At 69.9% G+C, this 57671-nt stretch carries 43 protein-coding genes and 2 pseudogenes (2 of these 45 running past the window's edge); 29 read left to right on the forward strand and 16 right to left on the reverse strand.

The window, feature by feature from the left end; translation table 11 throughout:
• Positions 1 to 603 carry the 5' portion of a PaaX family transcriptional regulator gene (locus EOT10_RS00745; RefSeq protein ID WP_127826043.1) on the reverse strand. The gene continues 225 nt to the left of window position 1, outside the view, so only the first 603 of its 828 coding nucleotides appear in the window; its start codon is at positions 601 to 603; its stop codon lies beyond the left edge, outside the window.
• Between the two features lie 4 nt (positions 604 to 607).
• Positions 608 to 2245: an AMP-binding protein gene (locus EOT10_RS00750; protein WP_127826044.1), complete on the reverse strand. Its 1638-nt coding sequence runs from the start codon at positions 2243 to 2245 to the stop codon at positions 608 to 610.
• Positions 2246 to 2423: 178 nt separating this feature from the next.
• Between EOT10_RS00750 and EOT10_RS00755 the strand changes: the two genes are divergently transcribed.
• Together EOT10_RS00755 and EOT10_RS00760 are read left to right on the forward strand one after the other, a co-directional pair.
• The gene (locus EOT10_RS00755; RefSeq protein WP_127826045.1) at positions 2424 to 3584 is read left to right on the forward strand and encodes an acyl-CoA dehydrogenase family protein; all 1161 of its coding nucleotides are present in this window, start codon (positions 2424 to 2426) and stop codon (positions 3582 to 3584) included.
• Complete coding sequence (locus tag EOT10_RS00760) at positions 3581 to 3997, forward strand: RidA family protein (RefSeq protein ID WP_223280687.1); 417 nt, start codon at positions 3581 to 3583, stop codon at positions 3995 to 3997. Before EOT10_RS00755 ends, EOT10_RS00760 begins: the two co-directional genes overlap by 4 nt.
• A gap of 14 nt (positions 3998 to 4011) precedes the next feature.
• Here the strand turns inward: EOT10_RS00760 and EOT10_RS00765 are convergent, their stop codons facing one another.
• Entirely contained in the window at positions 4012 to 5052 is a 1041-nt protein-coding gene (locus EOT10_RS00765) for an NAD(P)-dependent alcohol dehydrogenase (protein WP_127826687.1), read from the reverse strand.
• Between the two features lie 142 nt (positions 5053 to 5194).
• Positions 5195 to 6724 (reverse strand): helix-turn-helix domain-containing protein, encoded by a 1530-nt coding sequence (locus EOT10_RS00770; protein WP_127826046.1) that lies wholly within the window; start codon positions 6722 to 6724, stop codon positions 5195 to 5197.
• A gap of 318 nt (positions 6725 to 7042) precedes the next feature.
• Here EOT10_RS00770 and acnA point away from each other — a divergent pair, with 318 nt between their 5' ends.
• Entirely contained in the window at positions 7043 to 9778 is a 2736-nt protein-coding gene (gene acnA, locus EOT10_RS00775) for an aconitate hydratase AcnA (RefSeq protein ID WP_127826047.1), read from the forward strand.
• 250 nt (positions 9779 to 10028) lie between these two features.
• On the opposite strand, the gene EOT10_RS00780 is transcribed toward acnA, so the two are convergent.
• Positions 10029 to 12356: an ABC transporter permease gene (locus EOT10_RS00780; RefSeq protein ID WP_127826048.1), complete on the reverse strand. Its 2328-nt coding sequence runs from the start codon at positions 12354 to 12356 to the stop codon at positions 10029 to 10031.
• Positions 12353 to 13084, reverse strand: a complete 732-nt coding sequence (locus EOT10_RS00785; RefSeq protein ID WP_127826049.1) for an ABC transporter ATP-binding protein — start codon at positions 13082 to 13084, stop codon at positions 12353 to 12355. Before EOT10_RS00785 ends, EOT10_RS00780 begins: the two co-directional genes overlap by 4 nt.
• Before the next feature lie 139 nt (positions 13085 to 13223).
• Here EOT10_RS00785 and EOT10_RS00790 point away from each other — a divergent pair, with 139 nt between their 5' ends.
• Together EOT10_RS00790 and EOT10_RS00795 are read left to right on the forward strand one after the other, a co-directional pair.
• Positions 13224 to 14075 (forward strand): sensor histidine kinase, encoded by an 852-nt coding sequence (locus EOT10_RS00790; RefSeq protein WP_223280688.1) that lies wholly within the window; start codon positions 13224 to 13226, stop codon positions 14073 to 14075.
• A complete protein-coding gene (locus tag EOT10_RS00795) occupies positions 14072 to 14779 on the forward strand; it encodes a response regulator (protein WP_127826050.1) in 708 nt (235 codons plus the stop codon). Before EOT10_RS00790 ends, EOT10_RS00795 begins: the two co-directional genes overlap by 4 nt.
• A gap of 136 nt (positions 14780 to 14915) precedes the next feature.
• Here EOT10_RS00795 and EOT10_RS00800 read toward each other — a convergent pair whose 3' ends face one another.
• Both EOT10_RS00800 and EOT10_RS00805 read right to left on the reverse strand, forming a co-directional pair.
• Positions 14916 to 15098 (reverse strand): DUF397 domain-containing protein, encoded by a 183-nt coding sequence (locus EOT10_RS00800; protein WP_127826051.1) that lies wholly within the window; start codon positions 15096 to 15098, stop codon positions 14916 to 14918.
• Positions 15095 to 15919 carry a helix-turn-helix domain-containing protein gene (locus EOT10_RS00805; protein WP_189490944.1) on the reverse strand — a complete coding sequence of 275 codons (825 nt, stop codon included), beginning with the start codon at positions 15917 to 15919 and terminating at the stop codon, positions 15095 to 15097. Before EOT10_RS00805 ends, EOT10_RS00800 begins: the two co-directional genes overlap by 4 nt.
• A gap of 113 nt (positions 15920 to 16032) precedes the next feature.
• On the opposite strand from EOT10_RS00805, the pseudogene EOT10_RS00810 reads away from it, so the two are divergent.
• Positions 16033 to 16437, forward strand: a pseudogene (locus tag EOT10_RS00810) (ATP-binding protein); the annotation flags it as partial.
• 55 nt (positions 16438 to 16492) lie between these two features.
• Positions 16493 to 17170 (forward strand): dihydrofolate reductase family protein, encoded by a 678-nt coding sequence (locus tag EOT10_RS00815; protein WP_127826053.1) that lies wholly within the window; start codon positions 16493 to 16495, stop codon positions 17168 to 17170.
• A 78-nt stretch (positions 17171 to 17248) separates the two neighbouring features.
• Here EOT10_RS00815 and EOT10_RS00820 read toward each other — a convergent pair whose 3' ends face one another.
• Positions 17249 to 18088 (reverse strand): class I SAM-dependent methyltransferase, encoded by an 840-nt coding sequence (locus EOT10_RS00820; protein ID WP_223280689.1) that lies wholly within the window; start codon positions 18086 to 18088, stop codon positions 17249 to 17251.
• A 60-nt stretch (positions 18089 to 18148) separates the two neighbouring features.
• Between EOT10_RS00820 and EOT10_RS00825 the strand changes: the two genes are divergently transcribed.
• A complete protein-coding gene (locus tag EOT10_RS00825; RefSeq protein ID WP_127826054.1) occupies positions 18149 to 18784 on the forward strand; it encodes a TetR/AcrR family transcriptional regulator in 636 nt (211 codons plus the stop codon).
• Between the two features lie 87 nt (positions 18785 to 18871).
• Here the strand turns inward: EOT10_RS00825 and infA are convergent, their stop codons facing one another.
• From infA to EOT10_RS00840, 3 genes are all read right to left on the reverse strand, one after another.
• A complete protein-coding gene (gene infA, locus EOT10_RS00830) occupies positions 18872 to 19096 on the reverse strand; it encodes a translation initiation factor IF-1 (RefSeq protein ID WP_127826055.1) in 225 nt (74 codons plus the stop codon).
• Complete coding sequence (locus tag EOT10_RS00835) at positions 19096 to 19872, reverse strand: GNAT family N-acetyltransferase (protein WP_127826056.1); 777 nt, start codon at positions 19870 to 19872, stop codon at positions 19096 to 19098. Before EOT10_RS00835 ends, infA begins: the two co-directional genes overlap by 1 nt.
• Positions 19873 to 20474: 602 nt before the next feature.
• The gene (locus tag EOT10_RS00840; protein WP_127826057.1) at positions 20475 to 24293 is read right to left on the reverse strand and encodes a GH92 family glycosyl hydrolase; all 3819 of its coding nucleotides are present in this window, start codon (positions 24291 to 24293) and stop codon (positions 20475 to 20477) included.
• Between the two features lie 484 nt (positions 24294 to 24777).
• Between EOT10_RS00840 and ngcE the strand changes: the two genes are divergently transcribed.
• The 9 genes from ngcE to EOT10_RS00885 all read left to right on the forward strand — a co-directional run bounded on the left by ngcE (position 24778) and on the right by EOT10_RS00885 (position 36975).
• A complete protein-coding gene (gene ngcE / locus EOT10_RS00845; RefSeq protein ID WP_127826058.1) occupies positions 24778 to 26226 on the forward strand; it encodes an N-acetylglucosamine/diacetylchitobiose ABC transporter substrate-binding protein in 1449 nt (482 codons plus the stop codon).
• A 60-nt stretch (positions 26227 to 26286) separates the two neighbouring features.
• Positions 26287 to 27210 carry a carbohydrate ABC transporter permease gene (locus EOT10_RS00850; RefSeq protein WP_127826059.1) on the forward strand — a complete coding sequence of 308 codons (924 nt, stop codon included), beginning with the start codon at positions 26287 to 26289 and terminating at the stop codon, positions 27208 to 27210.
• Positions 27211 to 27212: 2 nt separating this feature from the next.
• Complete coding sequence (locus EOT10_RS00855; RefSeq protein WP_127826060.1) at positions 27213 to 28130, forward strand: carbohydrate ABC transporter permease; 918 nt, start codon at positions 27213 to 27215, stop codon at positions 28128 to 28130.
• Positions 28131 to 28349: 219 nt separating this feature from the next.
• Positions 28350 to 29549, forward strand: coding sequence for an ROK family transcriptional regulator (locus EOT10_RS00860; RefSeq protein WP_127826061.1), 1200 nt, complete (start codon positions 28350 to 28352; stop codon positions 29547 to 29549).
• Positions 29550 to 29682: 133 nt separating this feature from the next.
• Positions 29683 to 30792, forward strand: coding sequence for a sugar ABC transporter substrate-binding protein (locus EOT10_RS00865; RefSeq protein WP_189491126.1), 1110 nt, complete (start codon positions 29683 to 29685; stop codon positions 30790 to 30792).
• Positions 30793 to 31021: 229 nt separating this feature from the next.
• Positions 31022 to 31813 carry an ATP-binding cassette domain-containing protein gene (locus tag EOT10_RS00870; protein WP_189490949.1) on the forward strand — a complete coding sequence of 264 codons (792 nt, stop codon included), beginning with the start codon at positions 31022 to 31024 and terminating at the stop codon, positions 31811 to 31813.
• 17 nt (positions 31814 to 31830) lie between these two features.
• Positions 31831 to 33135 (forward strand): sugar ABC transporter permease, encoded by a 1305-nt coding sequence (locus tag EOT10_RS00875; protein WP_127826691.1) that lies wholly within the window; start codon positions 31831 to 31833, stop codon positions 33133 to 33135.
• Positions 33136 to 33407: 272 nt separating this feature from the next.
• Positions 33408 to 35333, forward strand: coding sequence for a 1-deoxy-D-xylulose-5-phosphate synthase (gene dxs / locus EOT10_RS00880; protein ID WP_127826064.1), 1926 nt, complete (start codon positions 33408 to 33410; stop codon positions 35331 to 35333).
• 157 nt (positions 35334 to 35490) lie between these two features.
• Positions 35491 to 36975, forward strand: coding sequence for an amino acid permease (locus tag EOT10_RS00885; protein ID WP_127826065.1), 1485 nt, complete (start codon positions 35491 to 35493; stop codon positions 36973 to 36975).
• Between the two features lie 125 nt (positions 36976 to 37100).
• Here the strand turns inward: EOT10_RS00885 and EOT10_RS00890 are convergent, their stop codons facing one another.
• Positions 37101 to 38204, reverse strand: coding sequence for an LCP family protein (locus EOT10_RS00890; protein WP_127826066.1), 1104 nt, complete (start codon positions 38202 to 38204; stop codon positions 37101 to 37103).
• Positions 38205 to 38384: 180 nt separating this feature from the next.
• On the opposite strand from EOT10_RS00890, the gene galE reads away from it, so the two are divergent.
• The 8 genes from galE to EOT10_RS00930 all read left to right on the forward strand — a co-directional run bounded on the left by galE (position 38385) and on the right by EOT10_RS00930 (position 51033).
• A complete protein-coding gene (gene galE / locus EOT10_RS00895) occupies positions 38385 to 39371 on the forward strand; it encodes a UDP-glucose 4-epimerase GalE (protein WP_127826067.1) in 987 nt (328 codons plus the stop codon).
• 80 nt (positions 39372 to 39451) lie between these two features.
• On the forward strand, positions 39452 to 40570 hold the full coding sequence (locus EOT10_RS00900; protein WP_127826068.1) for a PLL family lectin: 1119 nt from the start codon (positions 39452 to 39454) through the stop codon (positions 40568 to 40570).
• 40 nt (positions 40571 to 40610) lie between these two features.
• A complete protein-coding gene (locus tag EOT10_RS00905; RefSeq protein ID WP_189490951.1) occupies positions 40611 to 42182 on the forward strand; it encodes a PLL family lectin in 1572 nt (523 codons plus the stop codon).
• A gap of 277 nt (positions 42183 to 42459) precedes the next feature.
• The gene (locus EOT10_RS00910; RefSeq protein WP_127826069.1) at positions 42460 to 43680 is read left to right on the forward strand and encodes a CDP-alcohol phosphatidyltransferase family protein; all 1221 of its coding nucleotides are present in this window, start codon (positions 42460 to 42462) and stop codon (positions 43678 to 43680) included.
• Positions 43677 to 48191 carry a bifunctional glycosyltransferase/CDP-glycerol:glycerophosphate glycerophosphotransferase gene (locus tag EOT10_RS00915; protein ID WP_127826070.1) on the forward strand — a complete coding sequence of 1505 codons (4515 nt, stop codon included), beginning with the start codon at positions 43677 to 43679 and terminating at the stop codon, positions 48189 to 48191. Before EOT10_RS00910 ends, EOT10_RS00915 begins: the two co-directional genes overlap by 4 nt.
• Entirely contained in the window at positions 48181 to 48990 is an 810-nt protein-coding gene (locus tag EOT10_RS00920) for a rhamnogalacturonan acetylesterase (protein ID WP_127826071.1), read from the forward strand. Before EOT10_RS00915 ends, EOT10_RS00920 begins: the two co-directional genes overlap by 11 nt.
• A complete protein-coding gene (locus EOT10_RS00925; protein ID WP_223280690.1) occupies positions 48987 to 49748 on the forward strand; it encodes an Ig-like domain-containing protein in 762 nt (253 codons plus the stop codon). The genes EOT10_RS00920 and EOT10_RS00925 overlap by 4 nt, the downstream gene beginning before the upstream one ends.
• Positions 49749 to 49770: 22 nt before the next feature.
• Entirely contained in the window at positions 49771 to 51033 is a 1263-nt protein-coding gene (locus EOT10_RS00930) for a phosphodiester glycosidase family protein (protein ID WP_127826072.1), read from the forward strand.
• 96 nt (positions 51034 to 51129) lie between these two features.
• Here the strand turns inward: EOT10_RS00930 and EOT10_RS43035 are convergent.
• Positions 51130 to 51394 (reverse strand): annotated as a pseudogene (locus tag EOT10_RS43035) (3-hydroxyacyl-CoA dehydrogenase NAD-binding domain-containing protein); the annotation flags it as partial.
• Between EOT10_RS43035 and EOT10_RS41045 the strand changes: the two are divergent.
• Positions 51333 to 51578, forward strand: a complete 246-nt coding sequence (locus EOT10_RS41045; RefSeq protein ID WP_189490954.1) for a hypothetical protein — start codon at positions 51333 to 51335, stop codon at positions 51576 to 51578. The pseudogene EOT10_RS43035 and the gene EOT10_RS41045 sit on opposite strands and share 62 nt — an antisense overlap.
• Positions 51579 to 51620: 42 nt before the next feature.
• Here the strand turns inward: EOT10_RS41045 and EOT10_RS00940 are convergent, their stop codons facing one another.
• Entirely contained in the window at positions 51621 to 51971 is a 351-nt protein-coding gene (locus EOT10_RS00940) for a PIN domain-containing protein (protein WP_127826073.1), read from the reverse strand.
• Positions 51968 to 52882, reverse strand: coding sequence for a hypothetical protein (locus tag EOT10_RS00945; RefSeq protein WP_127826074.1), 915 nt, complete (start codon positions 52880 to 52882; stop codon positions 51968 to 51970). The genes EOT10_RS00940 and EOT10_RS00945 overlap by 4 nt, the downstream gene beginning before the upstream one ends.
• Positions 52883 to 52962: 80 nt before the next feature.
• Here EOT10_RS00945 and EOT10_RS00950 point away from each other — a divergent pair, with 80 nt between their 5' ends.
• The 3 genes from EOT10_RS00950 to pgsB all read left to right on the forward strand — a co-directional run.
• The gene (locus EOT10_RS00950) at positions 52963 to 54174 is read left to right on the forward strand and encodes a CapA family protein (protein ID WP_127826075.1); all 1212 of its coding nucleotides are present in this window, start codon (positions 52963 to 52965) and stop codon (positions 54172 to 54174) included.
• A 229-nt stretch (positions 54175 to 54403) separates the two neighbouring features.
• Positions 54404 to 56635 carry a HAMP domain-containing protein gene (locus EOT10_RS00955; protein ID WP_127826694.1) on the forward strand — a complete coding sequence of 744 codons (2232 nt, stop codon included), beginning with the start codon at positions 54404 to 54406 and terminating at the stop codon, positions 56633 to 56635.
• 7 nt (positions 56636 to 56642) lie between these two features.
• Positions 56643 to 57671, forward strand: partial view of a poly-gamma-glutamate synthase PgsB gene (gene pgsB / locus EOT10_RS00960; protein WP_127826076.1) — the 5' portion only. Its footprint extends 540 nt past the window's final position; the window shows 1029 of its 1569 coding nt (coding positions 1-1029); it begins with the start codon at positions 56643 to 56645; its stop codon lies beyond the right edge, outside the window.

Here is a 57671-nt window from a genome sequence, read left to right on the forward strand (position 1 = left end):
CTGCCAGGCCGCCAGGACGGGCGCGTGCTCGGCGAGGAACGCCTCGTGCAGCGCGGCAAGCCGGTCCAGGTCCCACCAGCGGGCCACCGCGTCAGCCGTCGCCGCGTAGCCCAGGTGCTCACCGCGGAACAGGTCTACGTACGGGGACAGTTCGAGCCGTTCCAGGGTGTGCCGGGTCTCCTCGTAGAGGGTCGCCGGGGCGATCCACACGCCGGGGGCCGCGGCGCCGAAGCCGAGCCCGGCCAGGCGTGAGCGCAGGACGTGCCGCTTGGCGCGCTCGGCCTCCGGCACGGAGAACACGGCGAGCACCCAGCCGTCCTTCTCGCCGGCCGGGGCCCCGTAGACGCGCCGGTCACCGTCGTCCAGGAGCTGCCGCGCCGCCGGCGACAGGGCGTACCCGGCCGCGCCCGTACCCGTGCGCTCCGGCAGGAGCAGCCCGCGCCGCTTGAGCCGGGACACGCAGGAGCGCACGGCGGGCGCGTCGACGCCGACCGCGCCCAACAGGCGGATCAGCTCGGCGACCGGCACGGGGCCGGGGAAGCCGCGCCCGTACGCGCCGTAGAGGGTGACGATCAGGGACCGGGGAGTGTGCAGCTCGGACACGTGATCACTTTAGATGGCCGGGAGGACCGCCCGTCGCGCGCAGCCGGAACCGCTGCAGCTTCCCGGTCGCCGTGCGGGGCAGCGCGTCCAGGAACACGATCTCGCGCGGGCACTTGTACGGCACCAGCTCCGCCTTCACGAACGCGCGCAGGGCGTCCGGGTCCCGCCGCGCGCCGTCGCGCAGCACGACGTACGCGACCGCGATCTGCCCGCGCTCGTCGTCGGGTTGCCCGACCACCGCGGTCTCGGCGACGTCGGGGTGGCGCAGGAGTGCGTCCTCGACCTCGGGGCCCGCGATGTTGTACCCCGCCGAAATGATCATGTCGTCGGCGCGGGCGACGTACCGGAAATAGCCGTCGGGCTCGCGGACGTACGTGTCCCCGGTGACGTTCCACCCGCCCCGCACGTACGCCGTCTGCCGCTCGTCGGCGAGATAGCGGCAGCCGACGGGGCCCCGCACGGCGAGCAACCCCGGTTCTCCGTCTGGCACTTCGGACCCCGAGTCGTCCACCACGCGCGCGTGCCAGCCGGGCACGGGCACGCCGGTCGTGCCGGGGCGGATCGCGTCGTCGGCGGCCGAGATGAAGATGTGCAGGAGTTCCGTGGCGCCGATGCCGTTGATGATGCGGATCCCCGTCGCCTCGTGCCAGGCCCGCCAGGTCGCGGCCGGCAGGTTCTCGCCCGCGGAGACGCACCGCCGCAGCGACGAGAGGTCGTGCCCGTCCCTCCCTTCCAGGAGCGCGCGGTAGGCGGTCGGCGCGGTGAACAGGACCGACACCCGGTGTTCGGCGATGGCGGGCAGGAGCTGCCGGGGGCCCGCCTGTTCCAGGAGCAGCGCCGAGGCACCGGCCCGCAGCGGGAACACGACGAGCCCGCCGAGCCCGAAGGTGAAGCCGAGCGGCGGACTTCCCGCGAACACGTCGTCCGGCGTCGGCCGCAGCACATGGCGCGCGAACGTGTCGGCGATGGCGAGGACGTCCCGGTGGAAGTGCATGCACCCCTTGGGGCGCCCGGTCGTGCCCGACGTGAACGCGATCAGGGCGACGTCGTCGGCGGCGGTCTCCACGGCCTCGTACGTCTGAGGCAGCTCCCCGCCGCGCCGCAGGAGGTCGTCCGGGCTGTCCCCGCCGAACGTGGTGACGCGCAGCCCCGGCACCTCGGCCTTCACCAGGTCGTCCACGGTGCGGGTGTCGCACAGCGCGTGCGTGACCCGCGCGATCTCGCAGACCGTGGCCAGCTCGTGCGCCCGTTGCTGCGCGAGCACGGTGACGGCGACGGCGCCCGCCTTCATCACCGCCAGCCAACAGGCCGCGAGCCAGGGCGTGGTGGGCCCGCGCAGCAGCACCCGGTTCCCCGGCCGCACGCCGAGCTCGCCGCTGAGCAGATGCGCGATCCGGTCGACGCGGCGGCGCAGCTCCCCGTACGTCCACACCTCGCCGTCACCGGTGCGGAACGCCGGCCGTTCCCCGCCGAAGCGCTCGGCGGTGCGGTCGAGCAGTTCGGCCCCGCAGTTGAGCCGATCGGGGTAGCGCAGCTCGGGGAGGTCGAAGACGAGGTCGGGCCAGAGGCCGGGCGGCGGGAGATGGTCGCGCGCGAAGGTGTCGACGTGGGCCGACATGTGCGGCGGCGGAGCGTCTGTCATGGCCGTGCGCCCCCTAGGTGTGGTGGGCTCGCGCAACGAGTGGGCGTGATGGGCTCGCGTATCGGTGGGCGTGATGGGCTCGCGTATCGAGCGTATCGTGATGGTGACGACAGTCAACGGTCCGCGATAACGTGACAAGGTCGGCCCGAGCCGCCGGCGAACCGGGAGGCGCCGCCAGATGACCGGATCCACCGCAGTTCCGTCAGGTCCGTCCGTTCCGTCAGGTCCCTCAGCATTTTCGCTCGATCCCACCCAGACCGCCTGGTGTGCCGAGCTGCGAGCGCTCGCGACCGAGCGGCTCGCCCCCCTCGCCGAGAAGGGCGAACCCGGCCGGGTGAACCGGGCGCTCGTCGCCGAGCTCGGCCGGCTCGGCCTCCTGGAGCGGCTCTTCCGCTCCGGCGCCCTCGACCTCTGCCTGATGCGCGAGTCCCTCGCCACCGTCAGCACCGAGGCCGAGACCGCGCTCGCCCTCCAGGGCCTCGGCGCCCACCCCGTGCACGCCTACGGCACCGACGCCCAGCGCGCCCGCTGGCTCCCGCGCGTCAGTGAGGGCTCGGCCGTCGCGGCCTTCGCGCTGAGCGAGCCGGGCGCGGGCTCGGACGCGGCCGCCCTGGCCCTGCGCGCCGAACCCGACGGCACCGGCGGCTGGTGCCTCATCGGCGAGAAGACCTGGATCTCGAACGCGCCCGAAGCCGACTTCTACACCGTCTTCGCCCGTACGGCCCCGGACGCCGGCGCCCGTGGCGTCACCGCGTTCCTGGTCCCCGCCGACCGTCCAGGGCTCACCGGACAGCACCTCGCCATGCTGTCCCCGCACCCCATCGGATCCCTCGCCTTCGACGCCGTGCCGGTCACGCCGGACGACCTGCTCGGCGAGCCGGACCGCGGCTTCCGCGTGGCCATGACCACCCTGAACCTGTTCCGCCCCAGCGTCGGCGCCTTCGCCGTCGGCATGGCGCAGGCAGCCCTGGACGCGACGCTCGCGTACACCGCTCAACGGGACGCGTTCGGCGGCAAGTTGAAGGACCTCCAGACCGTCGCCCACCAGATCGCCGACCTCGCCCTGCGGACCGAAGCGGCCCGCCTCATGGTGTACGCGGCGGCATCGGCGTACGACGCGGGCGCGCCCGACGTCCCCCGGCGCGCCGCGATGGCGAAACTCCTGGCCACCGAGACAGCCCAGCACGTCGTCGACACGGCCGTCCAACTGCACGGCGCCCGCGCCCTGGAGCGCGGCCACCTCCTCGAACACCTCTACCGCGAAGTCCGGGCACCCCGCATCTACGAGGGAGCCAGCGAGGTCCAACGCGCCATCATCGCCAAGGAGTTGTACGCGTGAGCAGTCCCGGAAACCAGCACCTGGAGCGGATCAACCCGCCCGAACTCTCCCCGCCCACCGGCTTCTCGCACGCCGTCACCGCCACCGGCGGCCGCCTCGTCTTCCTCGCCGGCCAGACCGCCCTCGACGCGGACGGCAAGGTCACCGGCGACACACTCCCCGAGCAGTTCGCACGCGCCCTGAAGAACCTCCTCACCGCCCTGCGCCACGCAGGCGGCACCCCTGACACCCTCGCCCGCGTCACCGTCTACGCCACCGACATCGCCGACTACCGCGCCCACGCACCCGAACTCGGCCGCATCTGGCGCGAGTCGGCCGGCCGCGACTACCCGGCGATGGCGGTGATCGGCACGACCCGCCTCTGGGACGAACAGGCCCTGGTCGAACTGGACGGAGTGGCGGTCCTGCCCTGATAACAGGGCGTGGCTCACTCCTGAGGCAGGATCACCGCGCGCCCGCGCACGGTTCCGTCGTGCAAGTGCTGGTAGGCGGTGGGCGCGTCGTCGATCCCGTACGTCTCGGTGTGCACGGAGATGACCCCGGAGCGCGCCAGGTCGAGCACCTCCGTCAGCTCGCCGCGGCTGCCCCAGTACGGCGCGGTCACCGACGCCTCGTACGGCGTCGTGCCGAACCCGACCGGGAGGCTGCCGCCGCCGAGGCCGACGATGGTGACGTCCCCCTCGACCGCCACGCAGCCACCGGCGGTGGCCGCCGTGGGCGGCGCGCCGACGAAGTCGAAGACCGCCTCCGCGCCCTTCCCCTCGGTCAACTTCCGTACCGCCGCGACGGATTGAGCGTCGGACAGGATCGCCTCGTGGGCACCCACCTCGCGGGCCAGCGCCAGCTTCTCCTCGCTCACGTCGAGGGCGATCACGCGGGCGGGGGACAGGGCGCGCAGGATCTGGATCGCCACGTGCCCGAGCCCGCCCGTGCCGATCACGACGGCCGTCGACCCCGGCACCAGCTTCGGCAGCGACCGCTTGATCGCGTGATACGGGGTCAGGCCCGCGTCGGTCAGCGGCACCGCCTGCACGGGGTCGAGGTCACCAAGGGGCACGAGATGCCGGATGTCGTCGACGATCATGTACTCGGCCATGGCGCCGGGCGCGCCGAGCCCGGGCGGAAAGATGCCGAGATCCCTGGCGCGCAGACAGTAGTTCTCCTTGCCCTCCGCGCACTTGGCGCAGATGCCGCAGCCCCACGGCCCGTACACGGCGACGGCGTCGCCCACCTCGACGGCCACCACGCCGTCACCCACCGCGGCGACGGTACCGACGCCCTCGTGGCCGAGAGTGAGCGGCAGCGGGAAGCTCAGCTGCTCCGCGGGCATGCTCATCACGGCGATGTCGGAGTGGCACACCCCGGCGGCGGTCATCCGCAGCAGCACCTGGCCGGGTGCGGGGACGGGCACGGGCAGCTGCACCACCTCGGGAGTGCCACCCACCGTGCGGTACTGGACAGCCTTCATCAGCTCGCTCATCGCGCGTTCCTCCCGGCAGCGGTGCGACGGCCGGACGGCCGTCCTGCGCTGAACCATGTCACCAGGCCCCGGCGGGGCGCGCCACACGTGGAGACCGCCGCCCCGCCGGATATGTGCCGCCTGTTACGGGCTAGATGTCCCGGAACGTCTCGATCTGCGCGCCCACCGAGTTGAGGCGCTCGGCCAGTTCCTCGTAGCCGCGGTTGATCACGTACACGTTGCGCAGGACGGAGGTGCCCTCGGCCGCCATCATCGCGAGGAGCACGACCACGGCCGGGCGCAGCGCGGGCGGGCACATCATCTCGGCCGCGCGCCAGCGCGTCGGGCCCTCGACCAGGACGCGGTGCGGGTCGAGCAGCTGGAGGCGCCCGCCGAGCCGGTTGAGGTCGGTGAGATAGATCGCACGGTTGTCGTAGACCCAGTCGTGGATGAGGGTCTTGCCCTGCGCCGCCGCCGCGATGGCCGCGAAGAAGGGCACGTTGTCGATGTTGAGGCCGGGGAACGGCATCGGGTGGATCTTGTCGATCGGCGCCTCCAGCTTGGAGGGCCGGACGGTGAGGTCCACCAGGCGCGTACGGCCGTTGTCCGCGGAGTACTCGGCCGAGCGGTCGTGGTCGAGGCCCATCTCCTCCAGTACCGCGAGCTCGATCTCCAGGAACTCGATCGGCACGCGCTTCACGGTGAGTTCGGACTCGGTGACCACCGCGGCGGCCAGCAGGCTCATCGCCTCGACCGGGTCCTCGGACGGCGAGTAGTCCACGTCGACGTCGATGTGCGGGATGCCATGGACCGTGAGCGTGGTCGTGCCGATGCCCTCGACGCGTACGCCCAGGGCCTCCAGGAAGAAGCAGAGGTCCTGGACCATGTAGTTCGACGACGCGTTGCGGATGACGGTGGCGCCGTCGTGGCGGGCGGCGGCGAGCAGCGCGTTCTCCGTCACGGTGTCGCCGCGCTCGGTCAGCACGATCGGGCGTCCGGGGGAGACCCCCGTCTCGACCTCCGCGTGGTAGAGCCCCTCGGTCGCGGTGATGTCGAGGCCGAACCGGCGCAGCGCGATCATGTGCGGCTCGATGGTGCGGGTGCCGAGGTCGCAGCCGCCCGCGTACGGCAGCTTGAAGTGGTCGAGGCGGTGGAGCAGCGGGCCGAGGAACATGATGATCGAGCGCGTGCGGCGGGCCGCGTCTGCGTCGATGGCGTCCATGTCGAGGGCGGCCGGCGGCACGATCTCCAGGTCCACGCCGTCGTTGATCCACCGGGTGCGGACACCGATGGAGTTCAGGACCTCCAGGAGGCGGTAGACCTCCTCGATCCGGGCGACGCGGCGCAGGGTGGTGCGGCCCTTGTTGAGCAGTGACGCGCACAGCAGCGCCACGCAGGCGTTCTTGCTCGTCTTGACGTCGATCGAGCCGGACAGGCGGCGGCCGCCGACGACGCGCAGGTGCATGGGACCCGCGTAGCCCAGAGAGACGATTTCACTGTCGAGCGCTTCGCCAATTCGGGCGATCATCTCAAGGCTGATGTTTTGATTGCCGCGCTCGATCCGGTTGACGGCGCTCTGGCTGGTGCCGAGCGCCTCGGCAAGCTGCGTCTGTGTCCAGCCCCGGTGCTGACGGGCGTCACGGATGAGCTTGCCGATGCGTACGAGGTAGTCGTCCATCATGGCGGCAGGCTATCTCAGATATGAGATGCGGCATTCCAGGGGGTCCATTGGGGTGACGGGCCGTCAATGAGCCCTGGTGGCGCGCGGGCGGGCGTGCGGGACGATGGTGGGACGGGTCCGCCGGTGGCGCGGCGGGACGGTTCGACGAAGGCCGGGCATGACCTGTCCGGCCTCATGTACTAGAGTTATCTCGACATCGAGATATCTACAGAGGCACACCGCAGCCACCACGCTCGGTAAGGGTTACCTAACTTAGCCTTACCTTAGCGGATCGGCGACCCCGTCGTGGCGGCAGGATGCGGTGGAACGCGCACATATATGAAGGAGACTGTCGTGTCGGCGAACAGCTTCGACGCCCGCAGCACGCTGCGCGTGGGCGACGAGTCGTACGAGATCTTCAAGCTGGACAAGGTCGAGGGCTCCGCGCGCCTCCCTTACAGCCTGAAGGTTCTCCTTGAGAACCTGCTCCGCACCGAGGACGGCGCGAACATCACCGCCGACCACATCCGTGCTCTCGGCAACTGGGACTCCCAGGCCCAGCCGTCCCAGGAGATCCAGTTCACGCCGGCCCGCGTGATCATGCAGGACTTCACCGGTGTGCCCTGTGTCGTCGACCTCGCCACCATGCGTGAGGCCGTCAAGGAGCTCGGCGGCGACCCGGCGAAGGTCAACCCGCTCTCCCCGGCCGAGCTGGTCATCGACCACTCCGTCATCGCCGACAAGTTCGGCACCGCCGACGCCTTCGGCCAGAACGTCGAGCTGGAGTACGGCCGCAACAAGGAGCGCTACCAGTTCCTGCGCTGGGGCCAGACCGCGTTCGACGACTTCAAGGTCGTCCCGCCGGGCACCGGCATCGTGCACCAGGTGAACATCGAGCACCTCGCCCGCACGGTCATGGTCCGTAACGGCCAGGCCTACCCCGACACCCTCGTCGGCACCGACTCGCACACCACGATGGTCAACGGCCTGGGCGTCCTGGGCTGGGGCGTCGGCGGCATCGAGGCCGAGGCCGCGATGCTCGGCCAGCCGGTCTCGATGCTCATCCCGCGCGTCGTCGGCTTCAAGCTCACCGGTGAGCTCAAGCCCGGCACCACCGCCACGGACCTCGTCCTCACGATCACCGAGATGCTGCGCAAGCACGGCGTCGTCGGCAAGTTCGTCGAGTTCTACGGTGAGGGCGTCGCCGCCACCTCCCTGGCCAACCGCGCCACCATCGGCAACATGTCGCCGGAGTTCGGCTCCACCGCCGCGATCTTCCCGATCGACGACGAGACGCTGAACTACCTGCGCCTGACCGGCCGTGACGCCCAGCAGGTCGCCCTCGTCGAGGCGTACGCCAAGGAGCAGGGCCTCTGGCTCGACCCGGCCGCCGAGCCCGACTTCTCCGAGAAGCTGGAGCTCGACCTCTCCACGGTCGTCCCCTCCATCGCCGGGCCGAAGCGCCCGCAGGACCGCATCGTCCTCGCGAACGCCGCCGAGCAGTTCAAGACCGACGTCCTCAACTACGTCACCACCGCCGACGAGTCCGAGCTGGAGTCCTTCCCGGCCTCCGACGCCCCGGCCAACCACCCGAACGGTGGCGCCCCGTCGAACCCGGTCCAGGTCACCGCCCCCGACGGCACGACCTACACCCTCGACCACGGTGCGGTGACGGTCGCGGCCATCACCTCCTGCACCAACACGTCGAACCCGTACGTGATGGTCGCCGCCGCGCTCGTCGCGAAGAAGGCCGTCGAGAAGGGCCTGACCCGCAAGCCGTGGGTCAAGACCACCCTCGCCCCGGGCTCGAAGGTCGTCACCGACTACTTCGACAAGGCCGGTCTGACGCCGTACCTCGACAAGGTCGGCTTCAACCTCGTCGGCTACGGCTGCACCACCTGCATCGGCAACTCGGGCCCGCTGCCCGAGGAGGTCTCGAAGGCGGTCAACGAGCACGACCTGGCGGTCACGTCGGTCCTCTCCGGCAACCGTAACTTCGAGGGTCGCATCAACCCCGACGTCAAGATGAACTACCTGGCGTCCCCGCCGCTGGTCGTCGCGTACGCCATCGCCGGTTCGATGAAGGTCGACATCACCAAGGACGCCCTCGGCGTCGACCAGGACGGCAAGCCGGTCTTCCTCGCGGACATCTGGCCCACCGAGGCCGAGGTCAACGACGTTGTCGCCAACTCCATCGGCGAGGACATGTTCAACAAGTCCTACCAGGACGTCTTCGCGGGCGACGCCCAGTGGCAGGCCCTGTCGATCCCGACCGGCAACACCTTCGAGTGGGACACCGAGTCGACCTACGTCCGCAAGCCCCCGTACTTCGAGGGCATGACGATGGAGACCACCCCGGTCTCCGACATCACGGGCGCGCGCGTCCTCGCCAAGCTGGGCGACTCGGTCACCACCGACCACATCTCCCCGGCCGGCGCGATCAAGGCCGACACCCCGGCGGGCCAGTACCTCACGGAGCACGGCGTCGCCCGCCGTGACTTCAACTCCTACGGCTCGCGCCGTGGTAACCACGAGGTCATGATCCGCGGCACGTTCGCCAACATCCGCCTGCGCAACCAGATCGCGCCGGGCACCGAGGGCGGCTACACCCGCGACTTCACCGTCGATGGCGCGCCGGTCTCCTTCATCTACGACGCCTCGCAGAACTACCAGGCCGCCGGCACCCCGCTGGTCATCCTGGGCGGCAAGGAGTACGGCTCCGGCTCGTCCCGCGACTGGGCCGCCAAGGGCACCGCGCTCCTCGGCGTCAAGGCCGTCATCACCGAGTCGTACGAGCGCATCCACCGCTCGAACCTCATCGGCATGGGCGTCCTGCCGCTCCAGTTCCCGGCCGGCCACACGGCCGACTCGCTGGGCCTGACCGGCGAGGAGACCTTCTCCATCACGGGCGTCACGGAGCTGAACAACGGCTCCACCCCGAGCACGGTCAAGGTCACCACCGACACCGGTGTGGAGTTCGACGCGGTCGTCCGCATCGACACCCCCGGCGAGGCGGACTACTACCGCAACGGCGGCATCATGCAGTACGTGCTGCGCTCGCTCATCCGCAAGTGATGTGCCCCTTGGCGTGAGTGCCTAGGGTTTGTGGCCGCTGCCCCTCACGGGGCGGCGGCCACTGCTGTACGCATCCGAGTGGGAGAGCCACACCTCCAGTCCGGCGTCCGTCGCGTCACTGGACGCGGCGATCGGGGAACTGGCCGAGGTCGGTTACCACTCCGGATCTGGTCAGTCGGCGCCTTGCGGCCGGGCACCGCCCTGACCGGATGACGACCGCGGCGCTCTCGCTGACTGCTCACGCCGGCCCTCACTCGTTGTGTAGCACCTTGGCGATCGTCAGCCGGGCCGCCGAACGGGCGGGGATCACCGCGCCCAGCGCGGCGAGGACGACGCCGGAGAGCACGAGCAGGGTGACGTTGCCGAGGTGCCAGACGTTCCGCATCGACGACGGGAAGTCGATCCCGCCCGCGTGGCCGGTGACCGGCAGGATCAGGGCATGGGCCAGCATGCCCAGCGGCAGCCCGACGAGCCCGCCCAGCAGGCCGAGCGCGGCCATGGAGGTGACCGTCATGACGGTGACCTGGCGGGGCGTCATGCCGATGGACTTCAGCATGCCGAGGTCCCGGCGCCGCTCCCGTGTGTTCAGCACCACGGTGTTGAAGACGCCGAGCGCGGCGACCGTGCCGAGCAGCAGGGTGAGGATCGAGGCCGAGCTGACGGCCGTGATCGCACCCGCGTTGGCCGTCTCCTTGGCGGAGGGGTAGAGGCCGGGGTCGGCGGTGCGCACCGCGTGCTGGTAGGCGTCGACGTTCGTGCCGGAGGCCAGCTTCACCAGGTACTGGCGGCCTGTCACGCCCGGGTCGACCGCCCTCGCCGTGCTCCAGTCCGTGCTGAGGAAGTCCGGGTCCCCGGAGAGGGTCTCACCGACGATGGTCACCGGCTCCTCCCGGTCGCTGGTCTGCAGGGTGAGCCGGTCGCCGACGGAGTGGCCGTGCAGGGCCAGGAAAGCCGGCGTGACGACGACCTCGCCGGGCCTGTCGAACCAGCGGCCCTTGACCACCATCGTGCCGAGGTTCGAGGAGGTGCCCCGGTAGGCGATCAGGTTGAGGCGCCCGGTGACTCCGGCGAGCCGCACCGGCACGTAGGCAGACGGGGTCACCTGCGTCGCCCCGGGCGGGGTGGCCAGCAGCGCCTGGATCTGCGGGTCGGTGTGGATCGGCGCGGTCATCCCGACGTCGGCCCGGCCGGCGTTGACGACCACCTGGTAGGCGCCGCCGCCCTCCGCCGCGTTACCGAAGGCGGTGACGGTCGTCGCCAACGCAGTGGAGAAGGTCACCGTGGTGACACCCAGCACGACCGCCGACAGGGTCAGCAGGCTCCGGCCCGGGCGGGCGAACGGCATCCCGAGCCCGAGGCTGACCGAGCGCGGCAGCCGGGATCCCGTGAGCCGACGCTGGATCCGCAGGGCGCGGCCGGTGCGCTGCGCGGCGCCCGCGCTGATCGCCTGTGCCGCGGGGAGATTGCGGGCCCGCAGCGACGGCAGCAGCGCGGCCAGCAGCACCAGCGCGGGCACGCCGAGAAGCGCCACCAGGTCCACCCATGGGCTCAGGCCGACGCTGTCGGCGAGGTAGGCATTGTTGATGCCGTTGCTGAACAGCTGCTGCAGCAACGGCTGTTCGGTCAGGTCGCCGAGCAGGGTGCCGAGCGCGCAGCCGACGAGCGCCGGCACGGAGACCATCACCAGGTAGACGCCGACCACCTGGTTGGGAGTGAAGCCGAGCGCCTTCAGGACGCCGATGTGCCGGAAGCCGGAGACGACCGCGCCGCTCACCACATTGCCCACGATGAGGACCGCGACCAGCAGGCCGAGCACTCCGAAGACCATCAAGAACGGCACGAAGGTGTCAGGACTGCGCTCGGAGAGCCGCTCCAGGCTCAGGTAGGACGAAGAGGCGGTGAGCGCACCGCCCGGCAGGGCGGCAGTCGCGGTCCGCAGGGACGCCGCCACCTCGCCACCGGTGCCCGCGTGCGCGAACCGGTAGAGCATCTGCTCCGAGGTCGGGTGCAGGGCGCCCATCTGTTCGGGAGCGACCCAGGCGTCCGCGGTCCGACTGACGCTGGACGCGAGCCCGACGACCGTGAACGGGACCCCGGAGAGCAGGACGTGCGCGCCCAGGGTCCGGCGCGGGCCCTTACCGGCCATGCCGGGCGGCGAGCTGAACACCGCCTCCCCCGGCCCCGTAGCCCAGCGGCCCGTCCACAGGTTCACCCGGTCGACCGGCCCGCCCGGGTCGGCCCGGCCCACGACCGTCACGGGCCCCTCGGCATTGACGACGACGGGACGATTCAGCGTCGCCACGGCCTGCGGGAAGGGCCCCGCTGCGGCCGTCACGCCCGACGCCCGTGCGGTCGCCGCGAGTTGCTCCGGGGAGACCTTGGCCGAGTCGAAGGTCGCGATCACGTGTGCGCCCTGCTGGCGCGCCAAGGCCCGGTCGAAGGGCGCGGACGCGGCGTCCAGCAGCCCCAGCGCGACCACGATGGTCATCGTCGAGACCATCACCACCAGGCCGATGACGCCGGTCTGCAGCCTGCGCCGCCGCACCGCCGCGCGGGCGGCCAGCCACACGGCCCTCATCGGGCCCGCTCCAGGCTGCGCTCGCCGACCACGCGGCCGTCGGCGAGGTCGACGACGCGGTTGGCACAGCGGGTGGCCAGCCGCGGGTCGTGGGTGACCAGCAGCAGCGTCTGCCCGATCTGGTTCAGGTCGAGCAGCAGGTCCATGACCTGCTCGCCGGAGTGGCTGTCCAGCGCGCCGGTCGGCTCGTCGGCGAGCAGCAGCGCCGGACGGTTCATCAGCGCCCGTGCTACGGCGACCCGCTGGCGTTCGCCACCACTGAGGACGGCCGGATAGGCGTTACGGCGGTCGGCGATGCCGAGCTCGTCCAGCAGTTCCTGCGCGCGGCGGCGCGCCTGGCGGGCCGGCGTGCCGGTGAGCTGGGCGGCGACCGCAACGTTGTCGAGTGCGGAAAGGTCATCGAGGAGGTTGAAGAACTGGAAGACCATGCCGATGCGGCGGCGCCGGAACAGCGCGAGGCCGGTCTCGTCCAGTGCGGTGACGTCCTCGCCGTGGACGGTGACCTGGCCGGAAGTCGGCCGGTCCAGGCCGGCCACCATGTTGAGCAGGGTGGATTTGCCGCAGCCGGAGGGGCCCATCACCGCGACGGCCTCGCCGCTGCGGATTTCCAGGGATACCCCGGCCAGGGCCGTGTGGTCGCCGTACTCCCTGCGGACGTTTTCCAGGCGCACCACTGCCCGCGGTTCGTTCTCGCCGGTCCCGGGGCTGCTCACTGATCGACTCGTCATACGGGGAAACGTAGGGCCCGGCCGCGAAGGCGGGCGTCCCACCCGGGTTGTAAGTCGACCCGCCCGTCATCCCGTGGATGTACGCGGCTGGATCCATCGGTGGACGCGCGACGGCGCACTGATCTGCGAAGGTGGGCGGGTGTGGGGATCACTGACGGGCTGGCTGACGGGGGCGCTGGTGCCGGCCTGCGCCGCGGCCGGATGGCTGGGCGCGGCACTGGTGCGCGAGCGCGGGTCCCGGCGCCGGGCGCTGGGCGACCGAGGGTGGTTGCTTGAGCGGGAACGGGAGAACGCGGCCCGGGCCGCGGTGGCGGCGGAGCGGGCGCGGATCGCCCGGGAGTTGCACGACATCGTCAGCCACAACGTGAGCCTGATGGTCGTCCAGGCGAGTGCGGCACGCGAGGTGCTCACCACGCTGCCGGACGAGGCCGCTGCCGCGCTACGGGCCGTGGAGGGCGCGGGCCGCGACACCATGACCGAGCTGCGGCACCTGCTGGGCCTGCTGGCCCCCTCGCAGGACGGCGAGGACACGGAGGACCCCCCGGAGGAGGCAGAGGTGACCACCGCCGACCTCACCCCGCAGCCGGGCCTTGACCGGCTCGGCGCCCTCGTGGACCGGGTGTCCTTCGCCGGCCTGCCGGTGGAGGTGCGAGTCCTGGGCGATCCGCGGCGGCTGCCGGCCGGCATCGACGTGACGGCCTACCGGATCGTGCAGGAGGCGCTGACCAACGCCCTGCGCCACGGCGACGGCGGCAAGGCGGAGGTGACCGTGCGCTACGCGGACACCTCGTTGCGGGTCGAGGTGCTCACCACCGGCGCGAGCGTGGTATCCGGCGGGCCGGCGCCAGGGCCCACGTCCAACCCCGGCGCGGGGCGAGGCCTGATGGGCCTGCGTGAGCGGGTGGCCGTTTTCGGCGGCGACCTCGACGCGCGGCGCCGCCTCGGCGGCGGCTACCGCGTCCGCGCCCGGATCCCACTGGAGCAGCCGTGAACGCAGCTGCCGGGCCGCCGGGGGCCGCGCCGGTACGGGCACCCCGGGTGCTCATCGCTGACGACCAGAGGCTGATCCGCACCGGCTTCCGGCTGATCCTCACCAGCCGCGGCATCGAGGTGGTCGGCGAGGCCTCCGACGGAGTGGAGGCGGTGAAGCTGGTCCGGCGGCTGCGGCCGGACGTGGTGCTGATGGACATCCGGATGCCCAACATGGACGGCCTGGAGGCGGCCCGTCAGGTTCTGGCTCTCGACCCGGCCTGCCGGGTCGTCATGCTCACCACCTTCGACCTCGACCGATACGTCTACGCCGCACTCGCGCTCGGCGCCAGCGGCTTCCTGCTCAAGGACGTCACGGCCGACCATCTCGCCGCTTCGGTCCGGCTCGTCAACACCGGCGACGCCCTGCTGGCCCCCTCCATCACCCGCCGCCTGGTCGAGCGCTTCGCCTCCCCCGATCGCGCGCCGGGACCGACCCGGCCGGCCGTTCATCAGGCGCTGGACTCGCTCACCCCCCGCGAACGCGAGGTACTCACCCTCGTCGGCCGGGGCCTGTCCAACAGTGAACTCGCCACCGCCCTCACCCTGAGCGAGGCGACGGTCAAGACGCACGTCGCCCGGATCTTCGCCAAGCTTGACCTGCGCGACCGCGCCCAGGCCGTCGTCCTCGCCTACGAGACAGGGCTGGTCACGCCCGGCGCCTAGGAGGCTGATGAAGACCTCATCGCCGTGCGCGTGAAGGGCTGCGGTGCTGTCCGGGGCCTGGGAATCGCGCTGGCGAGCGCGAGGTTGAGGCGCTTGTTCATGTCGAGGCGGAAGGCCCGTACCGCGAGGGGGCGGTTCAGGTGCCGCTGGTCAGGAACGCGGCCCAGGCCTCAGGGGCGACCGTGAAGTGAGGGCCCTCGGGGTTCTTGGAGTCGCGGACGTGGACGCTGGACTTCCGCCAGTCGTAGGCGACTTCGAGGCACTGGCCGCCTTCACTGCCGCTGTAGCTCGACTTGAACCAGTTCAGTGCGGTGCTCATTGCTCTCCTAGCAGCCGGTCCAGCAGGCCCTTGGAGTGCTCGGGCGTCAGGGCCTGTGATCGCAGCATCGCATATTTGCGCGCCAGGATGGACACTTCGTCCGGGGCGGAAACCCACTGGCTGCCGCGCTGGGACTCGGTGTACGCGAGGTGCTGGTGGTCCGGTGTCTCAAGGAGCGTGAAGGCGCCGTCGAGCCCGGCGTGCGTCGGCGCGTCGAGGGGCAGGAACTGTAGTGTCAAGCCCGGGAGTTCAGCGCATACGCGTAGGTGGCGGAGCTGTTCGGCGCGAGCCTGCGGCTCCAGATATGCGAGCCTGAGCGCGGCCTCCCAGACGATGAAGCTCAGCGTCGGCGGACACTTCCGGTGCAAGACCTCCTGCCGCTGCACGCGACCCGCCGTCTTCGTCTCGATCTCGTCCTCCTCGTAAGCGGGGACGCGGTTGCGCAGCACTGTGCGGGCGCACTCCTCGGTCTGGAGGATGCCGGGCACGGTCAGCACGTCGTACCAGGACAACGCGATGGCCTCTCGCTCGTGCGCCATGTACTGCTCGGCGTACAACGGGAACTGGTCGATCTCCGGCAGTCCCGCCACCGCGACCGCCAACGCGCCCTTGGTGTCGAGTAGTTGGTCCATCTGCACGGCCGTGTCCGGCAGTAGCGGCCGTCTGCCCTGCTCGTACGCCGCGATGGTCGACTCGGCGATCACCAGCCGCTCTCCGAGAGCTGCCTGCGTGAACCCGGCCGCCCTGCGGAACAGGGCGAGGAGATCACCGACCATCTTCATCGCCGACGGATTCTTCGGCGGGCGCTTTCCGGGGCTCATGACGGTCAATCTCCCCGCCCCCACTCTCACTCGACCCCACTCCGACCCCGACAAAAGATCTGTCGGGGTTCACGAACTGCTGTCAGTGAATCACCGTGCGCGATATTCGCGCCATGGAACCTATGACCGAGGAAACCTTCCGTGAGCACTTCTACCGTCGGCAACGCCAATCGGTACCCGCCGCACGGGAGTTCACGCGCTCGGCACTTACCGACTGGGGCGTGACGGGTGAGCGCGCGGCCGACATCCTCCTCTGCGTCAGCGAACTCACCACCAACGCCCTCGTGCACGGCGTCCCGCCCGGCCGTGGCTTTCTGCTGCGTGTGCTGCCGTACGAGGACGGGGTCCGCGTCGAGGTCCAAGACAGCGGCGACGGCGTACCGGCCGTACCGCGACCGGCCGACGAAACGACCGCCGACGCCGAGGGCGGCCGGGGCCTGCTCCTCGTGGAAACGCTCGCGGACAAGTGGGGGGTGGGGGAGCGGGACCCGGGAAAGGTGGTGTGGTGCGAACTGGGTACGGCCCGGCGCGCCCACGAGGCGATGAGTTCTCGCGGCGGGGAGAGTCCTACCCATGTCACCGCTACCGCAGGAGGAACACGTGACACAGCAGTTGCTGAGGGTTCAGAACTTCAATGTCTCCAGTGACGGGTTCGGCGCCGGGGTCGGGCAGAGTCTGGAGCGGCCGTTCGGGACCGCCGATCCGGGGGAGATGTTCGCGTGGTGCGGGGCCACGGCGAGCTGGCCCATGCGCACCGATCCCGGAGGCAGCCGGGGCCTGGACGACTACCTCGTCCGCGACTACCACCGCAACATCGGCGCCGAGATCATGGGGCGCGGCAAGTTCGGGCCGCAGAAGGGGGATTGGGAGAACCTGGACTGGAAGGGGTGGTGGGGTGACGAACCGCCGTTCCGCACGCCCGTCTTCGTCATGACCCACCACACCCGGCCGGCGCTCCCCCTGTCCGACACCACGTTCCACTTCGTGAACGCCGACCCGGCCACCGTCCTCGCGCAGGCGAAGGAGGCGGCCGAGGGCAAGGACGTGCGGCTGGGCGGCGGGGCGAGCGTCATCCGTGAGTTCCTCGACGCGGACCTCGTCGACACCCTGCACGTGGCCGTCTCGCCGGTGAAGCTCGGATCGGGATCACGCCTGTGGGAGTCGCCGGACGAGCTGCGGGACCGCTTCCACGTGGACGTGGTCCCCAGCCCGACGGGCAACGTGACGCATCACCTGTTCTGGCGCAAGTGACTTCCTCCCCTTCTGAAGGAGGGGATTCCCGGCTCAGGCTGCCTGCGGGAGCATCGCTCTCGCAGGCCTTGCGCCCCCCTAGGCGCACGTCGCCGTGACGATCCAGACCGCACCGGTAATGCGGACACCGTCTGCGGTCTCGAACTCCGTGAGCGCGTCGTGTACTTCGTCACGGATACGGGTGATGGTCGTCGGGTCGACATCGCGCAGGTTGTGGCGCGTCGGACCCATGGAGAAGAGGAAGTCGGCGGCGTCGCCCGCGTTGGTGCCAAAGGTCATGGGTGCCTCAACCGGAGCCACCTCGATGTCGGTGAACCCGCCGGCGGCGAGCACGTGGCGGATGTGTGCGGGGTCGAGGAGCGACCCCATACCCCTGGAAGCGGGGGATGCCTCGCGCAGGAACGGCGCGAGTGCGGCGGTCGCACGCGCGTAGGCGCTGTCCGGGCCCGCGGGCTGTGGTCCGAGAAATGCGAGGCGGCCGGCCGGTACGAGCGCGTGCCCGAGATGGGTGAAGGCTGCGACGTGGTCGGCGAAGAACATGACGCCGCCGCGGCTGATGAGGACATCGAACCCGCGGTCGGGGAACGGATGCACCTGTGCGTCGCCCTGCTCGAAGGTGACGTTGCCGAGACCCTCCGTCGCGGCGTCGCGGCGGGCGCGTTCCAGCATCGGCGCCGACAGGTCGATTCCCACGACGTTTCCGTCGTACGCCCGCTGCGCTGCGAGGCGCGTCGTCTGGCCGGTGCCGCAGCCGACGTCGAGGACCCGGTCCTTGGCCTCGATGCCCGCGGCGGCGAACAGGGGTGCGTTGAACGCGCCCATCATCCCGTTGTAGCGCTCGGGGTGTTCGGCCCAGAGGACGCCCTCCCAGTCGTTCCATGCCTCTGCCTGCTGACGGTTGGCGATCGTGTCGTCCACGGCTTACTCCCACGGTTAGAGTTCACCTCTAGAGTTCAACTCTAGATATAGACTCCAGTCATGCGTGATCGCAAGGGGAAGCAGGGAAACAAGGCCCAGGAGACGCGGCGACGGATCATCGAGGCGGCCGGCGCGCTCTTCGTCGAGCAGGGCTACGGCGCGACCAAGCTGCAGGAGATCGCCGACCGGGCAGGCGTGGCGGTGCAGACGATCTACTTCGTCTTTCGGAACAAGCCCTCGCTGCTCAAAGAACTCGTCGACGTCGCGATCGCGGGCGACGACGAACCTGTGCCGACGATGGACCGGCCCTGGTTCGCGGAGGTCATGAACGCGCCTACCGCCGAGTCCGCACTGGCCGCATTGACCGCCGGCACCCGCGGAACACTCGAACGCGTCGCGGCCCTCACCGAGATGGTCCGCGCCGCGGCAGCGACCAACCCGGAGATCCGGGAGTTGTGGCCGGATCAGATGGACCCGCGGTACACGGTGATCTCCACAGCGGCGAAGGCCCTGACGAAGAAGCCAGGCGCCGATCCCGCCATCACCGCCGACGAGGCGGCGGACATCATCTACGCCGTCCTCAGCCCAGAGCTCTTCCTGCTCCTCACCCGCGACCGCGCGTGGCCACCGGCCAAGTGGGAGCAATGGGCCTGTCGCACCCTCAGCTCTCAGCTGTCGGTCGACAACGGGCTCTGATCGTGATCCAGGTCTCCGGTCACTCGGTGACACAGCACGGGCGGGCGTGAACTCCTCACGCCCGCCCGTGACTTCACCCGCCCGGCGTCAGTTCCGGTACCGGTAGACGATCCGGCCGCGCGTCAGGTCGTACGGGCTCATCTCCACGAGCACCCGGTCGAACGGCAGGATCTTGATGTAGTTCTTCCGGATCTTGCCGCTGATGTGGGCGAGTACCTTGTGCCCGTTGCCCAGCTCCACCTGGAAGGTGGCGTTGCGCAAGCACTCGACGACGGTGCCTTCCATTTCGATTCCGCGTGAGATTTTGGACATCAGTGACGTACCAGCTCCAGATTGGTGGCGACGCGCTGGGCGCCGAAGTGGCGGAAAAGAGCGGCGGCCGCCGCGTTGGTCTCGCTGATCTCGGCCGTCGCCCGGGGGACGCCCGAGCGGTGCAGGGACTCCAGTACGTGCCCGAGCAGCGCTCGCGCGATCCCGCGCCGCTGCTGTCCGGCCCGCACCGCGACGAGGCCGATGCGCGGCTGCCGCGGCACCGGCGCCACCCGGATCAGGCCCACGTACTGCCCCGCCTCCACGGCGACCGCGTACCGCGACGGGTCCACCGGCGGCGGGGGGACGGGCTCCGTGGAGTCGTCGTGGCGGGGAAGCACCTCGGCCGGCATCTCCTGCCAGCCGATACCGGCCGCCACCTCGGCACGGACCGCGCGGTCCAGGGCCTCCAGCGGGCCGGGTTCCGCCGCACCGAAGGGCAGGATCGTCACGCCGGACGGAGGCCGCAACACATCGACGTCAGTCGGCACTACGTACTCGCCCTCGCGGCGCCGGGGCGTGAACCCCGCCTGTTCCCATAGGGAGTTGAGGTGCGCGTCGGACGCGTCGACGATCGTGTGGAGCGGGGAGGGCAGTGCGGAGAGCATCGCGTTCACGAGCGGGGCGAACGCCGCGTCGTGCCAGGAATCGACGGCCAGGAAGAGCCGTCCGTCGCGCCGCCGCCAGGCTTCGGCGTCGCCGACCAGCCGGTCGTCGTCGAGCGCCTGCCACTGCCGTTCCGCGGTACGCGTGATGCGAGGTTCAGGTTGTGGATACATAGGTCGTCACCTTTCGGGAGTGCCATGTCGTGGCGCTCCCGGCGAAGCAGACCTATGTCATTCGCCCGACCGTGACATTGAGGGGAGCACCCACAGACGTACATCGTTCACGGGTCTCACCTCCTGGGTCGCGCGGCTGGGTCACGGATCGGTTCAGACACTAGACGCACGCCGCGCCATCGTCCAGGCAATTAATATCGCCACGGGCGGGCGCCGACTTACCGTCGAGGATCCACACAGTCACTCAGATCAAAACACGATCAATCAGTGACGCCCATGAGGGCCGTCCGCCGGGTCGAACCGGGACTGCGAGGGCAAGCACTTCATCAAGTGGTAGCGATTTCAGGGGACGTGAGGTGCCTCGCGGTACCCGGATCCGACACGGCACAGCGGCTGGTCATCCAGGACTGCGACGCCACGGCCGCGAACCAGCGCTGGACCCTGCCGTAGCGGAGCCGTGCGCGCCCCCGTAGCGGTCTTCAGCAACACCGACCGGGGCCTGAGGGACGCTGAACCGCGGCCGAGCAGGTAACGGACCCCACAGAACCGCAGGCGGGCGTGAACTCCTCACGCCCGCCCGCGACTTCACCTCTCGATGAGGATCAGCTCAGCAGCTCCACCTCCGAAAGCGTTGCCGCACCGCCCGTGAACACCAGCCGGTAGTGCTTGTACGTCCCTGGCGACGGGACCGAGAACACCCGTGTCTGCTTGTCCCATGTGAAGGACTCGCCGGAGCGTTCGTCCAGCGTCTTCCACGACGTGCCGTCGTCCGACGCCTCCAGCTTCCAGCCCGCCGGAGCCTTGGCCCGGTCGTCGGAGGACGTCAGCGTGTACTGGACCGCCTTCGCGCCGTCCGCTCCCACCGGCAGGTCGACCGACTCCGAACTCGCCGATGTAACCGACGAGTTGTCGAAGAGCGGGCCGGAGCCCGTCGTGACGTCACGGAGCGGCGACGGCACCTTGTCGTCCTGCGTGATCGACACGGGCGCCGCGTTCTTTCCGGTGCCCCAGGACGACGGCTTCGGGCCCATGGCGAACTCCAGGACCCCGCCCTTCGCGACGACGGAGTGCGGCAGCGACGTCGACGTCCAGTCCTTGCCGTTGACCTTCAGGCCCTGCACATAGATGTTCTTCGCGCTGTTCTTCGGCGCCTTGACGACCAGGTCCTCGCCGTTCTCCAGGTGCAGCGTCATCTTCGTGAACTGCGGGGAGCCGATGGCGTATTCACCGCTGCCCATGACGAGCGGGTAGAAGCCGAGGGACGAGAAGAGGTACCAGGCGCTCTGCTCGCCGTTGTCCTCGTCGCCGTGGTAGCCCTGGCCGATCTCGCTGCCGGTGTAGAGGCGGGAGAGGACCTCGCGAACCTTCTCCTGCGTCTTGTACGGCTGCCCCGCCGCGTCGTACATGTACGTGATGTGGTGGCCCACCTGGTTCGAGTGGCCGTACATGCCCATCCGGACGTCACGCGCCTCCGTCATCTCGTGGATGACGCCGCCGTACGAGCCCGCGACGTCGGAGGTCGCCGTCTCCGGGGTGGCGAAGAACGTGTCGAGCTTCTTGGCGAGACCGTCGCGGCCGCCGTAGAGGTTGGCGAGTCCGCGCGAGTCCTGCGGGGCCGTGAACGCGTAGCCCCAGGCGTTGGTCTCCGTGTAGTCGTAGCCCCAGATGCGCGGGTCGAACTTCGACGACTCGACGCGCCAGTCGCCCTTCTCGCTCCTGCCCTGGAAGAAGCCCGTGCCGCCCGCCTTCGGGTCGAACATGTTCACGTAGTCGCGGGCCCGGTTGAGGAAGTAGTCCGACTCTTCCTTGTAGTGCTTCTGGCCCGTCTTCTTGTAGAGGGCCTGGCCCATCTTCGCGATGCCGTAGTCGTTGAGGTAGCCCTCAAGGGCCCAGGACAGGCCCTCGTGCGTGTCCGTCGACGTGTAGCCGAGGAAGGGCGAGGTCGCCATGCCCTTGCGGCCGACGCCCGACGACGGCGGTACGACGGTCGCGTTCTTCAGGGCTGCCTTGTAGGCCGCCTCCGCGTCGAACTTCACGCCCTTGACGTACGCGTCGGCGAACGCGACGTCCGACGACGTGCCGGTCATGAGGTCCGCGTAGCCCGGCGAGGACCAGCGCGAGATCCAGCCGCCGTCCTTGTACTGCTGCACGAACCCGTCGACCAGCTCACCGGCCTTCTTCGGGGTGAGCAGCGAGTAGGCGGGCCAGGTGGTGCGATAGGTGTCCCAGAAGCCGTTGTTGACGTACGGCTTGCCGTCGACGATCTTCGCGCCGGTGTGGGTCGGGGTGTCCGGGCCCGGCATCGGCGAGAACGGGGAGGCGTACTGGTACGTGGAACCGACCTTCTCGAAGCCGGAGTTGGGGTACAGGTAGAGGCGGTACAGGGACGAGTAGAGCGTGGTGCGCTGGTCGGGTGTGGCGCCCTCCACCTCGACCTTGCCGAGGAGCTTGTCCCACTGGGCGCGGGCGCTGTCCCGTACGGAGGAGAAGGTCGAGCCGGACGGCAGCTCCTGGGCGAGGTTCGCCTTCGCCTGGTCGATGCCGATCAGGGACGTGGCGAGGCGCAGGGTGACCGCGTGGTCGGCGCCCGGCTTGAAGCGGAGGTACCCCTTGGGCCCTGTGGAGTCGCCGCCGGTGACCGGGGTGTCGAAGACGCCGTAGACGAAGAGCCGGGTCGCGCCCGCGGAGAGTCCGGACTTCACGTCCGAGTAGCCGGTGACGACGCCCTTGTCCTTGTCGAGGGTCAGGCCCGCCTGGTCGGAGACGTTGTCGAAGATCACGCTCGCGTCGTCACCGGGGTAGGTGAACCGCAGCATCGCCGCGTGGTCGGTCGGCGTCATCTCGGCCTTGAGACCGTTCTCGAAGCGCACCCCGTAGTAGAAGGGGCGGGCCGTCTCGTTCTCGTGCCGGAACGGCAGCGCGCGGCCGGAGCGGGAGGTGTCCGGGGTGCCGGACGCCGCCGACGGCATCATCTGGAACGTCTGCCGGTCACCCATCCACGGGCTCGGCTCGTGGCTGGCGCTGAACGCCTCCATCGTCGGCAGGTTGTCCGCGTTGTTGTCGCGCGCGTAGTCGTACAGCCAGCTCAGGGAACCGGCGTTGGTGACCGGCGTCCAGAAGTTGAAGCCGTGCGGAACGGCCGTGGCCGGGAACGTGTTGCCGCGCGAGAAGCCGCCGCTGGAGTTCGTGCCGCGGGTCGTGACCGCGTAGTCCGACAGATGCGCCTTCGGCGGTTCGGGCTTCGCGGCCTTCAGCGAGACGTCGTCGATCCAGCCGCGGAACTTCGCGGGCCCCTCGGGGGAGTCGTACGCCACCAGGATCCGGTCGACGGTCTTGCCGGCCGCGACGGAGCCGATGCCGGAGGCGACGGCGTTCCACTGGTTGACGTAGAGCCGCTTCGCCGCGCCCTGGCCCTGCGGTGTCAGCAGCCCGCCGTTGCTGTCGGTGGCCTTGAGGTCGCTCAGGTAGGTGCCGTCGGTGAAGGCAAGGTCCACGGAGACGTTCGTGGCGTCGTAGTCACGGTCGCCGTCCGCCATCGACGGGAAGATCTTGTACGAGAGCTCCGTGTCCCGGGCGACGGCCACGTCGACGTCGAAGACCTTGTTGTACGAGTACGCTCGCGCGTCCGCCTTGTGCGTGCCCGCGTAGCGCAGCGCCCGTTTTCCTGTGAAGCCGGCGCCGGCCTTCGCGGTGGGGGAGCCGCTGGGGCCCTTGTCGACGAGGGAGAGCATGTCCTCGGGCGTGGGGGAGCCGGTATCGCCCGTGGCCAGCTGGAGGTCGGCGAGCTGGGTGATGCCGGCGCCGTGGTTCTTGGTGAACTCGATCCGGAAGTGCTGGTACGCGGCCGGGTTCTGGATGTCGTACTTCTTGGTCTGGAAGCGGTCGGCGAAGCTCTCCCCGGTGCGGGTGTCGAGCGTCGTCCACTCCTTGCCGTCGGTGGAGCCCTTGAGGGTCCAGTCCTGCGGGTCGCGCTCGGCGGCGTCGTTGGCCGACGTCAGCGCGTAGGTCGTGATCGTGGCCGACTCGTCGAGGTCGTACTCGACCCAGGCGGTGGGGGCGAAAGCCAGCCACTTGGTGCTGGACTCGCCGTCGACGAGGTTCTCCTTGGTCTCGCCGCCGCCCGTGTTCTCGGCGCTGGCGCGGACCTCCGTGACATGGCTGTTGACATTGCCCGGAATTCCACCGCTGTAGCCGCCGTCGACCCCGGACGCGCGCTTCGTGCCGTCCGCGGCGGTATCCACGGTGTTCAGCCAGGTGGGGGCGGGATCGCCCGTTTCGAACGAGGAGCTGAACTCGCTGTCGGCGCGGGGCTGTTGAGCGGGCGCCGCGGCGGCCGCGCCCTGGCCCGCGGCGACGAGCGCGAGTGAGGCCGCCCCGAGGGCGGCCGTGGCCTTGAGTCTCTGTCTGGATCTGCCGTGCATCGGCGAGCACCCTCCGGCGGGAGACAACGTTGTCAATTCGCTGCGCAGGGTCCAGTAGGGCGGCAAGTCGCCTGTGGTGTCAAGGGTGTTGGATTCACCGCGCGTGGCGCGCGAGAGGAGAAGAGTGGCGCGACCATCCATTACGCGAGGTCATCGGCCGTTCCTCGCGCGCACGGGCCGTTCATGGGCGTCGCGTATATCCGTGAGGTCTCAACTCGGGAAAGAACGCCGCGCAAACCTGCATTCGATCTTGCCCAGTTGACGTGAAGTGGACTATACCTGTCGGCGTCTGCTCAGCCGTATCCACCGGCCGCGGACAGCGCGGGGGGATGGGGGAGAACGGCGAAGGCGTGTTCCGCGCGCCGTTGCCCTTCCGACAGATCCCGGCGTGTAGACATCAAGCACCACCCCAGCTTCACATCACCGCGGTGCCGGGGAGGATCCGGTTCACCGCCTGAGTCCTGGAGAAGGCGAGGACTTGAGCATGGGATCCACTTCCGCCCAGAACAACGGTGAGGGCTTCGGCCGCCGCGACCTGATCAAGCGGTCCGCGGCGCTCGGTCTGGTCGCCGTTCCCACGATGAGCTTCCTGTCCGCCTGCGCGAGCAGCGACAGCGGCTCGGGGAACAAGGCGAAGAAGGGCAAGACGTCCGCGAAGAACCCGCTCGGCGTGAACGAGACGGCGCCGCTCGCGGTCACCATCTTCGACGGCGGTTTCGGCACGAAGTACGCCACGGACGCCAACGCCCAGTACAAGAAGGCGTTCCCCAAGGCCAAGATCCAGTTCCACGCGACCCAGAAGATCCAGTCGGAGCTCCAGCCGAAGTTCAACGGTGGCACGCCCCCCGACCTGATCGACAACTCGGGCGCCGAGCAGATGGACATGGGCGTCCTCGTCGGCAAGAAGCAGCTCACCGACCTCACCCCGCTCCTGGACTCGGCCTCGTTCGACGACCCGTCGAAGAAGGTCCGCGACACCCTGCGCCCGGGCATCGTCGAGATGGGCCAGTTCGACGGCGACCCGGTCTGGATCATGTACTACGCGTACACGGTCTACGGCGTCTGGTACTCGCAGAAGGCCCTGGACGGCCTCGACGCGCAGTACCCGGAGAACTGGGACGACATGCTCGCCCTGTGCGCCAAGGCGAAGAAGAAGGGCATCGCGGGCTGGACGTACGCGGGCAAGTACCCGTACTACCTGCCGTTCTCGCTCTACCCGTTCATCGCCAAGATCGGCGGCCGCGAGGTTCTCGACAAGATCGACAACCTGGAGCCGGGCGCCTGGCAGGACCCGGCCGTCAAGTCCGCCTTCGAGGCGTACTACGAGCTGTACAAGAAGGGCTACATCCTCAAGGGCACGCCCGGCATCGACCACATCCAGTCGCAGACCGCGTGGGCCAAGGGCAAGGCGCTCTTCATCCCGAACGGCTCCTGGGTCGAGAACGAGTCCGCGAGCGTCATCCCCAAGGACTTCGGCCTGTCGGTGGGCGCGCCCTCCGGCCTCGACTCCAGCGACAAGATGCCCTTCGGCACCATCTGGGCGTCCGGCGGCGAGCCCTTCATCGTCCCGGCCAAGGCGAACAACGCCGAGGGCGGCATGGAGCAGCTGCGCATCATGCTCTCCGAGGAGTCCTCGAAGAACTTCACTTCCTCGGTCAAGTCGCTCACCGCGTTCAACGGCGGCACCGACGGCATCGAGCTGACCCCGGGCCTCAAGTCCGGTGTCGCGGCCCTGGAGAAGGCCGGCGACAACGTGGTGAACCCGCGCCTCCAGGACTGGTACGTCAAGCTCCAGAAGGAGCAGATCGGCGTATCCGTCCTCGGCGAGATGATGGCAGGGCGGCTGACCCCGGCCGAGGCCATCAAGAAGGCTCAGGGCTACGCGGACGCGGCCGCCAAGGACTCGTCCATCAAGCACTACAAGCACCAGTAAGAGCTCGTGCGCACGCGTCATCAGCGGCGGCACCCGCGAATCGATCGGGGTCGGTAAACCATGCAACACGGCAAGTACAGGTTCATTGTGGGGTTCCTGGTGGCCCCCTTGGCGTTGTATGCAGTCTTCGTCATCTGGCCGTTCATCCAGTCCATCTACTATTCGTTCACGGACTGGACCGGCCTGAGCCCGGACTTCAAGATGGTCGGCTTCGCCAACTACGAGCGGATGTTCCAGGACGACGTCTTCTGGAAGTCCTTGCAGCACAGTGTGATGCTGGTTCTGCTGCTGCCGCTGGTGACGCTGGGCCTCGCGCTCTTCTTCGCCTTCATGCTCAATGTCGGTGGGCGGCGCCGAAAGGGCACCGCCATCACCGGAGTACGTGGTTCCGGGTTCTACAAGATCGCGTATTTCTTCCCGCAGGTGCTTTCGATCGCGATCGTCGCCATCCTCTTCCGGTTCGCCTTCAATCCCAATGACGGCGTGATCAACGGGACACTGAAGGCGGTCGGTCTCGGCAGCATCCAGCCGGACTGGCTGGGTGACCCGAACTTCGCTCTGTGGTGCGTCATGGCCGTCCTGGTCTGGAGCACCGTCGGATTCTTCGTCGTGCTCTTCTCGGCGGGCATGGCGTCCATTCCGAAGGACTTCTACGAGGCGGCGCTGCTCGACGGCGCGAGCCGATTCACCACCTTCTTCAAGATCACGCTGCCGCTGCTCTGGGACACCGTGCAGTCCGGCTGGATCTACATGGGCATCCTGGCCCTCGGCGCGGAGGCCTTCGCCTCGGTGCAGATCATGACCGTGGGCCCCGGCGGCCCCGACTACTCCACCACGGTCCTGCCGCTGTACGTGTACCTGTCGGCGTTCCGCGACGCCAACGCTGCCTACGCCACAACGATCGGCGTCGCCCTGCTCGTCGTCACGCTGCTCTTCGCGGCGGTCGTGATGCGGCTCGGCCGGCGCGAGCGCCTGGAGTTCTGACCATGAAGACCACTGACATCCCGCCCGCCGGCCCCATCGAGGACCGTCCGCCGGTGAGCAAGACGGCGGCCCCGGCCGTCAAGGAGAAGAGCAGTGAGGGCACCACCCTCAACGTCTTCTCGCACGGTGTCCTCGTCATCTGGGCGATCATGGTCGTCATGCCGCTGCTCTGGGCGGTGATGACGTCCTTCAAGGACGACAACTCGATCTTCAGCTCGCCCTGGTCGCTGCCGGACAAGCTGCACTTCGAGAACTGGTCGCGGGCCTGGGGTCAGGCTCACATGAGCCAGTACTTCGCCAACACGGCGATCGTGGTGGGCTGCTCGCTCGTGGGTACGCTCGTGCTCGGCTCCATGGCCGCGTACGTCCTGGCCCGCTTCGACTTCCCGGGCAACCGGTTCATCTACTTCCTCTTCGTCGGAGGAATGAGCTTCCCGATCATGCTGGCCCTGGTGCCGCTGTTCTACGTGATGCAGAACCTGCACCTGCTGAACTCGTTGCAGGGCCTGATCATCGCCTACATCGCGTACTCGCTGCCGTTCACGGTCTTCTTCCTGACGTCGTTCTTCAGGACGCTGCCGACGTCGATCGCGGAGGCGGCGTTCGTCGACGGCGCCTCGCACACCAGGACGTTCTTCCAGATCATGCTGCCGATGGCCAAGCCGGGCCTGATCAGCGTGGGCATCTTCAACTTCCTGGGGCAGTGGAACCAGTACATGCTGCCGACGGTGCTCAACACCGACCCGGACAAGCGGGTGCTGGCCCAGGGGCTGGTGGAGCTCGCGACCAGCCAGGGCTACAAGGGTGACTGGTCCGGTCTCTTCGCCGGCCTCGTGATGGCGATGCTCCCGGTGCTCGGGGCGTACATCATCTTCCAGCGTCAGGTCGTGCAGGGCCTGACCGCGGGGGCGCTCAAGTAACGCCGCTGCCCACCGTGGGTGAGGGACCGGTTCCGGAGGAGATCTTCCGGGACCGGGCCCTCACCCGTGTCCGTGCCCGTGTGCGCTCATCCGCGCTCTTATGTGCCCGGTATCGCTCAAGCTCTTGACGGGAGGCAACCCTAAAGGCTCAGCTTAGAGTTCAATAGTTGGACATACGCCGAGGCCTCATCGAAGCGGCCTCGTACGCAGGAGGTCGTCGTGGAGACTCCGGGGTCGCAGTCGTCACTGCATCGGGCCAATCTCGAGCGGGTGGTACGCGCCGTGCGGCTCGCCGGATCGCTCACGCAGGCGGAGATCGCGAGGACGACGGGACTGTCCGCCGCCACGGTCTCCAACATCGTCCGCGAGCTCAAGGACGGCGGCACGGTCGAGGTCACGCCCACATCGGCGGGCGGCCGGCGGGCCCGCAGCGTCTCGCTCAGCGGTGACGCGGGCATCGTCATCGGCGTCGACTTCGGCCACACGCACCTGCGCGTCGCGATCGGCAACCTCGCGCACCAGGTGCTGGCCGAGGAGGCCGAGCCTCTCGACGTGGACGCCTCCGCGGCGCAGGGCTTCGACCGGGCGGAGCAGCTGGTGGAACGCCTGGTGGCGGCCACCGGGGTGGACCGTACGAAGGTGGCGGGCGTCGGGCTCGGGGTGCCGGGTCCCATCGACGTGGAGAGCGGCCAGCTGGGCTCCACGTCGATCCTGCCGGGCTGGACCGGCACCAAGCCCGCCGAGGAGATGAGCCGGCGCCTGGGCGTGCCCGTGCAGGTCGACAACGACGCCAACCTGGGCGCCCTCGGCGAGCTGGTCTGGGGCAGCGGGCGCGGCGTCAAGGACCTCGCATACATCAAGGTCGCCAGCGGTGTCGGGGCCGGGCTCGTGATCAGCGGGAAGATCTACCGGGGCCCTGGCGGCACGGCGGGGGAGATCGGGCACATCACCCTCGACGAGTCGGGGCCCGTGTGCCGCTGCGGCAACCGCGGCTGCCTGGAGACCTTCACCGCGGCCCGCTACGTGCTGCCGCTGCTCCAGTCCAGCCACGGCACCGATCTGACCATGGAGGCCGTGGTCAGGCTCGCGCGGGACGGCGACCCGGGGTGCCGGCGCGTGATCGCCGACGTGGGCCGGCACATCGGCAGCGGGGTCGCGAATCTCTGCAACCTGCTGAACCCCAGCCGGGTCGTTCTCGGCGGTGATCTGGCGGAGGCCGGAGAGCTCGTCCTCGGGCCCATCAGGGAGTCCGTGGGGCGCTACGCGATCCCCAGCGCCGCCCGTCAACTGTCCGTCCTGCCGGGGGCGTTGGGCGGCCGCGCGGAGGTGCTCGGGGCGCTCGCCCTGGCCCTCAGCGAGATGGGTGATTCGACCCTTTTGGACGGCACGCTGCCGACCGTCGCGCCCGCCTTCACTTAGAGAACGCATGACACCGTTGCCATCTCGTTAAGGATTTACTCCTTGACGGTGGCCTTGCGGCCGAGTTGACTTCCAGCCACCTCGGCCGCAACGACGCGGCCTCGTCAGGGAGGTTTCTGAAGTGAATACGCGTATGCGTCGTGCGGCCGTAGCCATCTGCGCCACCACCATGGCCGTCTCCCTCGCGGCCTGCGGCAGCGCCAAGCAGTCCGGCGGCGGGGGCGAGAGCGGCAAGGCGAGCCCGAAGAAGGGTGACGCGCTGACGGTCGGCCTGCTCCTTCCGGAGAACCAGACCGCGCGCTACGAGAAGTTCGACAAGCCGATCATCGAGAAGCAGATAGCGACGCTGACGAACGGCAAGGGCAAGGTCGAGTACCTCAACGCCAAGCAGGACCCGTCCCTCCAGTCCCAGCAGATCGACACGATGATCACCAAGAAGGTCGACGTGCTGATCCTGGACGCGGTCGACTACAAGGCCGTCGCCAGCGGGGTGAAGAAGGCCAAGGACGCCGGCATCCCCGTCGTCGCGTACGACCGCCTGGCCGAGGGTCCGATCTCCGCCTACACCTCGTTCGACAACACCGAGGTCGGCAAGACCCAGGGCGAGGCCCTGCTCAAGGCCATGGGCGCCAAGGCCACCAAGAGCAGCAAGATCGTCATGATGAACGGCGCGATCACCGACCCGAACGCCAAGCAGTTCAAGGACGGCGCGCTCTCGGTGCTCAAGGACAAGGTGACCATCGCCAAGTCCTACGACACCAAGGAGTGGAAGCCGGAGAACGCCAACGCCAACATGGATGCCGCGATCTCCGCGGTCGGCAAGGACAAGATCGCCGGTGTCTACTCCGCCAACGACGGCATGGCGGGCGGCATCATCACCGCGCTCAAGGGCGCGGGCCTGAGCAAGCTCCCGCCGGTCACCGGCCAGGACGCCGAGCTCGCCGGTGTGCAGCGGATCGTCACGGGCGACCAGAACATGAGCGTCTTCAAGTCGTACCCGCAGGAGGCCGAGACCGTCGCCAAGATGGCCGTCGCCGTCGCCAAGGGCGAGAGCCTCGACTCCATCAAGACGGGCACCGTCGACAGCGGCACCGAGAAGGGCGTCCCGTCCGTGATCGTCCCGGTGGTCTCCCTGACCCAGGACAACATCAAGGACACGGTCATCAAGCAGGGCTACTACACCCTGGGCGAGATCTGCACGGCCAAGTACAAGGCCGCCTGCGACAAGATCGGCCTCAAGTAACCCGGGCCGCAGCCGCCTGCCGCAACTCCCTTGTCCTGCACGGGACATGAGCGCACCGTTGAGGAGCGCGCCCGTGTGAGCACGTCCGGCGCCCCGTCGCCGACAGCCCCGCAGCTTCAACGGCGGGGCGCCGGACGCAGTGACGTACGGCCCCCCCTTGCCGTACGCACCCCCCAGTCCTCACTTCTGTTCAACCTCCCGCCGGGTCAGGCCTTCGGCGGCGAAGGAGATGGTTCACGTGTCCGCTACGCCCGTGCTGGCGTTGCGCGGGGTCTCCAAGCGATTCGGTGCCGTCCAGGCGCTCACCGACGTAGAGCTTGAGGTCCACGCCGGTGAGGTGGTCGCCCTGGTCGGCGACAACGGCGCCGGAAAGTCCACCCTCGTCAAGACGATCGCCGGTGTGCACCCCATCGATGAGGGTGTCATCGAGTGGAACGGCAGCGCCGTCGCGGTCAACAAGCCGCACGACGCCCAGAACCTCGGCATCGCGACCGTCTACCAGGACCTCGCGCTGTGCGACAACATCGACGTCGTCGGCAACCTCTTCCTGGGGCGTGAGATCAAGCGCCGCGGCGTCCTCGACGAGGTCGAGATGGAGCGCCGCGCCCGGGAACTGCTCGACACCCTGTCGATCCGCATCCCGAGCGTGCGCATCCCGATCGCCTCGCTCTCCGGCGGTCAGCGCCAGGTCGTGGCCATCGCCCGCTCCATGCTCGGCGAGCCCAGGCTCGTCATCCTCGACGAGCCCACCGCGGCGCTCGGCGTCGAGCAGACCGCGCAGGTCCTCGACCTCGTCGAGCGGCTGCGCGAGCGCGGCCACGCGGTCATCCTCATCAGCCACAACATGGCCGATGTGAAGGCCGTCGCCGACAAGGTCGCCGTCCTCCGGCTCGGCCGTAACAACGGCGTGTTCGACGTGCGGACCACGTCGCAGGAAGAGATCATCTCCGCCATCACCGGCGCCACGGAAAACGCCGTGACCCGTCGAGCGGCGCGCACCAACGCGGAGGCTCAGAAGTGAGCATCGAAAAGTCGCCCGTGAGCGTCGGCAAGACCGACACAGCCAACACAACCGGCAAGGCGCACGCCCCTGTGGACGCCCCGGCGGCCGCCGGTGACGCGACCGTCGCCATCGACCCCCGCCTCCTCGTGCGCGAGCAGGGATTCGCGGGCTACATCGGCGAGTTCAAGCGCAAGATGCGCGCCGGTGACCTCGGCGCGACGCCGGTCGTCATCGGCCTCATCGTCATCTGCGCGATCTTCCAGAGCCTGAACTCGGCGTTCCTGGGCGCGGAGAACCTCAACAACATCTTCGTCGCCATGGTCGCGACGGGCATGATGTCGGTCGGCATCATCTTCGTGCTGCTCCTCGGCGAGATCGACCTGTCGGTCGGCTCCGTCTCCGGTGTCTCCGCGGCGATCACCGCCGTCCTGAGCGTCACCCACGGCGTCAACGAGTGGCTCGCGGTCCTCGCCGCCCTCGCCGCCGGCGCCGTCATCGGCGCGCTGCACGGCTTCTTCTTCGCCCGGATCGGCGCGCCCGCCTTCGCCGTCACCCTGGCGGGCCTGCTGTTCTGGAACGGCTTCATGCTCCAGGTCCTGGGCTCCAACGGCACGATCAACATCGACGGGGAGGGCGTGGTCGGCAAGCTCACCACGTACTACTTCTCCGACATCGCCGCCGCCTACGGGCTCGCCGTCGTCGCGGTCGCCGGCTACTTCCTGTCGGCCTTCCTAGGCAACCGGCGCCGCGAGGCCGCCGGGATCCCGTCCCGCCCGCTGAGCGAGATCGTGCTGCGCACGGCGCTGCTCGCCATCGCCGCCTTCGCCGTGGCGATCATGTTCAACCAGTACAAGGGCCTGCCGCTCGCGGTGCTGCTCTTCGCGATCGTCCTGGTCGCCACCGACTTCCTGCTGCGCCGTACCTCGTACGGCCGCAAGATCCTCGCGCTCGGCGGCAGCGTCGAGGCGTCGCGGCGTGCCGGTATCAACGTCACGGCGGTGCGGATCTCGGTCTTCGCCATCGCGGGCCTGTTCGCCTCGGTCGGCGGTCTCTTCTGGGCCTCCAAGATCGCGGCGGCCAACCAGAGCGCTGGCGCCGGCGACCTCCTGATGAACGTCATCGCGGCGGCCGTCATCGGCGGCACCAGCCTCTTCGGCGGCCGGGGCCGCACCTGGAACGCGCTGCTCGGTGTGCTCGTCATCACGTCGATCCAGTACGGCCTGGCCCTCCAGGGCATCGCCACGCCGATCCAGTACATGATCACCGGCGGTGTGCTTCTCGCCACGGTCGTCATCGACTCGGTCACCCGCAAGACGCAGAAGTCGGCGGGCCGCGCGTGAGCGCTCCGCTCAGCCATGTGTGATGTCTGCGGGCCGGTTGTGGCTGGTCGCGCAGTTCCCCGCGCCCCTTAGGGGCGCGGGCTTGTGCCCGGTGTCTAGGGAGACGCCGGGCACAGGCATGCCCAGGCACCGTTTCCCGAACGCGCGTACCCCTCACGTGCGGCCGATCGCGTGACGTACGACGCACAGCCCGGGCGCGGCCCGCAAAGGCGGAACATTAGACTCGACAGACCCGGCAAAAGCTCGAACAGCTCTATCGCAAGGAGGCACGGGTGCCGCTGCTGACCCGCATCACGGGACCGCGCGATCTGGACCGGCTCAGCCAGGAGCAGCTGGACCAGCTGGCCGGAGAGATCCGGACCTTCCTGGTCGACGCGGTATCCAAGACCGGCGGCCACCTCGGCCCCAACCTCGGCGTCGTCGAGCTGACCATCGCCCTGCACCGCGTCTTCGACTCGCCGAAGGACCGGGTGCTCTTCGACACCGGTCACCAGTCCTACGTGCACAAGCTGCTCACGGGCCGGCAGGACTTCGGCAGGCTGCGCACCAAGGGCGGCCTGTCCGGCTACCCCTCGCGCGCCGAGTCCGAGCACGACGTGATCGAGAACTCGCACGCCTCCACGGTCCTCGGCTGGGCCGACGGCCTCGCCAAGGCGAACGAGGTGCGCGGCAAGGACGACCACGTCGTCGCCGTGATCGGTGACGGAGCCCTCACCGGCGGCATGGCCTGGGAGGCCCTGAACAACATCGCGGCCGCCAAGGACCGCCCCCTCGTGATCGTCGTGAACGACAACGAGCGCTCGTACGCCCCCACCATCGGCGGCCTCGCCAACCACCTGGCCACCCTGCGCACCACCGACGGCTACGAGCGGTTCCTGGCCCGCGGCAAGGACCTCCTGGAGCGCACGCCCGTCGTCGGCAGGCCGCTCTACGAGACCCTGCACGGCGCCAAGAAGGGCCTCAAGGACTTCATCGCCCCGCAGGGCATGTTCGAGGACCTCGGCCTCAAGTACGTCGGCCCCATCGACGGCCACGACATCGAGGCCCTGGAGTCGGCGCTCGCCCGCGCCAAGCGCTTCGGCGGCCCGGTCATCGTGCACTGCCTCACCGAGAAGGGCCGCGGCTACAAGCCCGCCGAGCAGGACGAGGCCGACCGCTTCCACGGCATCGGCCCGATCCACCCCGACACCGGCCTGCCCATCAAGGCGTCGGCCGCCAGCTGGACGTCCGTCTTCGGTGACGAGATGGTCAAGCTCGGCCACGACCGCGACGACGTCGTCGCGATCACCGCCGCGATGCTCCAGCCCGTCGGTCTGAAGAAGTTCGCCGACGCGTTTCCGGACCGCATCTACGACGTCGGCATCGCCGAGCAGCACGCCGCCACCTCGGCCGCGGGCCTCGCGACCGGCGGCGTGCACCCGGTCTTCGCGGTCTACGCCACGTTCCTCAACCGCGCCTTCGACCAGGTCCTCATGGACGTCGCGCTGCACAAGTGCGGCGTCACCTTCGTCCTGGACCGGGCCGGCGTCACGGGTGACGACGGCGCCTCGCACAACGGCATGTGGGACATGTCCATGCTCCAGGTCGTCCCCGGCCTGCGCCTGGCCGCCCCGCGCGACGCCGAGCAGCTGCGCGCCCAGCTGCGCGAGGCCGTCGAGGTCGACGACGCACCGACCGTCGTCCGCTACTCGAAGGGTGTCGTCGGACCGGCCGTCCCGGCCGTCGGCAAGATCGGCGGCATGGACGTGCTGCGCAAGCCGTCGGTGGCCAAGCCGGACGTCCTCCTGGTCTCCGTGGGGGCGCTCGCCCCGATGTGCCTGGAGATCGCCGGGCTCCTGGACAGGCAGGGCATCACCACGACCGTCGTCGACCCGCGCTGGGTCAAGCCGGTCGACGAGGCGCTCGCCCCGCTCGCCGAGCAGCACCGCGTCGTCGTCACCGTCGAGGACAACTCCCGGGTGGGCGGGGTCGGTTCGGCGATCGCGCAGGCTCTGCGCGACGCGGGCGTCGACGTGCCGCTGCGTGACTTCGGCATCCCGCCGCGCTTCCTCGACCATGCCTCGCGCAAGGAGATCATGGCCGAGATCGGCCTCACGGCCCCCGACATCGCACGTCAGGTCACCGGCCTGGTCGCCAAGCTGGACGGCCGTTTCGAGCGCGCCACGGCCACGGACGCGGTACAGCCCGCGCGCGACTGACGCCTCTGCTGCCTCTGCTCCATAGGCCGTTGGGCCGGTTCCGGCACCCTGTACGGGTGGTGGAACCGGCCCATTCGCGTGAATCGACTCATGTCGGGGCATACGCACTCCACGCCCCCTCGATCATGTCGAGGACGTCAAGCGTGGAGGTAGCCCCGTGAGCAGCACCCTCTTCAGAACGAAGAAGGTCGAACAGTCGATCTCGGACACTGAGGAGCCGGAACACGCACTCAAGAAGTCCCTGTCCGCTCTGGACCTCACTGTGTTCGGCGTCGGCGTCATCATCGGCACCGGCATCTTCGTCCTCACCGGCAAGGTCGCCAAGGAGAACGCGGGCCCGGCCGTGTCCCTCGGGTTCGTCGTGGCGGGCATCGCCTGCGGCCTCGCGGCGCTCTGCTACGCCGAGTTCGCGTCCACGGTCCCCGTCGCCGGATCCGCGTACACCTTCTCGTACGCGTCGCTCGGTGAACTGCCCGCCTGGATCATCGGCTGGGACCTGGTCCTGGAGTTCGCGCTCGGCACGGCGGTGGTCGCCGTCGGCTGGGCGGGCTACATCCGCTCCCTGATGGACAACGCCGGCTGGCACATGCCCGCAAACCTGGGCGGACGGGACGGCGCCTCGGGGTTCGGCTTCGACATCCTCGCCGCCGCCCTGGTCCTCGTCCTCACCGCCATCCTCGTCGTCGGGATGAAGCTCTCCGCCCGCGTCACCACGGTCGTCGTCGCGATCAAGGTGACCGTCGTCATGATCGTGATCATCGCGGGGGCCTTCTTCATCAACGGCGACAACTACAAGCCGTTCATCCCCACGGCGCAGCCGCAGACGGCGGGCAGCAGCCTCCAGTCACCCCTGGTCCAGCTGATGTTCGGTTACGCCCCCACCAACTTCGGCGTGATGGGCATCTTCACCGCCGCCTCCGTCGTCTTCTTCGCCTTCATCGGCTTCGACGTCGTGGCCACCGCGGCCGAGGAGACGAAGAACCCGCAGCGCGACATGCCGCGCGGCATCCTCGGCTCCCTCGTCATCTGCACCACGCTCTACGTCCTCGTGTCGATCGTCGTCACGGGCATGCAGAAGTACAGCGAACTGTCGATCGACGCACCGCTCGCGGACGCGTTCAAGGCCACCGGGCACCCCTGGTACGCGGGTGTCATCAGCTTCGGCGCCGCGGTCGGCCTGACGACGGTCTGCCTGATCCTCCTCCTCGGCCAGACCCGGGTGTTCTTCGCGATGAGCCGCGACGGGCTGCTGCCCCGCTTCTTCTCCGTCGTCCACCCGAAGTTCAAGACGCCGTACCGGCCGACGATCCTGCTCGGCGTGATCATCGCGATCCTGGCGGGCTTCACCAGCCTCAGCGCACTCGCGGAACTGGTGAACATCGGCACGCTCTTCGCCTTCGTCGTGGTCGCGCTCGGCGTCATCATCCTCCGCCGCACCCGCCCCGACCTGCACCGCGCCTTCCGCACCCCACTGGTCCCGCTGGTCCCGATCCTGTCGGTCCTCGCGTCCCTGTGGCTGATGCTGAACCTGCCGGCCGAGACCTGGGTCCGCTTCGCCATCTGGATGGTCATCGGCTTCGTCATCTACTTCGCGTACGGGCGGTCACACAGCCGGCTGGGGCGGGGGGAGAAGGAAGAGTAGGGACCCTCGACCACCAGGACCAGTTCGAGGGGCCCGACGCGTTCGGGCAGCCCGGTGGCCAGCAACCGTCCGGCGCGGAACCGACGACGTTCGCGCCGTCGGTGATCACGCGTGGAGAGGATGGCTCAACCGCCCGTGGCGGGCGACTTCTTGGCGGACTCGGGGATGTCGTCGTCGGAGCGGATCGCCTTCCACAGAGTCGAGGCCTGCGGCTCCGCGGCGACCACCCGGTTGGGGTCGGTCTTGTCGTACGCCACCGGCAGCATGATCGTCTCCATGGTGGAGGGATCGACCCCGTTCATGCTGCGGGCGAACTTGGCCAGCTTCGTCAGGGACGCCAGCTGGGAATCGGTGGTGAGCGACTCGGTGAGCTTGTCGGCGATCTTGAAGGACTTCGTGGGGCTGCCCAGCAGGTCCTGCTTCTTGATCTCGCTCAACAGGGCGATCATGAACTGCTGTTGGAGCCCGATGCGGCCGAGGTCGCTGCCGTCGCCGATGCCGTGCCGCGTCCGCACGAACGCGAGGGACTGGGTGCCGTCGAGCTTGTGGGTGCCCGCGCTCAGGTCCAGGCCGCTGGACGTGTCGTGGATCGGCTTGTCGACGGTGACGGTGACGCCGCCTATCGCGTCCACGAGCCCCTTGAAGCCCGCGAAGTCGATCTCCATGAAGTGGTCCATGCGCACGCCGGACATCTGCTCGACCGTCTTGACCACACAGGCCGGACCGGCCAGCGAGTACACGGAGTTGAACATCACGCGCTTCGCCGACGGGAGGGTGGAGCCGTCCGACTTGGTGCACTCGGGGCGCGTGACCAGGGTGTCGCGCGGGATGCTCACCGCGGTGGCCCGGGTGCGGCCCTCGGGTATGTGCATCACGAGGGCGGTGTCGGAGCGTGCGCCGGCGACCTTGCCGGTGCCGAGGTCCGCGTTGGCTCCCGCCCGCGAGTCCGAGCCGAGCACCAGGATGTTCTGGCCGGACGTGGGCAGCTTCTCGGGGCGGTTCTTGCCGAGCGCCTCGTCCAGGTCGACGCCCTTGATGTTGCTGTTGAGGTCGCTGTAGAGCCACCATCCCGTGCCGCCCGCGGCCAGCACCAGAATCACCAGCGCCAGCAGGATCTTCCGGCCCGTCCGGCGTCGTCCGGTGCGCTCCCGCTTCCGTCCCCGGCTCGCGCGGCCCCCGTGGGAGGATCCGCCGGAGCTGCTGCGCTGGGGCGTCGAGACATGGCTCATCCTGCCTGAGTCCTCGCTTGTCGTGCCCCGGAGGGCGGTGATTGACGGTGTGGGACTCGGGTGGGGGGGTGCCGGTCCGTGTGCTGCCTGACTGAGCCAGCACTATAGACACGCGCTCGGCGGTTCATGCTCGCAAAGTGATGTTTTCATGAACGTGAGTGCAAGAAATAGTATGCGGCCATGACTTGGTTGATCACGGGTGGGGCGGGGTTCATCGGGGCGCACGTCGTGCGCACGATGCTGGCGGCGGGTGAATCGGTCGCTGTGTACGACGATCTGTCGACCGGTGACGCCGGTCGCGTTCCGGAGGGTGTGCCCTTCGTCAAGGGGTCCGTCCTGGACGGTGAGTTGCTCCGGCACACCCTGTCCGACCTGCGTATCTCAGGTGTCGTCCACCTCGCCGCCAAGAAGCAGGTGGCGGAGTCGGTCGAGCGCCCCCTGTACTACTACCGCGAGAACGTCCACGGCCTGCAGACGCTTCTGGGGGCAGCCGCCGGAACCGGCGTGCAGCACTTCCTCTTCTCCTCCTCGGCGGCCGTCTACGGCATGCCCGACGTGAACCTGGTCACGGAAGACACCCCCTGTGCCCCCATCAACCCCTACGGCGAGACGAAGTTGGCCGGTGAATGGATGGTGCGGGCGGCGGGCGCGGCCCACGGCATGACCACGGCATCCCTGCGTTACTTCAACGTCGCGGGCGCGGCCGACGAACAGCTCGCGGACACCGGGGTCTTCAACCTGATCCCGATGGTCTTCGAGAAGCTCACCGCCGGCGCCGCCCCGGTGATCTTCGGTGACGACTACGACACCGAGGACGGCACCTGCGTACGTGACTTCATCCATGTCGAGGACATCGCCTCCGCTCACCTGGCCGCGGCGCGAGCCCTGACGTCCAGGGCGCCGGGCAGCGCTCTGACGGTCAACATCGGCCGCGGGGAGGGTGTCTCCGTGCGCGAGATGATCGAGCTGATCGGCGAGGTGACCGGCTACGGCGCCGACGCCGCACCGGTGAGCGCCGCCCGCAGGGCCGGCGACCCGGCCAGGGTCGTCGCCGCGGCCGACCGCATCCGCACGGAGTTCGGCTGGAGCGCCCGCCACGATGCCCGCGCGATGGTGGAGTCCGCCTGGGCCGGCTGGTGCCTGCGTCATCCGGAGGCTCGCCGCTGACGTCCGGCGGTGAACTTATGATGCAACGTCGCAGCCCCGGCCGGACCGGGCCGGCGTACAGGGAAGGATGACGACGGACCATGCGGGCCAGCTCCGTGCGAGAGAACGGGCGACAGCAGCAGTCGTCCGGCAGTGAGGCAGCGAGCTTCACCGACCGGCTGCCGGCCGCGCTGTCGGGGCCCTGGCTGCTGCGTGGACACGACGGACGGCTCATCGTCTACACCCACGTCGACCAGGCCGTCCTCCGATGGACGGAGAGCCGGGTGGGAAGCCGCGACTGGCTGGGCCCGGACGTCCTGCCCGCCAAGGGGCTCTCGCATCTCACGGTCGCCCAGGGCCGCAACCGGTACGCGCATCTTCTGGGGCGCAGGGTGCGGACCGCGAAGGACGGTTCGCTCACCGTGGACCTGACCTATGCGATCCAGTACCAGGCGGGCCGCCCGCTGAGCGAGTGGCGGTCGATCGGCAACCCGCACGCGAAGCGCGAGCGCACGGCGCTGCTGGGTGCCCCGGCCGCAGCCGTGGGCGCGGACGGCGCGCTGCACGTCTTCGCCCCCACGGCGGAGGGCCGGATCTCCATGCGGCGCGAGGACGCGCAGGGGCGCTGGGAGTCCTGGCTCGACCTCAAAGTGACCGCCGCCCTGGACACCCCGGCCGCGGCGGCCACCTCCACCGGCCGGCTCGAACTCCTCGCCCCGGCCCGCACCGGCGCTCTGGCCTGGCACCTCGGGGAACCGGGCGCGGCACCGGAGCGCGGTTACGACGCTGCGGTGGTCCCCCTGCCCGGATCCATGACCGGAGTCGAGACCTCCCCGGGCCGGGTCACGTTCTATGCCACCGATGTGCGCACCGGTGAGATGGCCGCCCTGCGCGCCGGTGAATGGCCCGTTCCGCTCGGCGGGAATCCCGGCGACGGCCGCCACGCGGCGGTCATGACCACGCTCGACGGATACCCGTGCACGGTGCTCGCCCACCGCGGGGCCGACGGGCGGATCATGCTCGGCGTCTGCGTGGCGGAGGACGAACGGGGCGGCGTGTGGTGGACCGACACCGGCAAGGCCTGCGTCGGCGACCCGGTGCTCGCACTCGACGGATACGGGCGGGTGGTCATCCTGGCCGTGTCCGCCGACGGTTCGATGGCGCTGGCCCGTCAGGAAGACGGACAGGGGCTGACGCTCAGTTCGTGGACCCGGATATGACGGTGCCGGGACGCGCCGTGGCGCAGAGAGATGTGAGGGCATGAGCCGAAGGTCCGACACCGGAGCGGTAGCCGGCGGCGCCCTGGGCGGCCGTACCCATGTGGTCGCCGTGGTCGTCCCCGAACCCGAGGACGCCGTGCCGCTCGTGGCGCTGGAGACGGCCGGCGCGGAGATCGCCGTCGTCTGTCTGCGGGCGGGGACGAAGGAAGGGCGGGGGGCGCTCGACCGAGCCCTCGGCCAGGCCGCCGACCGCGGCTGCCGTGCCCTCGGCGGTCCCCGGCTGCTGGGCACGGACGACGAGGGCGCGTTCCCGGCGCTGCTCGACGAGTTGCGGGAGATCAACCCGGAACGACTGCACACGCTGGACCCCGATCCCGCGCATGTGACCATCGACGAGGCGAGCGGGGAGCTGGGGTACGACTGCCCGCCCGGGCACGCCGAGACGGCGGCGGTCGCACTCGCCGCCGCGCGGGCCCTGCAGACGGAGACGGGTGAACCGCTCTACGTCGACTGCCACCGTGCCCGCGCGGACGTGCGGCTCGGCGCGGCCTCCTGCCGGCGCTACCCGGCCCCCGTGAACTGGCTGGTGGCCGGGTTCGACGGACGGTTGAGCGCCTTCCAGCCCACGGCCGCCGGTGTCGTGCGCTGGTCCCAGGAAGAGCTGGGCGGCAGTGCGTGGAGCGGCCCCGAACCGGTGGAGGGCGCCGGGCTGCTGCCGGGACTGTCCGTGGTGCGCGATCCGCACGGGTTCCCGCACCTGTTCGCGCTGCGCAGGACCCCGCGCGCCGACGGCGGTGTGGACGTCGAGGTGGTGCACGCCGCGCAGTACGGCACCGGCCGGCCCCTGACCCCCTGGAACTCGCTGGGCGGTCCCAACTCGGGTGACTGGCGCAAGGGGCGCGAAGTCGGCTTCCCCGCTGCCGCGTTCGACGGCGCCGGCAACCTCTTCGTGTTCGCCCGCAACGTCGGCCACAGCATCAGCTACCGCTGCCAGTCGGCCGACGGCAGCTGGACCCCGTGGCAGCACCTGGGAGGGACACGGGTCGCCGACGACCTCGTCGCGGTGTCGACCCCGCACGGCGGGGTCGAGGTGTATGCCCGCGCCCGGGACGCCGACATGGTGGTCCGCTGGTACCAGGGCGGTAACGGCGCGTGGACGGAGGACCGGACGCCGCCGTTCGCGGCCCGGCCCGGCACCCTGGCCCCGGCTCCCGAGCCCGGCAGCGTCCACTTCCGTGACCTGGTCACCAACACCCCCTCGGCCTGGCGCCCCGGCGCTCAGGCCCCCTGTCCCCTCGGTGACGCCGAGGGGACAGGAGCCCTTGCCGCCGTGCGGGGTGCCGAGATGGACGGCTGGGCCTACTCGCTGCTCGTCCGTTCGGGACCGGGCGGCGTCTGCTCGGTGGGTGCCTACCCCGACGGCCGTCCCGGTACCGGCGTGTGGTGGCAGGAGCTCGGCGCGCCTTCGTACGGGGGACCGGCCGCCGCGATGAGCCGGACCGGGCGGCTCGCCGTGGCGACGCGCGCCCCGGGGCGGAACCTGCTGGTGGCGTACCGCCGTGATGAGGCCGGTGGCCTGGTCTTCGGTGACTGGCAGTCAGCAGGGCGCTGACACCTACCGCAGGTAGCCCTTCCTGGGTGAGAGAGAGGCAAGAGCGCGGTGAGAGCGCAGCGCGCGTAGAACGCAAAAGGTTGTACGTGAACAGCTGTGATTAAGGTCGCGACCAAGTCCTAGGGTAAATCTTCTTACCCTTTCTTAAATCTTGTTAAGGTTTTGATCTCTCTCAAGTGATGGATCTGTGAACGCGCGGGTCCACCAGTGGGGTTCCCTGGGTCGCGAGGTGGCGGTGCAGGGCTTTGTGTCCTGTTCTGCGCGTGGCTGAGGGGTTATGACCAAGCTGTCCTTGCGGGCTGTCCAAAAACTCACCTGCAAGAAGCGGGACGCCTGGTGGACGGTCTTCCTCGTCGACCCCGTCGCGACCCGGATGCTGATCGTTCTCGCCCGCTTCCGGTTCATCACGCCGAACCGGGTCACCTGGGCAGCGCTCTTCATCGGCCTGGCGTCGGCGGGCTTCTTCCTGAAGGGGGACACCAGGTCCCTCATCATCGGCGCCGCGCTCTACCACCTGAGTTTCATCCTCGACTGCATCGACGGAAAGCTGGCCCGGCTCAAGGGCAACGGCACCGTCTTCGGCGGCTGGCTGGACTACGTCTTCGACCGCATCCGCGTCCTGTTCTGCGCCCTCGCGCTGATGGGCGGCCAGTTCCTGCGCACGGACGACGAGCGGTATCTGCTCGCCGCGCTGGTCGTGGTCTTCCTCGACATGCTGCGGTACGTCGACGCGCTGCAGATCTACAAGATGCGCATGTCGATGCGTACGAAGATCGAGAAGGTCACCCAGGAGCGCGAGGAGTCCGAACGGGCCGCGCTCGGGTCCCCGGCCGACGCCGAGGGTGAGCAACTCGTCTTCATGGAGGACCTGCTGCGGGACAACCCCGGTGCGCGGGCCGAGATCCTGCGCGAGGAGGCCGGCGCGGCCAATGTCGTGGACCTGCACGAGCAGTTCCGCGGCCAGTTCCCCTGGTACACCCGCGTCCGCCGGGCGATGCTCCACACCCGGATCCGGCCCCACCTCATCAGCGGCATCGAGTTCCAGATGTTCATCTTCATCATCGGGCCGCTGATCGGGCAGATCCTCTGGGCCACCGTGGTCTCCGCCGCGCTCCTGATGCTCTTCGAGCTCGTCATCATGTACAAGTTCTGGCTCTCCACCCGCGACTTCACCCGCGTCATGGAGGAGCTGAGCCCCGCCCCGGCCACCGTCGGGACCATCGCCCCGCAACTGCACCGGGGCCGACACCGCCGCGCCGCGCAGGAAGCCCTGCTCGCCGACGAGCGGTACGGCGTACCGGAGGCCGCGGACGACCCCGGCTTCCAGCCCTACCCGCAGCCGAACGTCACCCCCCACGGGCACGACCTTCCGCAGCAGCACGACGGACTCTCCGCGATTCCCCGGCCGAACGACGGCACGAAACGGTTCCCGGCTTACGGAACCGTGCCCGCCGCCGAACGCCCCGGGGCATCGGGGACGTGGGAGAACTCCAGATGAGACAGGTGCAGGACGGCGACAACTCCTGGGTGACGGTGGTGATCCCCGCGTACAACGCGGCCACCATCATCGGCAAGGCGATCCAGTCGGCCGTCAACCAGACCTATGAGCTGGTCGAGGTGATCGTCGTCGACGACGCGTCGACCGACGGAACCATCGAGGTGGTCACCAACTTCGCCGGCAACAACCCGCATGTGCGGGTCCTCCGCCGGACGCAGAACAGCGGCGGTGTCGGCGCTCCCCGTAACTGGGGCATAGCGCAGGCCGCCGGGCGCTGGGTGATGTTCCTGGACGCGGACGACGAACTGCCGCCCCGTGCCTGCGAGAGGCTGGTCGCGAGCGCGCTCGAGACCGGCAGCGACATCACGGCGGGCAAGGCCGTGCGCGTCAACAGGGACACGGGCGAGTCCGAGGCGTGGGCCCCCGAGGTGTACGCGATGGCCCGCACGGTGCCGGGCCTGGAGGAGTTCCCGCTCTTCCTTTCCGACCCCATCGCCGCGGCGAAGCTCTACAGCGTCGCGTTCCTGCGCTCGGGAGGCGTCTGGTTCCCCGAGGGCGTCTTCTACGAGGACACGTACTTCTCCACGGTCGCCGGCAGCCTCGCCAACGGCATCACCGTCATCACCGAACCCGTCTACCGGTGGATGTGGGAGTCCGAGGGCGCCTCCATCACCGGCCGCACCGGTGAGCTGCGCAGCATCAGGGACCGCGTCGCGGTGCACCGTGCCACCGACCAGTTCCTCCTCGAGCGGGGCCTGTGGGCGCTCAAGGTCCGCAAGGACTCCAAGTTCCTCGCGCACGACCTGCGGTTGTACATGCGGGCCCTCGCGGAGGGTGACGCCGCCTTCCAGCAGGGCTTCGCGGAGACCGTCAGCGCCTATCTCTTCTCCATCAGCGACGAGGCCTTCGAACTGTGCGGGCCCGTCGACCGGGTGCGTGCCTACTTCCTGATGTACCAGGAGATCGAGGCCGCCCTGACCACCCTGGACTACGCGCAGCGCAAGAGCGTCTACTCGTCCTACCTGGTGGAGGACGACGGCCGGGTCTACTGGTCGGGCGACCACCTCCACCTGCCGGACGCCCACCGCATGCTCGACGTCACCGAACTGGGCCTCGCCGCGGCGCCGGTCACGCAGGTGCCGCTCTTCGCGCAGCTCAACGGCTGGCGCGTGGAGGACACCCGGCTCGCCTACGACGGAGAGCTGGTCAACCGCTTCGGGCGGATCGAGGCCGAGGACTCCGTGCGCCTCTCGCTCGCCGTACGCAACCGGCACACCAAGCACGATGTCGTCGTGCCCGTCCCCGACGTGTCCGTCGACGAGCGGTTCGTGACCTTCGAGGGAAGCGCCGACCTCGGCGAGCTCCTCGGCGACGACTTCTCCGACAGCACGGTGTGGAACGTCTCCCTCATCGTCGAGTGGAACCGGAGCCGGTCCCGTTCCGCGCTCAACGTCCGGGACATCGAGCTCGACGGCCTGGTCTTCACCGTGGACGGCGAGGAGTTCGAGGGCTACCGCACCGTCAGCGGCAACCTCGCGTTCCGCTCGGCCGTGGCGAACCGGCGCACCTTCGAGTCCGAACAGAACGACCCCGACGCACCGTGGATGTGGTGGCGTGAGCACATCCACCCGCCGATCCCGCAACTGACCCACCGCTTCGAGCTGGCCGTAGTCGTGCCCTGCTACAACGTGGCCAAGTACCTGGACGACTGCCTCGGCTCCATCGCCGCGCAGCGTGGCTTCGCCGCCACCCAGGTCATCCTGGTCGACGACGGCGCGACCGACGAGACGCCCCGCATGCTCGACCACTTCGCCCGCTTCTACGCCAACGTCACCGTCGTCCACCAGCAGAACGGCGGTCTGGGCAACGCCAGGAACAACGGCCTTGCCCAGGTCACCGCCCCGTACGTCACCTTCCTCGACTCCGACGACATCCTCGGCCCCGACGCCCTGGCCCTGATGCTCCAGGCGGCACGGCGCGACAACACCGAACTCGTCGTCGGCGACCTGGTGAACTTCCCCGACCGGCCGTACGGCCCGTGGAAGCAGTACTTCGGCGACGGCGACCGGGTCATCGACGACTTCGCGCAGACCCCGGACCTGATCTTCAGCGGTTCCGCCTGCAACAAGCTGTTCAGCACCCAGCTGCTTCGCCGGCTCGGCCTCCGGTTCGGCGAGGGCGTGCACTTCGAGGACTCGTGGGTGACCCTGCCCGCCATGCTGCGCGCCCAGGGCATCAGCCTCGTGGACGCCCCCGTCTACTACTACCGGGGCAGGCCGGACGGATCGTCCATCATGGACTCGCTCTGGAGCAAGCCCGCCAACTACCGCGACCACCTCCGGCTCAACCACTTCCTGCTCAACTTCACGGCGGCCGAACGGGACGACATCCGGCACATGTTCCACCGGTACGTCGCCCGCACCTACAAGGGCTTCCTGTGCAACGCGCGTAACGTCATGGGCCGTTCGCAGCTCGCCGAGATGTTCGCGGACATCCACCGGCACTACGCGCAGATCCCCGACGACGTCCTGCTCGAATTCGCGACGAACCCGGCCCAGCAGCTCGACCACTACGCCGCCAAGAGCGGCAACTTCGAGCTGTTCTGCGATCCCAAGCCGGCTCTGGAGGCGGCGCCGCTGCGCCTGGAGATCGACGACGAGGGCTTCTACCGCACCTTCTCCGGAGGCGTCCTGGAGACGGCGACGGCCCGGGTCGCCGACCCGAACATCGTCGTCGAATCGGTGCGCGCCCGCGACGGCATGCTCGTCGTGGAGGGCTGCATGGCCTTCCCCGGCATGGACATCAGCGGTCCGCTGCACAACCGTCTGGAGTTCGTGCATCAGACCAAGGACCACAAGATCGTCGCTCCCCTGCAGCAGGTCTACCGCCGTGACCTGTGGAACGCCCGCAACAACAAGGACCTGTACGCGGGCTTCTACGCGGAGATCCCGGCCGCACGGCTCGCCGAGGGCGGGCTCCGGGTCGGCGACTTCCGGCTGCGCGTACACCGCGTGGACGGCAGCCGTGAGCGCAACGTCGTGATGAAGGCGCGGCTTCCGCTGCACCGGCTCAAGGGGCACGGCCGGCTCGGCAAGTACCGCTACATGCTCACCATCGGCGCTCAGGACGCGCTGCACCTGCGGATGGTCGGCCGCGGCCTCGGCGCCCGCGTCAAGCACACCCTGTGGCGTACGGCCCGCGAGATACGCATCATCAAGATGCGCAACCCGGGCTGGCGGATGCGGTTCGCCTACTGGCTGATGTTCCCCCTGCTCAACAGCCGTGAGATCTGGCTGATCGGCGAGCGCTCCGACACGGCGCAGGACAACTCGTACCACTTCTTCAAGTGGATGCGCACGCATCGCAAGCGCCGCAAGATCTACTACGTCATCGACGGGAACTCCGCCGACTACGCCAAGGTCGCCAAGTACGGCCGCGTGATCAAGCTCGGTTCGTTCAAGCACCGGATGTACCTGCTGCACGCGACCAAGCTGATCGGCAGCTACGACTCCGAGTCCTACCTGGTGCCCGAGGGCTACCGAAAGGTGCTCTTCCTGCACCGCTTCGGCGAACTGCTCAAGTATCAGCGGGTGTTCCTGCAGCACGGCATCATCTACAACGATGTCACCACCGGTGTCGACCAGCGCATCACCAGCTACGACATGATCGTCACCACCGGCCGTCAGGAGCGCGAGTTCCTGGGGCACGAGGCCGGGTACGGCAACCGTGCGGTCCTGGCCGGGCTGCCGCGCTTCGACGCGCTCCAGCGGGAGCGGCTCGCCCGCCCGCGCATTCTGCTGATGCCGACCTGGCGGCAGTGGATCGTCACCGCCTCGTACAAGAAGTCCGCGGGCCCCGCCAAGACGGCGTTCACGCAGTCCGAGTACTTCCGCTTCTACCGCGCGCTGCTCGCCGACCCGCGCCTCGCGGCCGCACTCGAACGGCACGGCGTGGACCTGGAGTTCTTCCCGCACTACGAGATCCGGCCGCATCTGCGCCACTTCCGTACCGACTCGCCCGCCATCCACGTCGCCGACCCGACGAGCCGCAACGTCCAGCAGGCCATGAAGGAGTGCTCCCTCATGGTCACCGACTACTCGTCGGTCTTCTTCGACGTGGCGTACATGGGCATCCCGCTGGTCTACGTGCCCTTCGACGAAGAGGACTTCTACGGGCGCCACTACAAGCGCGGCTACTTCAACCTGGCCGACGACGGATTCGGTCCCGTGTGCCGCACCGTCGACGACGCCGTGGACGAGATCATCCGGGCGATCGGCCGCGGGTTCACCGTGGAAAGCCCCTACCGCGAGCGTGTCGCCGACTTCTTCGGCCACCGGGACGGCGACAACTGCCTGCGGGTGTACGAGGAGATCGACGCCCTCGGCGATCTGCCTGCCGCCGAACTCGCCCCGTCCGAAGCGCCCCTTCCGCTCGAACCCCAGCAGGCCCGGGTCGTCCGGGAGGTGCCCGGTCAGTCGCCGGCCCCGGAGAGGTGGACCGGTGCTGCCTGAGGGAGGCGGGCACCCCGCGCAGCACCCGCGCGTCTTCCTGGCGGGAGACTCCAGCGTCTGCACCCGCGAGATCAGCCGGGCGCCGATGGCGGGCTGGGGCCAGATGCTCCCGCTCTTCTTCAGGCAGGACCTGGAGATTGTCAACTGCGCGCGGGCCGGAGCCAGTTCACGCACGTTCGCCGAACGCGGCCGACTGGCATGGATCCTGGACCGGCTGCGTCCAGGGGACTATCTCGTCGTGTCGTTCGGCCTGATCGACCACAAGCCGGAGCAGGAGCTGCGGACCGAGCCGTTCCACGACTACCAGCGCAATCTGCGGCTGTTCGTGGATGGCGCCCGGGACCGTGGCGCCCACCCCGTCCTGGTCAGCCCGCACGAACGCTGCACCTGGGACGACCACGGCAACCTGCGCCAGGTCGTCCAGCCGTACCCGATGGCCATGCGCGAGCTGGCGGCGCAGACGGCGACACCGTACGTAGACCTCTACACACAGAGCCTCGAATGGTGGACGCAGCTGGGCCCCGCGGGGACCCGCTCCCTCTTCATGTTCCTGGCGCCGGGGCAGCACCCCCACTACCCGGAGGGCATCGAGGACACCACGCACCTCCTGCCCGAGGGTGCCATCGCCTGCGCCCGGTTCGTCGCCCACTCCCTCGCGCAGCGCGGGATCGTGCCGTCGCACTGGGTGACCCGCCTGGACCAGCAACGCTTTCCTGAACAGGCGTACGGCTGGCTCGACGACGCCACGCACGCCGCCATGACCCGGGCCCGCACCCGAGGCACCGGAGACACGCTGTGAGTGAGCAGTCCATCGCCGCAAGCCCGTTGCAGCCGGAGCGCCATCTCCTCGCACGGGTGCACGCGGTCCAGGCCGACGCCCCGCAGATCCGGTTGACGGTCGAGCTGACCGCGAGCGCCGACCCGGCCCTGCCGGTCCGCCCGGGGCAGGAGGTCGACTTCGCGGTGACCCTGCTGCCCGAGGGCTCCGGACACCGCTACTACGGCTACGTCATGGCGGCCCCCTTCGAGCGGGTGGCCACGGTGGACCGTCTCGGCGGCATGAGCCTGCTGCCCTCCAAGGACCGGTACGCCAGTTCGGTGGAGGCGGGCACGTCCAGGGTCGCCCGCTTCACCGCCGTCGTCCGCCACGACGTGGGCGGGGGAGCGTTCCTGCTGCCGGAGGTGCGCGCGGGCATCATCGCGCACGGTGGCTCCAGCCTCACGAGCAGCACCCACTCCGTGCGCCAGTACGGCTACCGGATCGCGCCGTTCCCGCCACAAGGCCGCGTCCTCCACCTGGCCCCCGGGTACCGGGGCGTCGTCAAAGACCTGCTCGACGGGCTCGGCGACGCCGCGCGCCTGGCGGGCGTCGGCCCGGCCCGGCAAGGTGTCACCAGCGTCGAACCGGACGGCGTCGTGACGTACACCCCCTTCACCGGGCATCTGGGGTACGACCGCTTCTCCTACGCGGTCGACGACGGCACCGGGCACGTGATGAGCGGTCAGGTGACGGTGTGTATAGGTGAGTTGCAGGCGCCGGGTGTCCTCGGCGGCTGATCGTCGCGGACGGCCGGGGATCGTGGCCGCCGCGCTCGCCCTGTCGCTGATCGCCGCCTGCACGGCGTCCGGCGGTGACGACGCGAAGCCCGCCCCGACCTCACCCGCCCCGCACTCCGCCGCCCCCGCCGGGGGGCTGCCGCGCGGTGTGATCCTGCGCCACTCCACACACACCTGGGCGGACGGCCGCACGGCGCGCGTCCACGTGCTCACCGTCGCGCCGGACGCCGCCGCCCACGTCACCGGTGTCCACGGCGCACACCTGGCCACCGCCGAGACGGTGCGGGAGATGGCGGACCGCGTCGATGCCGTGGCCGCCGTGAACGGCGGCTACTTCGACATCCCGACCGGCGCCGATCACGGCGGCTACCCGGGTGACCCGCTGGGCGTCTACGCCACCGGCGGCACCCTGCTCAGCGAGGCCGCGGCCGGTCGCACGGCACTCGTCGTGGGCCCGGGCGGCACCGCGCCCCGCATCGCCCGGGTGTGGACCACGCTGTCTCTGACCGCCGACGACGGGACACTGCGTGAACTGGACGGCATCGACCGGGTGCCCGGCCGCATCCTCGGCTGCGGCGGTGCCGGCGGTGACGTGCTGCGCTCGACCGGGCGTGCGCATCCCGCGCCGCTGCACAACCGACTCTGCGTCGACAGCAGTGAGATCGTCCGGTTCACCCCGCAGTGGGGCGCGGCCTCCCGCCCCGGCGCCCCAGGCACGGCGGAAGCCGTGCTCGACGCGTCGGGGCGGGTGACCGGCATGCGCTCACCGGCGGGAGGGCCGATACCGCGGGGCGGTAGCACCTTGTACGGCATCGGCGAAGGGGCGCGCTGGCTCACCGCACACGCCCGGCCCGGCGGTTCCGTCACCGTCGAGACCCGGGCGCAGGACGCGGCAGGACGTTCCCTGCTGGCGCCGGGGGTCTCGTTGTTCGGCGCGGGCCCCGGGCTCGTCGAGAACGGCACCGTCGCCCTCGACCCGGCCCGTGAAGGCATGTCCGCGAGATCTCTCGATGAGCGGGCCCCGCGCACGCTCGCCGGCATCCGTGCCGACGGCACCCTGCTGCTCGTGGTCGTCGACGGCCGTACATCCGCCAGTGTCGGCGCCACACTGCGCGAGGCGGCCACGCTCGTCGCGGGCCTCGGAGCGCGATCCGCCCTGAACCTGGACGGCGGCGGCTCCAGCACCCTCGTGGTGTCCGGGCGCCTGGCGAACCGGCCGATGGACGAAAAGGCGAAGCGGTCCGTCGAACGCCGGGTCGCCACGGCCATCGCGGTCGTCCGCTGACGTCCGACCAAAAGGGGCGCGGGGAACTGCGGACCAGCCACGACCGGTCCGCAGTCGCCCCACGCCCCTCAGACACCCCGAACGAGGTGCGACGCGTTACGCCGGAACGCTCGCCACTCGCGTCTCCAGGATCCGCTTACCGGTCACCCGCTCGCTGACGCCCTCGCGGTCCAGGTACGGCGTGATGCCGCCCAGGTGGAAGGGCCGGCCGGAGCCCGTGATCAGGCAGAGGCCGAGTCCTGAGCCTCGGCGACGACGCCCTCGTCGAGCATGAGGCCGATCTCTCCGTCACCGCGTGAGTGACGAGGCCGTCGCCGACCCCGGGGACGGGCGCCACCGGCGGTGCCACAGCCGGTGAACCTTCGCCCGGCGCCACGTCCGCTTCCGGCGGAGCACACTCCGGTGACGAGCCGGGCGACGAGCCGGGTGACGGCGATCTGGCGTCGACCGGTGCCGGGGCGGCCATGTGGTGCGCGGCCCTCGCCGTCCTGCTCGTCGGCGGAGGTGTCGCGGTCCGCGCGGTGGTGCGCAGGCGCCGGGCGTAGTCCGGAAGCCATGAGGGCGCGCATCGCCCCCCCCGCGCGCCCTCAGCCGGGCCGTACCGTCCGCGGCCCCACGTACTCCGCCCCCAACTCGCCCACCCTGCGCCGTAGTTCGCGATCCGCGGTCACGACGACGCAGGGGGCGCTCGCCGCGGCGACCAGGTCCACGATGTGGTCGTCCCCGCTGCCCGGCGCCGACTCGACCCGCACTCCCGGCACCGACTCCACGCCGCGCGCCGCGCCCTCGACGACGAGCACGATGTCGACGCCCTCGCGCTCGGCGTGGCTCACCAGCCGGTCCCGCAGCCGCTCCGCGGCCCCGCGCCGGTCGCGCCACCAGCCGTCGGGCACGGAGCCGACGACATTGGCGCCGTCGACGATCAGGAGTGTCCTCATGCGGTCCGGCCCCTCTCCCAGGCGGCGGTGAGCCGCCCCATGGCGTCGACGGCGCGGGCGGTGCGCCGGTCGTCGGTACGCAGCGCGTTCGCGAACTCGACGTGCAGGAAGGGAACATGCTCGGCGGCCGCCTTTCCGCCCTGCACATTGGTGCGGCCCTCCAGCGGGCAGGAGCGTACCCAGGCGCGGCACACGTCGAAGCCGCGCTCGCGCAGCCGGTCCGCGAGCAGCCGGCCGTCGGCGCGGCCCACCAGGCCCCGCCCGGTGGACGCGATCACGTCGCGCCCCGGCGCCGAGTCGTCGGCGAAGCCGTGGAGCTGGAGACCGGGCAGCCGGCGCTCCGCCAGCTCGTCGCAGAACGCGTCGAAGACGGTGTCCCGGCGGTGCGCGACGTCCGCCGCGTCACCGCGCCCGGCTTTGCGATGTGCGCCAGCAATGACGAGGACCCCGCCGTGTCCGCCGCGCAGGACGCCCACGCCGAGCCGCTCGGTGTTCCGGTCGGCGACCGGATGCGGGATCTGCACCGACCAGCGTGCGGGCCGGCCGGTCTCGACGTAGACACGGCCCCAGCCGCGTGGCGCGGGGCCCGCCTCGGTGCGGTCGGTGATCTCCGCGTACCGTCGTCCGGTGGCGCTGTCCGTGACGGTGCCGAGCGAGAGATCGATGCTGGACAGGCGCTCCTCGGCCTGCTGAGGGCGGCCGTCGAGCAGGAGCTTCAGGCCGCTCGCGGCGGTGCGCCGCTCGGTGCGCGTCGGGGGACGGTAGCCGGTGCCGGGACCGAAGCGCGCGGTGTAGTCCGTGACCCGGGTCAGCAGATCGACCCCGCCGCGGGCGCCCTGCCGGGTGTGGGGTCCGCGGCTGTCCGACGGCTCTCCCCGGTGCGTGAGACCGGCCACGAGGGCGGTCGCCACAACTGCTGCGATCAGCAGCGTTGTTGCAATCGTTACCGTCTTTGTCCGGTTCACTCTCATGGTTGTATAAAGATAGCCCGGTGAATAGACGCTCCTCCCGCCGGTCGCTGTCCGGCATAGCCCTCACCGCGCTGCTCGCGGGAACCGCGGCCTGTGGCCCCTTCGGTTCGGACGACGGCAAGGCCGCCGCGGACGGCCCCTCGTTCACCGTCGCGGCCGCCGGCGACATCCTCATCCACCCGCAGCTCACCGAACAGGCACGCAAGGACGCCAAGGTGACCGGGCAGGGCGTGGAGGGCCTCGACTTCGACCCGATGCTGGCCGGCGTCAAGCCCGTCATCAGCAAGGCGGATCTGGCGATCTGCCACTTCGAGCCCGTCGCGGGCAAGCCCGAGGGGCCCTTCGAGAGCTACCCCGCGTTCCTGGTGCCGCCGCAGATCGCCACCACCATCAAGCACGTCGGTTACGACACCTGCTCCAGCGCCTCGAACCACACCCTCGACCACGGCGCCGGCGGCGTGCGGAACACCCTGAACGTCCTCGACCGCGAGGGCTTGAAGCACACCGGCTCCGCGCGCAGTGCCGCCGAGGCCGCCAAGCCGCTGATCATGGACGTCAAGGGCGTCAAGGTCGCCCAGCTCTCGTACGCCTTCGGGTTCAACGGCAACGAGATCCCCGCGGACAAGCCGTGGCTGGTCAACCAGATCGACTTCAAGAACATCGCCGCGGCCGAGAAGCGGGCCAGGGCCGCGGGCGCCGACGTGGTGATCCTCAGCATCCACTGGGGCCGCGAGAACCAGCCGAACCCCAGCCGCTCCCAGCTCCAGCTGGGCCGCAGGCTGGCGCGCGAGACCGGCATCGACCTGATCATCGGCCACCACGCGCACGTGGTGCAGCCGATGGAGAAGGTCGACGGCACCTGGATCGCGTACGGACTCGGCAACCAGATCGCCCGGCACGACGTGCCGACCGGACTGACCGAGGAGGGTGTCATCGGCTGGTTCGAGTTCACGAAGCGCGGCGGCCGATGGGATGTCCAGGCCAAGTACGTCCCGACGTTCACCCAGATCCCGCCGGACCCGGACGAGTCGGGCGATCTCCCCAAGGGTGCCGTGCGGGACCACCGGCTGGTGGACATCGCGGCGGCCCTGCGCGAGGACCGGGGCGCCGCGAAGCTGAGCGAGCAGCAGCGCGCCCGCTACCGCCTGGCCTTCGAGCGCACCGAGGGCACGATGCTCAACCGCGGCGCCGCCAAGGACGGACTCGCGCCGCTGGAGCCGCTGCCCGAGTGAGGGTCGCCGCAGAGTAACGATTCTCACCTTTTTCTTACCTCGTACAACCCTTCGGCTCCGGTGCGGGTCAGATGTTTCCGGATCGCACTGCTGTGCGCTCCGGTGTGCGCCACCCCCACGGCCGCGGAGCGAATCCGCGTCCTCGCGCGCGCCCCCGTGTTCCAGAGAGGAGCCCCCCTTGGCCGCTTCGCACCCGAAGCGGCGGCACAAGGTCCGCCGAAGAGCCGATATGTCCCTGCTGGGTGGCATTCGTCCACCCATCGCCGTGCTGTCGGTTCTGCTCCTCGCCCTGGCGGGCATCACCGCCCTCACACTCGGCCGCGTCGGACACGACCGCGTCCCCGAAGCCGTACGCACCTCCCAGCAGCACTTCGCCGAGGACGGCGCCATCGCGCTGCGCGCCTCCGTCGACGAGGGCGTCACCGACCTCACGCGGACGGCGCAGCTGTTCAGCGCCGGCGACCCGGTGCCCGCCGACGCGGTCCTCGACAAGATCGGCAACGTCTACCAGAAGTGGACCGGCACCGCCGTCGTCGAGATCCAGTCCGGCAAACTCCTCGCCGCGCGCGGCGAGAACGTGCCGCTGACGGCGATCGACCGGTCCAGGCTCGCCGACGAGAACGGCCTCGCCCCGCGCATGGTGCGTCTCCAGAACGGCGAGACCCGGCTGCTCTCCTTCGCCCTGCTGAACTGGAAGGGCCGGCCGCAGCAGCTCCTCGTCGCTTCCAGCAACCTGAAGTTCCCGGGTATCAGCCTCGGCGAGTTCCGCTCCATCGCCGTCATCGACCAGACCGGCACCGTCCTCAGCAGCGACGGCATCCCCGAGCCCGAACAGGTCCTCACCGACCTGCAGCGCGACGAGGTCAAGGAGTCCAACCGGCAGCTGAAGGCCTTCGCGAAGGCCGCCGCCGGCAAGGCGAAGCAGCACCCCGTCAAGTCCAAGGAGCCCGGATCCGGCGGGTTCCTGGGCGTCAGCGGCAGCCTCAGCGGCGACCGCTACATGGGCGAGCGCTCCGTCGCCGGCTACGCCACGCTCGCCTCGCCGCAGCCCGGCGAGCCCACCGTCGCCACCGGCCTCGGCCTGACCGTGGTCGCGATGGTCAAGGTCGCCGAGGATCCCGCCGTCACCGCGAGCCCGGTCTTCGGACTGGCCGCCGCGGCCGCCCTGCTGCTCATCGGCGGGCTCACCGTCGCCCTGCTCCTCGGCACCGTGCAGCGCCCCCTGATCAGGCTGTTCCTGGAGAGCCGCCGGCTCACCCGCGGCGACCTCGCCCGTCCGGTCACCGTGCCCCGGCGCGGCGAGGCCGCCCGGATCGGCGCCGCCCTGGAACGCCTGCGCCACCAGCTGCTCGGCGAGAGCCCGCGGCCCGCCGCCCCGGCCCGCCGCCGCTTCGGCGCCCGCGCGCTCCTCGCGGTCGCCGGGATCCTGCTGCTCGTCTGGGCAGGCCCTCTCCTGCTGCTGCTCAACCGGGCGGGCGACACCGTCGTCGTGCCCCAGCAGATGGTGAACGACCAGCGCGAACGCACCGACACCGTGTCCGACCGGGTACGCCGCGCCCTCAACGAGGGCCACGCCGACCTCATGTCGGTGGCTTCCCTCATCGGCGACCGCACCAAGCCCTCGCAGATGGCCGAGGTGCTCGAAGCCACCATGAACGAGCACCTGCGCTACGAGTCCCTGTACGTCCTCGACGCCCACGGCGACGTCCTCGCCAGGGCAGGACACGGCCCGCACAACGACCAGGGCGAAGGCCCCTCCGCCGAGCCCATCCGGGTCCTCGACGACAAGGGCAAGAAGCCGGTCATCGTCGGCACCGCGGAACTGCCGGGCCGCGAGGGCGCGGCCGTGGTCGGCGAGTTCCGGATCGACTTCCTCAACTCGCTGCTCAAGCGACCCGGGCTCGGCGACGTCCGTGTCGTCGACGCCCACCGGCGCGTCATCGGCGGCAACAGCGGCTATCTGGCCTTCCACCGGCTGCCCGGCGAGCGCCTCGACGAACTGGTCGAGGGGACCAACCAGAAGGTCGGCATGAGCCCGCGCCCCAGCGGCGTGCTGTTCCGCGACGGCCGCGACATCCAGATCGCCGCGGCCGCCCCCTTCGTCGGCGGCGGCGCCGCCGAGTCCCTCGGCTGGACCGTCGTCAGCTGGCAGCCCGCCTTCGGCCTCGCCATCCCCGAGTACAGCCTCCAGAACCGCACGGTCCTGGCCGGCCTCCTCGGCATCACGGCCGCGGCCGCCTGCCTCGGCTGGCTGCACATCATCGTCGTACGGCCGCTGCGGGACCTGGCCCGCCAGGCCGAGGAGCTCGCGGACGGCGACCGTAAAACCGTCCTGTTCCCGCGCCACCACGACGAGGTGGGCGCCGTCGCCCGCAGCCTGGAGCTGATCAGGCAGCAGGTCCAGAGCCAGCGCAAACGCGACGGCGGTGCCCGCACGCCCGCCGGAGCCGGAAGGAACTAGAACCACCGTGCTCTTCCTCTACACCGTGCTCGTGGTGTGCGGAGCCGTCCTGCTGATCGCCGGAATCGTCGAACAGCGGCGGCACTTCGCCAACCTCGAACACATACCGACCCGCGTCCTGGTCAACGGCATCCGCGGCAAGTCGTCCATCACGCGCCTGTGCGCGGGCGCCCTGCGCGGCGGCGATCTGACCACCGTCGCGAAGACGACCGGCACGGCGGCCCGGTTCATCCACCCGGACGCCACCGAGGAACCCGTCTACCGCAAGTTCGGCATCGCCAACGTCGTCGAGCAGATCGGCATCGTGCGCCGCGCCGCCGCGTACAACCCGGACGCCCTCGTGATCGAGTGCATGGCCGTCATGCCGGCGCTCCAGGAGATCAACCAGTCCAAGCTGATCCGCTCCACGATCGGCGTCCTGTGCAACGTCCGAGAGGACCACCTCGCCGAGATGGGCCCCACCCTCGACGACGTGGCGCGCTCCCTGTGCCGCTCCATGCCGGAGGGCGGCATCTGCGTCACGGCGGAGCAGGAGCGCTTCCACATCCTCCAGGAGGAGGCGGACGCCAGGGACTGCAAGCTGATCTACGCCGACCCCGAGACGGTCAGCGACGAGGAACTGCGCGGCTTCAGCTGGTTCACGTTCAAGGAGAACGTGGCGATCGCGCTGACCGTCGCGGAGCTCGTGGGCGTCGACCGGGACACCGCCCTGCAGGGCATGTACGACGCCCCGCCGGACCCCGGAGTGCTCTCCGTGGAGCGCTACCTCACCCACGACGGCAAGAAGCTCCGCTTCGCCAACGTCTTCGCGGCCAACGACCCCGAGTCGACGCTGATGAACATCAACCAGCTCCTCGACCTCGGCGCCGTCCACCGCCCGCTGAACGTCGTCATCAACTGCCGCCCCGACCGCGTCGAGCGCAACGGCCAGATGGGCGAGATCATCCCCGAGCTCGACCCCGACCGGGTCTTCGTGATCGGCCACCCCGCCAAGTCCGCCATCGACGCGATCCCCGCCGCCTACCGCGACCGGGCC

Source organism: Streptomyces antnestii, assembly GCF_004005495.1.
Lineage (GTDB): Bacteria > Actinomycetota > Actinomycetes > Streptomycetales > Streptomycetaceae > Streptomyces > Streptomyces antnestii.

Bases quoted from the DNA above. Each gene is read 5' to 3' on its own strand.
- EOT10_RS00750 (WP_127826044.1), bottom strand. From the start codon at position 2,245: ATGACAGACGCTCCGCCGCCGCACATGTCGGCCCACGTCGACACCTTC.
- EOT10_RS00755 (WP_127826045.1), top strand. From the start codon at position 2,424: ATGACCGGATCCACCGCAGTTCCGTCAGGTCCGTCCGTTCCGTCAGGT.
- EOT10_RS00765 (WP_127826687.1), bottom strand. From the start codon at position 5,052: ATGAAGGCTGTCCAGTACCGCACGGTGGGTGGCACTCCCGAGGTGGTG.
- EOT10_RS00770 (WP_127826046.1), bottom strand. From the start codon at position 6,724: ATGATGGACGACTACCTCGTACGCATCGGCAAGCTCATCCGTGACGCC.
- acnA (WP_127826047.1), top strand. From the start codon at position 7,043: ATGAAGGAGACTGTCGTGTCGGCGAACAGCTTCGACGCCCGCAGCACG.
- EOT10_RS00780 (WP_127826048.1), bottom strand. From the start codon at position 12,356: ATGAGGGCCGTGTGGCTGGCCGCCCGCGCGGCGGTGCGGCGGCGCAGG.
- EOT10_RS00785 (WP_127826049.1), bottom strand. From the start codon at position 13,084: ATGACGAGTCGATCAGTGAGCAGCCCCGGGACCGGCGAGAACGAACCG.
- EOT10_RS00800 (WP_127826051.1), bottom strand. From the start codon at position 15,098: ATGAGCACCGCACTGAACTGGTTCAAGTCGAGCTACAGCGGCAGTGAA.
- EOT10_RS00805 (WP_189490944.1), bottom strand. From the start codon at position 15,919: ATGAGCCCCGGAAAGCGCCCGCCGAAGAATCCGTCGGCGATGAAGATG.
- EOT10_RS00815 (WP_127826053.1), top strand. From the start codon at position 16,493: ATGTCACCGCTACCGCAGGAGGAACACGTGACACAGCAGTTGCTGAGG.
- EOT10_RS00825 (WP_127826054.1), top strand. From the start codon at position 18,149: ATGCGTGATCGCAAGGGGAAGCAGGGAAACAAGGCCCAGGAGACGCGG.
- infA (WP_127826055.1), bottom strand. From the start codon at position 19,096: ATGTCCAAAATCTCACGCGGAATCGAAATGGAAGGCACCGTCGTCGAG.
- EOT10_RS00835 (WP_127826056.1), bottom strand. From the start codon at position 19,872: ATGTATCCACAACCTGAACCTCGCATCACGCGTACCGCGGAACGGCAG.
- EOT10_RS00840 (WP_127826057.1), bottom strand. From the start codon at position 24,293: ATGCACGGCAGATCCAGACAGAGACTCAAGGCCACGGCCGCCCTCGGG.
- ngcE (WP_127826058.1), top strand. From the start codon at position 24,778: ATGGGATCCACTTCCGCCCAGAACAACGGTGAGGGCTTCGGCCGCCGC.
- EOT10_RS00850 (WP_127826059.1), top strand. From the start codon at position 26,287: ATGCAACACGGCAAGTACAGGTTCATTGTGGGGTTCCTGGTGGCCCCC.
- EOT10_RS00855 (WP_127826060.1), top strand. From the start codon at position 27,213: ATGAAGACCACTGACATCCCGCCCGCCGGCCCCATCGAGGACCGTCCG.
- EOT10_RS00865 (WP_189491126.1), top strand. From the start codon at position 29,683: ATGCGTCGTGCGGCCGTAGCCATCTGCGCCACCACCATGGCCGTCTCC.
- EOT10_RS00870 (WP_189490949.1), top strand. From the start codon at position 31,022: ATGGTTCACGTGTCCGCTACGCCCGTGCTGGCGTTGCGCGGGGTCTCC.
- EOT10_RS00890 (WP_127826066.1), bottom strand. From the start codon at position 38,204: ATGAGCCATGTCTCGACGCCCCAGCGCAGCAGCTCCGGCGGATCCTCC.
- galE (WP_127826067.1), top strand. From the start codon at position 38,385: ATGACTTGGTTGATCACGGGTGGGGCGGGGTTCATCGGGGCGCACGTC.
- EOT10_RS00900 (WP_127826068.1), top strand. From the start codon at position 39,452: ATGCGGGCCAGCTCCGTGCGAGAGAACGGGCGACAGCAGCAGTCGTCC.
- EOT10_RS00905 (WP_189490951.1), top strand. From the start codon at position 40,611: ATGAGCCGAAGGTCCGACACCGGAGCGGTAGCCGGCGGCGCCCTGGGC.
- EOT10_RS00910 (WP_127826069.1), top strand. From the start codon at position 42,460: ATGACCAAGCTGTCCTTGCGGGCTGTCCAAAAACTCACCTGCAAGAAG.
- EOT10_RS00915 (WP_127826070.1), top strand. From the start codon at position 43,677: ATGAGACAGGTGCAGGACGGCGACAACTCCTGGGTGACGGTGGTGATC.
- EOT10_RS00940 (WP_127826073.1), bottom strand. From the start codon at position 51,971: ATGAGGACACTCCTGATCGTCGACGGCGCCAATGTCGTCGGCTCCGTG.
- EOT10_RS00955 (WP_127826694.1), top strand. From the start codon at position 54,404: ATGTCCCTGCTGGGTGGCATTCGTCCACCCATCGCCGTGCTGTCGGTT.